Origin of the sequence: Ornithinimicrobium sp. (assembly GCF_051004135.1) — a bacterium.
Taxonomy (GTDB): domain Bacteria; phylum Actinomycetota; class Actinomycetes; order Actinomycetales; family Dermatophilaceae; genus Ornithinicoccus.
In genome coordinates, this window is record NZ_JBPCKQ010000192.1 from 1 (window position 1) to 40,780 (window position 40,780).

Annotated in this window: 43 protein-coding genes; 12 read left to right on the plus strand and 31 right to left on the minus strand. The window is 71.6% G+C overall.

The genetic code is table 11. The annotated features are described in order from the left end of the window. Positions 1-1,063, minus strand: a 1,063-nt coding sequence (locus ACR2FV_RS13485) for a Na+/H+ antiporter NhaC family protein (protein WP_434016213.1), incomplete at its 3' end; no start/stop codon positions are given. Positions 1,064-1,092: 29 nt separating this feature from the next. Continuing rightward, on the minus strand, positions 1,093-2,145 hold the full coding sequence (locus ACR2FV_RS13490; protein WP_434016214.1) for a quinone-dependent dihydroorotate dehydrogenase: 1,053 nt from the start codon (positions 2,143-2,145) through the stop codon (positions 1,093-1,095). Positions 2,146-2,189: 44 nt separating this feature from the next. Here ACR2FV_RS13490 and ACR2FV_RS13495 point away from each other — a divergent pair, with 44 nt between their 5' ends. Next, positions 2,190-3,341 carry a mannose-1-phosphate guanylyltransferase gene (locus tag ACR2FV_RS13495; protein WP_434016215.1) on the plus strand — a complete coding sequence of 384 codons (1,152 nt, stop codon included), beginning with the start codon at positions 2,190-2,192 and terminating at the stop codon, positions 3,339-3,341. A gap of 155 nt (positions 3,342-3,496) precedes the next feature. Beyond that, positions 3,497-4,654, plus strand: a complete 1,158-nt coding sequence (locus tag ACR2FV_RS13500; protein ID WP_434016216.1) for a glycosyltransferase family 4 protein — start codon at positions 3,497-3,499, stop codon at positions 4,652-4,654. A gap of 7 nt (positions 4,655-4,661) precedes the next feature. Here ACR2FV_RS13500 and ACR2FV_RS13505 read toward each other — a convergent pair whose 3' ends face one another. Next, positions 4,662-5,207, minus strand: a complete 546-nt coding sequence (locus tag ACR2FV_RS13505; protein ID WP_434016217.1) for a 2'-5' RNA ligase family protein — start codon at positions 5,205-5,207, stop codon at positions 4,662-4,664. A gap of 44 nt (positions 5,208-5,251) precedes the next feature. Here ACR2FV_RS13505 and ACR2FV_RS13510 point away from each other — a divergent pair, with 44 nt between their 5' ends. Then, on the plus strand, positions 5,252-6,772 hold the full coding sequence (locus tag ACR2FV_RS13510) for a S10 family peptidase (protein ID WP_434016218.1): 1,521 nt from the start codon (positions 5,252-5,254) through the stop codon (positions 6,770-6,772). A 6-nt stretch (positions 6,773-6,778) separates the two neighbouring features. Here ACR2FV_RS13510 and ACR2FV_RS13515 read toward each other — a convergent pair whose 3' ends face one another. Continuing rightward, positions 6,779-9,004, minus strand: a complete 2,226-nt coding sequence (locus ACR2FV_RS13515) for an NADP-dependent isocitrate dehydrogenase (RefSeq protein WP_434016219.1) — start codon at positions 9,002-9,004, stop codon at positions 6,779-6,781. Between the two features lie 128 nt (positions 9,005-9,132). Between ACR2FV_RS13515 and ACR2FV_RS13520 the strand changes: the two genes are divergently transcribed. Then, on the plus strand, positions 9,133-10,131 hold the full coding sequence (locus ACR2FV_RS13520) for a malate dehydrogenase (RefSeq protein ID WP_434016220.1): 999 nt from the start codon (positions 9,133-9,135) through the stop codon (positions 10,129-10,131). 13 nt (positions 10,132-10,144) lie between these two features. On the opposite strand, the gene ACR2FV_RS13525 is transcribed toward ACR2FV_RS13520, so the two are convergent. From ACR2FV_RS13525 to ACR2FV_RS13580, 12 genes are all read right to left on the minus strand, one after another. After that, positions 10,145-10,555 carry an alpha/beta hydrolase family protein gene (locus ACR2FV_RS13525; RefSeq protein ID WP_434016221.1) on the minus strand — a complete coding sequence of 137 codons (411 nt, stop codon included), beginning with the start codon at positions 10,553-10,555 and terminating at the stop codon, positions 10,145-10,147. 131 nt (positions 10,556-10,686) lie between these two features. Then, a complete protein-coding gene (locus ACR2FV_RS13530; RefSeq protein WP_434016222.1) occupies positions 10,687-10,968 on the minus strand; it encodes a DUF3017 domain-containing protein in 282 nt (93 codons plus the stop codon). Next, positions 10,965-11,813 carry a bifunctional methylenetetrahydrofolate dehydrogenase/methenyltetrahydrofolate cyclohydrolase gene (locus ACR2FV_RS13535; protein WP_434016223.1) on the minus strand — a complete coding sequence of 283 codons (849 nt, stop codon included), beginning with the start codon at positions 11,811-11,813 and terminating at the stop codon, positions 10,965-10,967. The genes ACR2FV_RS13530 and ACR2FV_RS13535 overlap by 4 nt, the downstream gene beginning before the upstream one ends. Positions 11,814-11,823: 10 nt before the next feature. Then, positions 11,824-12,813 (minus strand): DMT family transporter, encoded by a 990-nt coding sequence (locus tag ACR2FV_RS13540; protein WP_434016224.1) that lies wholly within the window; start codon positions 12,811-12,813, stop codon positions 11,824-11,826. Next, positions 12,803-14,386, minus strand: a complete 1,584-nt coding sequence (purH, locus tag ACR2FV_RS13545; RefSeq protein WP_434016225.1) for a bifunctional phosphoribosylaminoimidazolecarboxamide formyltransferase/IMP cyclohydrolase — start codon at positions 14,384-14,386, stop codon at positions 12,803-12,805. Before purH ends, ACR2FV_RS13540 begins: the two co-directional genes overlap by 11 nt. Next, positions 14,383-15,003 carry a phosphoribosylglycinamide formyltransferase gene (gene purN, locus ACR2FV_RS13550; RefSeq protein WP_434016226.1) on the minus strand — a complete coding sequence of 207 codons (621 nt, stop codon included), beginning with the start codon at positions 15,001-15,003 and terminating at the stop codon, positions 14,383-14,385. Before purN ends, purH begins: the two co-directional genes overlap by 4 nt. Before the next feature lie 37 nt (positions 15,004-15,040). Beyond that, a complete protein-coding gene (locus tag ACR2FV_RS13555) occupies positions 15,041-16,315 on the minus strand; it encodes a cell division protein PerM (RefSeq protein ID WP_434016227.1) in 1,275 nt (424 codons plus the stop codon). A gap of 80 nt (positions 16,316-16,395) precedes the next feature. Continuing rightward, a complete protein-coding gene (sucD, locus tag ACR2FV_RS13560) occupies positions 16,396-17,289 on the minus strand; it encodes a succinate--CoA ligase subunit alpha (RefSeq protein ID WP_434016228.1) in 894 nt (297 codons plus the stop codon). A gap of 23 nt (positions 17,290-17,312) precedes the next feature. Next, positions 17,313-18,509 (minus strand): ADP-forming succinate--CoA ligase subunit beta, encoded by a 1,197-nt coding sequence (sucC, locus tag ACR2FV_RS13565; protein ID WP_434016229.1) that lies wholly within the window; start codon positions 18,507-18,509, stop codon positions 17,313-17,315. Positions 18,510-18,601: 92 nt separating this feature from the next. Then, on the minus strand, positions 18,602-19,003 hold the full coding sequence (locus ACR2FV_RS13570; protein ID WP_434016230.1) for a cobalamin B12-binding domain-containing protein: 402 nt from the start codon (positions 19,001-19,003) through the stop codon (positions 18,602-18,604). A gap of 59 nt (positions 19,004-19,062) precedes the next feature. Further along, the gene (locus ACR2FV_RS13575) at positions 19,063-19,437 is read right to left on the minus strand and encodes an HAD family hydrolase (protein ID WP_434016255.1); all 375 of its coding nucleotides are present in this window, start codon (positions 19,435-19,437) and stop codon (positions 19,063-19,065) included. A 37-nt stretch (positions 19,438-19,474) separates the two neighbouring features. Further along, on the minus strand, positions 19,475-19,651 hold the full coding sequence (locus tag ACR2FV_RS13580) for a hypothetical protein (protein ID WP_434016231.1): 177 nt from the start codon (positions 19,649-19,651) through the stop codon (positions 19,475-19,477). Between the two features lie 97 nt (positions 19,652-19,748). Here ACR2FV_RS13580 and ACR2FV_RS13585 point away from each other — a divergent pair, with 97 nt between their 5' ends. Continuing rightward, positions 19,749-20,567: a class I SAM-dependent methyltransferase gene (locus ACR2FV_RS13585; RefSeq protein ID WP_434016232.1), complete on the plus strand. Its 819-nt coding sequence runs from the start codon at positions 19,749-19,751 to the stop codon at positions 20,565-20,567. A gap of 38 nt (positions 20,568-20,605) precedes the next feature. On the opposite strand, the gene ACR2FV_RS13590 is transcribed toward ACR2FV_RS13585, so the two are convergent. The 3 genes from ACR2FV_RS13590 to ACR2FV_RS13600 form a co-directional block, all read right to left on the minus strand. After that, positions 20,606-21,121, minus strand: coding sequence for a hypothetical protein (locus ACR2FV_RS13590; RefSeq protein WP_434016233.1), 516 nt, complete (start codon positions 21,119-21,121; stop codon positions 20,606-20,608). Between the two features lie 78 nt (positions 21,122-21,199). Continuing rightward, a complete protein-coding gene (locus ACR2FV_RS13595; RefSeq protein ID WP_434016234.1) occupies positions 21,200-21,640 on the minus strand; it encodes a hypothetical protein in 441 nt (146 codons plus the stop codon). Further along, on the minus strand, positions 21,637-22,596 hold the full coding sequence (locus ACR2FV_RS13600; protein ID WP_434016235.1) for a DUF222 domain-containing protein: 960 nt from the start codon (positions 22,594-22,596) through the stop codon (positions 21,637-21,639). The genes ACR2FV_RS13595 and ACR2FV_RS13600 overlap by 4 nt, the downstream gene beginning before the upstream one ends. 263 nt (positions 22,597-22,859) lie before the next feature. On the opposite strand from ACR2FV_RS13600, the gene ACR2FV_RS13605 reads away from it, so the two are divergent. Beyond that, positions 22,860-23,501 carry a pentapeptide repeat-containing protein gene (locus ACR2FV_RS13605; RefSeq protein WP_434016236.1) on the plus strand — a complete coding sequence of 214 codons (642 nt, stop codon included), beginning with the start codon at positions 22,860-22,862 and terminating at the stop codon, positions 23,499-23,501. 24 nt (positions 23,502-23,525) lie between these two features. Here the strand turns inward: ACR2FV_RS13605 and pcrA are convergent, their stop codons facing one another. Further along, on the minus strand, positions 23,526-25,967 hold the full coding sequence (gene pcrA, locus ACR2FV_RS13610; RefSeq protein ID WP_434016237.1) for a DNA helicase PcrA: 2,442 nt from the start codon (positions 25,965-25,967) through the stop codon (positions 23,526-23,528). Between the two features lie 63 nt (positions 25,968-26,030). On the opposite strand from pcrA, the gene ACR2FV_RS13615 reads away from it, so the two are divergent. From ACR2FV_RS13615 to ACR2FV_RS13625, 3 genes are read left to right on the plus strand one after another with little or no spacing between them, the layout of a single operon-like run. Further along, positions 26,031-26,510, plus strand: coding sequence for an N-acetyltransferase family protein (locus ACR2FV_RS13615; protein ID WP_434016238.1), 480 nt, complete (start codon positions 26,031-26,033; stop codon positions 26,508-26,510). Next, on the plus strand, positions 26,507-26,896 hold the full coding sequence (locus tag ACR2FV_RS13620; RefSeq protein WP_434016239.1) for a hypothetical protein: 390 nt from the start codon (positions 26,507-26,509) through the stop codon (positions 26,894-26,896). Before ACR2FV_RS13615 ends, ACR2FV_RS13620 begins: the two co-directional genes overlap by 4 nt. Further along, entirely contained in the window at positions 26,893-27,306 is a 414-nt protein-coding gene (locus ACR2FV_RS13625; protein WP_434016240.1) for a hypothetical protein, read from the plus strand. The genes ACR2FV_RS13620 and ACR2FV_RS13625 overlap by 4 nt, the downstream gene beginning before the upstream one ends. Here the strand turns inward: ACR2FV_RS13625 and ACR2FV_RS13630 are convergent. From ACR2FV_RS13630 to ACR2FV_RS13640, 3 genes are read right to left on the minus strand one after another with little or no spacing between them, the layout of a single operon-like run. Then, a complete protein-coding gene (locus tag ACR2FV_RS13630; protein ID WP_434016241.1) occupies positions 27,275-27,652 on the minus strand; it encodes a hypothetical protein in 378 nt (125 codons plus the stop codon). The genes ACR2FV_RS13625 and ACR2FV_RS13630 overlap by 32 nt on opposite strands. Positions 27,653-27,668: 16 nt before the next feature. Continuing rightward, complete coding sequence (locus tag ACR2FV_RS13635; protein WP_434016242.1) at positions 27,669-28,307, minus strand: NUDIX hydrolase; 639 nt, start codon at positions 28,305-28,307, stop codon at positions 27,669-27,671. Beyond that, complete coding sequence (locus ACR2FV_RS13640; RefSeq protein ID WP_434016243.1) at positions 28,304-29,437, minus strand: glycosyltransferase family 4 protein; 1,134 nt, start codon at positions 29,435-29,437, stop codon at positions 28,304-28,306. The genes ACR2FV_RS13635 and ACR2FV_RS13640 overlap by 4 nt, the downstream gene beginning before the upstream one ends. Before the next feature lie 35 nt (positions 29,438-29,472). On the opposite strand from ACR2FV_RS13640, the gene ACR2FV_RS13645 reads away from it, so the two are divergent. Next, positions 29,473-30,306 (plus strand): PIG-L deacetylase family protein, encoded by an 834-nt coding sequence (locus ACR2FV_RS13645; protein WP_434016244.1) that lies wholly within the window; start codon positions 29,473-29,475, stop codon positions 30,304-30,306. Next, a complete protein-coding gene (locus ACR2FV_RS13650; protein ID WP_434016245.1) occupies positions 30,306-31,394 on the plus strand; it encodes a lysylphosphatidylglycerol synthase transmembrane domain-containing protein in 1,089 nt (362 codons plus the stop codon). The genes ACR2FV_RS13645 and ACR2FV_RS13650 overlap by 1 nt, the downstream gene beginning before the upstream one ends. Here the strand turns inward: ACR2FV_RS13650 and ACR2FV_RS13655 are convergent. The 8 genes from ACR2FV_RS13655 to guaB are packed head-to-tail and all read right to left on the minus strand — an operon-like array spanning position 31,360 to position 40,320. Further along, positions 31,360-32,148, minus strand: coding sequence for a type 1 glutamine amidotransferase (locus tag ACR2FV_RS13655; protein WP_434016246.1), 789 nt, complete (start codon positions 32,146-32,148; stop codon positions 31,360-31,362). The two genes, ACR2FV_RS13650 and ACR2FV_RS13655, sit on opposite strands and share 35 nt — an antisense overlap. Then, positions 32,145-33,467 carry a MurT ligase domain-containing protein gene (locus ACR2FV_RS13660; RefSeq protein ID WP_434016247.1) on the minus strand — a complete coding sequence of 441 codons (1,323 nt, stop codon included), beginning with the start codon at positions 33,465-33,467 and terminating at the stop codon, positions 32,145-32,147. The genes ACR2FV_RS13655 and ACR2FV_RS13660 overlap by 4 nt, the downstream gene beginning before the upstream one ends. Before the next feature lie 22 nt (positions 33,468-33,489). Beyond that, positions 33,490-35,079: a glutamine-hydrolyzing GMP synthase gene (gene guaA, locus ACR2FV_RS13665; protein ID WP_434016248.1), complete on the minus strand. Its 1,590-nt coding sequence runs from the start codon at positions 35,077-35,079 to the stop codon at positions 33,490-33,492. Continuing rightward, positions 35,076-35,417, minus strand: a complete 342-nt coding sequence (locus ACR2FV_RS13670) for a DUF3817 domain-containing protein (RefSeq protein WP_434016249.1) — start codon at positions 35,415-35,417, stop codon at positions 35,076-35,078. The genes guaA and ACR2FV_RS13670 overlap by 4 nt, the downstream gene beginning before the upstream one ends. Then, positions 35,414-36,178: an SURF1 family protein gene (locus ACR2FV_RS13675; RefSeq protein ID WP_434016250.1), complete on the minus strand. Its 765-nt coding sequence runs from the start codon at positions 36,176-36,178 to the stop codon at positions 35,414-35,416. The genes ACR2FV_RS13670 and ACR2FV_RS13675 overlap by 4 nt, the downstream gene beginning before the upstream one ends. 58 nt (positions 36,179-36,236) lie before the next feature. Further along, positions 36,237-37,589 carry a YncE family protein gene (locus ACR2FV_RS13680; RefSeq protein WP_434016251.1) on the minus strand — a complete coding sequence of 451 codons (1,353 nt, stop codon included), beginning with the start codon at positions 37,587-37,589 and terminating at the stop codon, positions 36,237-36,239. A gap of 52 nt (positions 37,590-37,641) precedes the next feature. Further along, positions 37,642-38,754 carry a GuaB3 family IMP dehydrogenase-related protein gene (locus ACR2FV_RS13685; protein ID WP_434016252.1) on the minus strand — a complete coding sequence of 371 codons (1,113 nt, stop codon included), beginning with the start codon at positions 38,752-38,754 and terminating at the stop codon, positions 37,642-37,644. 36 nt (positions 38,755-38,790) lie between these two features. Next, positions 38,791-40,320, minus strand: coding sequence for an IMP dehydrogenase (gene guaB / locus ACR2FV_RS13690; protein ID WP_434016253.1), 1,530 nt, complete (start codon positions 40,318-40,320; stop codon positions 38,791-38,793). 144 nt (positions 40,321-40,464) lie between these two features. On the opposite strand from guaB, the gene ACR2FV_RS13695 reads away from it, so the two are divergent. Next, on the plus strand, positions 40,465-40,728 hold the full coding sequence (locus ACR2FV_RS13695; RefSeq protein WP_434016254.1) for a WhiB family transcriptional regulator: 264 nt from the start codon (positions 40,465-40,467) through the stop codon (positions 40,726-40,728). Positions 40,729-40,780: the final 52 nt, after the last annotated feature.

Below are 40,780 nucleotides of genomic sequence, written 5' to 3' on the forward strand. Positions count from 1 at the left end.
GCAGGATGTAGACCGCCGGCAGCATCGACTTGATGCCCTCGACGAGGCCGCGGCCCAGCGTGCTGGTGCCGAACTTCGGGTTGTCGGTGGTGTAGCGGAAGTAGTAGTAGAGCGCAGTGCCGAAGCCCAGGACAGCGCCGAAGATCAGCGCCAGGGTCACGTCGGTGTTGGCCATCAGGTCCAGTGGCGCCCAGCTCGGCTCGTCGGCGCCGGTGTAGCCCGTGTAGACGATGCCCCCGAGCACCCCGACCACCAGGGCGACGAAGGGGACGATCAGCGCCCGCATGGCGCCCGGCTCGTGCACCGGCAGGTCCTCGGCGAGCTCGCCGGGGATCGCCAGCGACGAGTCGAAGGTGTGCCCCTCGTGGACGGCTCGGCGCTCCTCGGCGCGCATCGGCCCGAAGTCGATCTGGAAGCCCACAACCAGGAACACCGTCAAGATGGCGGCGATCGCGTAGTAGTTCATGCTCGCAGCCGTGACGAAGGCCTGGACCTCGCTGACGGTGAGTGCCGACGCCGCGACGAGCGGGGCCATGATGCCGATGATGCTGGCTCCCCAGGACGAGAACGGTGCCAGCACCGCCACGGGGGCAGAGGTGGAGTCGATCAGGTAGGCCAGCTTGGCGCGGGCGACCTTGTGCCGGTCGGTCACGGGGCGGGCGACCTGACCGACGGCCAGGGCGTTGAAGTAGTCGTCGATGAAGATGACCACACCGAGCACCGCGCCCAACAGCTGCGCCCCACGCCGAGTCTTGATCCGCTCGATCGCCCAGTCGGAGAACGCCTGGCTGCCGCCGGCCATCAGGATCAGCGCGGTGATCATGCCCAGCGTCAGCGTGAAGATCAGGATGTAGACGTAGGTCGTGTTGAGCGCACCCTCGGACCAGAAGATCTGCGCGAACGCCGACCAGGTCAGCCGCAGCGTCTCCAGCGGGTTGTACTCGGCCACGATGAAGGCGGCGCTGAGCACGCCTGCCCCGAGGCTGAGCAGGACCTTCTTGGTGCTGATCACCAGGATGATGGCCAGGACCGGCGGGACGATGCTGAGCCAGGATGCTTCCATGACGCACTCCTTCGAAGGTGCCTGACAGACTAGAGCGCCGCAACCTGCCTCACAAGAGCGGGACCGGCGTAGACCAGCCCGGTGTAGACCTGCACCAGGGCAGCCCCGGCGTCGAGCATTCGTGCGGCGTCGTCCGAGGTCATGATCCCGCCGACGCCGATGACCGGGAGCCCGGCGCCGTCCGCGACGCGGCGGACCACCTCGAGGCTGCGCGGCGCCAGGGGTGCGCCGCTGAGTCCGCCCGACTGCTCGGCGGTATGCCGTTCGGTCGGGTGCACGCCTGCCCGGGACACCGTGGTGTTGGTCGCGATGACCCCGCGGACTCCGGTGTCGAGCGCCACGCCGAGCGCCTCGTCCACCGCAGGGTCGCCCAGGTCGGGAGCCAGCTTCAGCAGCACCGGCGTGCGGTCGGCCTCGGCGACCACGGCGCTCAGCAGCTCACGCAACGGCCCGGCGTCCTGCAGCGAGCGCAGCCCGGGGGTGTTGGGGCTGGAGACGTTGACCGCCAGGTAGTCGGCCACGTCCCCGACCGCACGCACCGAGGTGACGTAGTCCTCGACGGCGCGCTGCACCGGCGTGGCCTTGCTCTTGCCGATGGACACGCCGACCGGGATGTCGACCAGCCCACGGGCCCGGGCGGCTCGCAACCGGCCGGCCAGGGCGTGCACCCCCTCGTTGTTGAAGCCCATCCGGTTGATCAGCGCACCACTGCGGGGCAGCCGCACCATCCGGGGTCGCGGGTTGCCCGGCTGCGGCAGCGCCGTGACGGTGCCGAGCTCGACGTGCCCGAAGCCCAGCGGCCCCCAGGCAGCGAGCGCCGTGCCGTCCTTGTCCATGCCCGCGGCCAGCCCCAGCCGGTGCCGGAAACCCATCCCGAGCACCTCGACCTCACTCGAGCCGTCCGCTGGTGCGCCCGGACCCAGCAACCGGGCGGTCCCCGCGCGGGTCAGCGCAGTGGACCCGAGCAGCCGGACCGCCCGGATCGTGCCGTGGTGCGCGACCTCCGGATCAAGGCGGTAGAGCACCGGGCGAGCCAGCCTCGCGTAGCCCGCACCGAGCACGCGGGTCCGCAGGGTCGACACGCTCAGCAGCCTACCGAGGCGCCGCCGCGACCTAGACTGCGCGGGTGAGCACAGGGCACCCCGGGCGCGCCCCGGCCCAGGACGGCGCCACCGAGCTGCCCGGCTTCCACGCGGTGATCCCCGCCGGCGGCTCCGGCACCCGGCTGTGGCCGCTGTCCCGGCGCAGCTCCCCCAAGTTCCTGCACGACCTCACCGGCAGCGGCCGCAGCCTGCTGCAGGACACCGTGCACCGGCTGACCCCGCTGTGCGCCGACCGGCTGACGGTGGTGACCGGCGCGCTGCACGAGGCCGCAGTCCGGGACAGCCTCGCCGACCTCGACGGCACCGACGGTCTGCGTGCCGAGGTCCTGGTCGAGCCGTCGCCGCTGGACTCGATGCCGGCCATCGGCCTGGCCGCGGCCACCCTGGAGCGACACGATCCGGACGTCGTCATCGGCTCCTTCGCCGCCGACCACGTCGTCCGCGACACCGAGCACTTCCACGCGTGCGTCCGCGAGGCGGTGGCCGTCGCCCAGGACGGGGCGTTGGTCACGCTGGGGATCACCCCGACCTACCCGGCGACGGGCTACGGCTACATCCGGCTCGGAGCACCCTGGCCGAGCACGGCGGCCACCCGCGCCCGGCGGGCCGAGATGTTCGTGGAGAAGCCCGACCTGGCGGCAGCGCAGCACTATCTGGCCCAGGGCGACCACCTGTGGAACGCCGGGATGTTCGTGGTCCGGGCGAGCGTGCTGCTGGACCTGCTGGCCGACCTCGGCAACCCCGAGCTGGCTGCGGGGCTGCGGGAGATCGCTGCCGACCCCGGGCAGCTGGAGCGGATCTGGCCGACGCTGCCCCGGCTGGCCATCGACCACGCCGTCGCCGAGCCCGCCGCCGCCCAGGGCCGGGTCGCCGTGGTGCCGGCCGACTTCGGCTGGGACGACGTCGGTGACTTCGCGTCGCTTGCTGCCGTGCTGCAGGAGTCGGCCGACCACCCCGGGATGCGCATCCTCGGGGCGAACGACCTGGTGCTGAGCAAGGACAGCACCGGTGTCGTGGCTGCCGGTGGCGGACGCACCGTGGTGACCCTCGGCATACCCGACGTGGTGGTGATCGACACCCCCGACGCGATCCTGGTGACGACCCGGGAGCGGGTGCAGGATGTCAAGAGCGTCGTGGAGTCACTGCGCCGAGGCGGCAGAGAGGACCTGACCTGAGCCCGAGTCAGCATCCTGCACGTCAGGTGCCCGCGGCGTCGCGCCGGCGTCGCCGGCACCGCGACGCACTCGGCCACCCACTGGTGACCCGACGCTCATCCGACACACCGCCGCGCGTCGCCGACCGGGCACCTGGAGCACCGAACCTGGATCATGTGCGCGTCGCCATCGTGACCGAGTCCTTCCTGCCCGCTCTCAACGGTGTCACCACCAGCGTCTGCAAGGTCCTGGAGTGCCTGCGGGCCGATGGGCACGACGCCCTCGTGATCGCCCCCGGCACCAGCCCGTGGAGCACCCAGTCCACCCCCGAGCGCTACGCCGGCTTCCCGGTGCACACCGTGACCAGCGTGCCGGTGCGACAGTTCCGGGTGGGGCTGCCGTCCTACGAGATCGAGACGGTGCTGCACCGCTTCGCCCCCGACGTCGTGCACGCCTCGTCGCCGTTCGTGCTCGGGGTGCGCGGGCTGACCGCTGCCCGGGCGCTGGGCCTGCCCAGCGTGGCGATCTATCAGACCGACATGCCCAGCTACATCCGGCAGCACTCCGGGCCGGCCGGTGACCTGACGGCCCGCGCCGCGTGGGGGTGGATCCGCCGCATCCACGCCCAGGCCGACCTGACCCTGGCCCCCTCGACGGCGGCACTGGAGGACCTGCAGGTGCACGACATACCCCGCACGTCGCTGTGGGGACGGGGGGTCGACGCGGACCTGTTCCACCCCGAGCGACGGCAGGACCCCGAGACCGCAGCCCTGCGCCACTCGCTGGCCCCGGACGGCGAGCTGCTGGTGGGGTATGTCGGCCGGCTGGCGCCGGAGAAGGAGCTGCACCGGCTGAGCGAGATCGCCCGGCGTCCCGGCACCCGGCTGGTCCTGGTCGGCGAAGGGCCCAGCCGCGCGGACCTGGCCGAGCTGCTGCCCGGTGCCGTGCTCGCGGGCCGTCGCGAGGGCCTCGACCTGGCCCGGCACTACGCCGCGTTCGACGCGTTCGTGCACACCGGCACCCGGGAGACCTTCGGGCAGACCTTGCAGGAGGCGGCGGCCGCGGGGCTGCCGGTCATCGCGCCGGCCCGGGGAGGTCCGATCGACCTCGTCGACCACGGCCGCACCGGCCTGCTCTACGACCCGGACCGGCCCGGGTCGCTGGCGCAGGCCGTGGCCTCGCTGCTGGCCGGGCCGCACGCCGCGGCCCGCCGCGAGCAGATGGGCGCGCAAGGCCGCGCGCGGGTCGTCGACCGCTCCTGGCCGGCGCTGACCGAGCAGCTCGTGCAGCACTATGCCCGTGTGATGGGCGGGGCCCGCCGCTTCGTCGCCTGAGCCGGTCTCAGGACGCCGCGGAATCGGCCAGTGCGAAGTCAGCGTCGCGACGCCACTGCTGATCGCCGGTGTGGGTGTACAACCGCACCACGTCGGCCTCGAACGCACAGCTGAAGTCGGCCAGCTCGGTGAAGGCCCGGTCCAGCGCCGCCCGCCCGATGTCTTGCGCCACCGTCACGTGCGGGTGGTAGGGGAACACCGACTCGGTGGCGACCCGTCCGGAGCGCACCCGGCGCTCCAGGATCTCGCACTCCGCGATCCCCTGCGCGACCTGGACGAACACCACGTCGGAGACGGGCCGGAAGGTGCCGGTGCCGCGCAGGACGACGGGGAACGCCGGTTGGTGGCCTGCGACCTCCCGCAGGTGCGCGCGCAGCTCCGGAAGCGCCTCGAAGGGCATGGCCGTGGGGGGCAGCAGCGTGATGTGCGTCGGGATGCGGGCGGCCCGGTGATCGCCGAAACCGGTCCGGGCCTGCTGCAGCTGGCATCCCCACGGGTCGGGTATCGGCACCGCGACCCCTGCGGTGATCGTGTGAGGCTCCGGTTGATCCACGCCCACCGACGATACCGTCCGTCGGTTCGGCATACAGTCGGGCCATGGCGAACGACGACTTGGCCGCACCGGATGAGGGCGCAGCCGCGGACCCCAAGCCCGGCACCCCGGCAGCGGACCGCGACACCACCCCCACCGACGACCTGGTCACCACCGCGCACACCCTGGAGGTGTCCGGCGAGCAGCTGTCCTACACCGCGACGGCGGGCCGGATCGTGCTGCGGGAGGAGGTCTACGACGACGGCGTCTTCACCGGGGTCAAGCCGAAGGCGGAGGTGTTCCTGACCTCCTACGTCGTGGACGATGGGGACCGCTCGCGACCAGTGACCTTCGCCTTCAACGGCGGCCCGGGATCCTCCTCGGTCTGGCTGCACCTGGGCGTGCTGGGACCGCGCCGGGTGGTGATGGGCGACGTCGGGGAGCTGCTCGGGCCGCCCTACGACCTGGTCGACAACGCCGAGTCGCTGCTTGCGGTCTCGGACCTGGTCTTCATCGACCCGGTCTCCACCGGGTACTCGCGCGCCGTCGAGGGTGGCAAGCCGAAGGGCTACCACGGGTTGAGCGGTGACATCGAGTCGATCGGTGAGGTCATCCGGCTGTGGACGACCCGCAACCAGCGGTGGATGTCGCCGAAGTTCCTGGCCGGGGAGTCCTACGGCACCCTGCGGGCGGCCGCCCTGGCCGATCACCTGCAGACCCGCTACAGCCTGTTCGTCAACGGGCTGATGCTGATCTCCTCGGTGCTCGACCTGGGCTCCATCGGCCTCGTGGAGCCGGACACCGACCGGGCCTTCGTCAGCTTCCTGCCCACGTATGCCGCGGTGGCCCACTTCCACGGGCTGCACGGAGACCGGCCGCTGACGGACGTGGTGCAGGAGGCCCGCGACTACTGCGAGCGCGACTACCCCTGGGCGCTGTCGCGAGGGCACCGCCTGGTGGGGGCGCAGCGCGAGCAGCACGTCGCGACGATCGCCGGGCTGACCGGGCTGTCGCCGGCGTGGGTGGACCGGGCCGACCTGCGGATCGAGCACATCCGCTTCTTCACCGAGCTGCTGCGCGACCGCGGCCTGGCGCTCGGGCGGCTGGACTCCCGCTTCACCGGGCCGGTCAAGGCCGTCAACGCCGAGACGTTCGACGCCGACCCCTCGCACGACGCGATCGCCGGACCCTACGGCGCCGCCTTCAACCACCTGGTGCGCGCCGAGCTCGGCTATGAGTCCGACCTGCACTACGAGCAGATCTCCTCCCGGGTGCATCCGTGGTCGTACGCCGACTTCGAGGGCCGCCCGGTCGACGTCACCCCCCGCTTGGCCCGGGCCATGCGGGCCAACCCGCACCTGCGGGTGCACGTGGCCTACGGCTGGTATGACGGCGCGACCCCGTTCCACGCCGCGGAGGAGGTGCTGCACGGCCTCGACATACCGGCGCAGGACGCGGCCGAGCGGATCGAGCACCACTACTACCCGGCCGGGCACATGATGTATGTCCACCAGCCCTCGCGGGTGCAGCAGGCGGGCGACCTGGCCGACTTCGTGCGGCGCAGCTCCGGCGCTAGCCCACGCTAACCGGCGCTAGCCGGCGCTGAGGTCGGCGAGGATGCGGTTGAGGGTGGACGAGGGCCGCATCACCGAGGCGACCTTCTCCGGGTCGGGACGGTAGTAGCCACCGAGCTCGACCGCCTCGCCCTGCACCTGCGCCAGCTCGCCGACGATCTGCTCCTCGTGCCCGGCCAGCTCCTCGGCGACCTGGGTGAAGGCCTGCGCGAGATCGGGGTCGTCGGCCTGCGCGGCCAGCTCCTGTGACCAGTAGAGCGCCAGGTAGAAGTGGCTGCCCCGGTTGTCGATCTCGCCGACCTTGCGGCTGGGCGAGCGACCCTCCTCCAGCAGGGTGCCGGTGGCCCGGTCCAGGGTGTCGGCCAGCACCTGGGCACGCGGGTTGTCGGTGACCTGCGCCAGGTGCTCGAAGCTCACGGCCAGGGCCAGGAACTCCCCGAGGCTGTCCCAGCGCAGGTGGTTCTCGGAGACGAGCTGGTGCACGTGCTTGGGCGCCGAGCCCCCGGCGCCGGTCTCGAACAGGCCGCCGCCGCTGATCAGCGGCACGACCGAGAGCATCTTGGCGCTGGTGCCCAGCTCCAGGATGGGGAACAGGTCGGTCAGGTAGTCGCGCAGCACGTTGCCGGTGACCGAGATGGTGTCCTCGCCCTGGCGCAAGCGCTCCAGCGTGTATGCCGTGGCCTCGACAGGGGCCATGGTCTGCAGGTCGAGGCCGTCGGTGTCCTCGTCTGCGAGGTACTCCTCGACCTTGGCGATCAGGTGAGCATCATGGGGACGCTGCCGGTCCAGCCAGAACACCGCGGGGGTCTGCGAGGCCCGGGCCCGGGTGAGCGCCAGGGACACCCACTCCCGGATGGCGACGTCCTTGGTCTGGCAGGCCCGCCAGATGTCCCCCGGGGCGACCTCGTGCTCGATCAGCACGGACCCGCTACTGTCCACGACCTGCACGGTGCCTGCCGCCTCGATCTCGAAGGTCTTGTCGTGGCTGCCGTACTCCTCGGCGGCCTTGGCCATCAGGCCGACGTTGGGCACCGAGCCCATCGTGGTCGGGTCGAAGGCGCCGTGTTCACGGCAGTCGTCGAGCACCGCCTGGTAGACGCCGGCGTAGCTGCTGTCCGGGATCACCGCGAGGGTGTCGGCCGGCTCACCGTCGGGGGCCCACATCTGACCGGACGTGCGGATCATGGCCGGCATGGAGGCGTCGACGATCACGTCGCTGGGCACGTGCAGGTTGGTGATGCCCTTGTCGGAGTCGACCATCGCCATCTCGGGGCCGGCCGCCAGGCCGCTCTCGATGGCGGACCGCACCTCGTCCCGGACGTCTGCGGGCAGCTCATCGAGGCCGGCGAGGATGCCGCCGAGGCCGTTGTTGGGGCTCAGACCCGCCTGCGCCAGCGCCTTGCCGTAGGTGGCGAAGACCTCGGGCAGGAAGGCCTTGACCGCGTGCCCGAAGATGATCGGGTCGGAAACCTTCATCATGGTGGCCTTCAGGTGCAGCGAGAAGAGCACTCCGTCGTCCTTGGCCCGGGCGATCTGGTCGCTCAGGAACTCCTCCAGCTCGGCCGCACGCAGCACCGTGCCGTCGACGACCTCGCCTGCCGTGACGGGCACCGACTCCTTGAGCACCGTCCTGCTGCCTTCACCGTCCTCCAGGACGATCTGGAGTGTGTCGTCGTGCTCCAGCACCACGGACTGCTCGTTGGAGCGGAAGTCACCGGCGCCCATCGTGGCGACCCGGGTCCGGGAGTCGGCCGACCAGTCCCCCATCGAGTGCGGGTGCGCCCGGGCGAAGCTCTTCACCGAGGCCGGGGCGCGCCGGTCGGAGTTGCCCTGCCGCAGCACCGGGTTGACGGCGCTGCCCTTGACCGAGTCGTAGCGGGCCCGCGTGTCGCGCTCCTGCTCGGTCTGCGGGGACTCCGGGTAGTCGGGCAGCTGCACCCCCTGGTCCTGCAGCTCGGTGATCGCCGCCTTGAGCTGGGGCAGTGAAGCGCTGATGTTGGGCAGCTTGACGATGTTGGCCTCGGGCGACCCGGTCAGCTCACCCAGCTCGGCCAGCGCGTCAGGCACCTGCTGGTCGTGTGGAAGCCGGTCGCCGAAGGCCGCCAGGATCCGCCCCGCCAGGGAGATGTCGCGCGTCTGCACCTCCACGCCGGCGGTGGAGGCGAACGCCTCGACGACGGGCTTGAGCGAGTGCGTGGCCAGCATCGGGGCCTCGTCGGTCAGGGTGTAGATGATCGTCGACATGCGGCTCAGGCTACCGCGCACGCAGCCTGCTCACGTGCCGGCGGACTGCCGGCGGACTGCCGGCGCGGGCGCTGCGCTGCTACCGTCGTAGATGTTCGCACTCCCCCGATCGGAAGGGTCAACATACCGTGGACCGCACGCCCGTCAAGGTCGCCGTCACCGGCGCCGCAGGTCAGATCTGCTACAACCTGCTGTTCCGCATCGCCGCCGGGGAGCTGCTCGGCAAGGACACCCCGGTGCAGCTGCGGCTGCTGGAGATCACGCCGGCGCTGGGTGCGCTCGAGGGTGTCGTGATGGAGCTCGACGACTGCGCGTTCCCCCTGCTGTCCGGGGTGGAGATCGGGGACGACCCGAACGTCGTGTTCGACGGGGCCAACGTCGCGTTGCTGGTGGGAGCGCGGCCGCGCAGCAAGGGTATGGAGCGCGCCGACCTGCTCGAGGCCAACGGGGGAATCTTCACCGGCCAGGGCAAGGCGCTGAACGACCACGCCGCCGACGACGTGCGGATCACGGTCACCGGCAACCCGGCCAACACCAATGCGCTGATCGCCATACACAGCGCTCCCGACATCCCGACCGAGCGGTTCTCCGCGCTCACCCGGTTGGACCACAACCGTGCCCTGGCCCAGCTGGCCCACCGCACCGGCAGCCCGGTCACCGACATCCGCACCATGACCATCTGGGGCAACCACTCGGCCACGCAGTACCCCGACCTGTTCCACTGCGAGGTGGGAGGGCGCGCGGCGGTGGAGGTCGTCGACGACCAGTCCTGGATCGAGGACACCTTCATCCCGACCGTAGGCAAGCGTGGTGCCGCCGTCATCGAGGCGAGAGGCTCCTCCTCCGCCGCCTCCGCGGCCTCCGCGACCATCGACCACACCCGCGACTGGCTGGCCGGCACGCCCGAGGGTGACTGGGTCTCGATGGCCGTGCTCTCCGATGGCTCCTACGAGGTGCCCGAGGGGCTGATCTCCTCCTTCCCGGTCACCACGTCCGGCGGTGACTGGTCGATCGTCCAGGGGCTGGAGATCGACGACTTCTCCCGGGCCAAGATCGACGCCTCGGTCGCCGAGCTGGAGCAGGAGCGCGACGCGGTGACGGAGCTGGGGTTGCTCTCGCAGAGCTGACGCGCCGGCCAGGTCAGCCGCGCAGCGCTGTGGCCACCAGGCGCACCGCCCGATGCACGGCCTCGATCGGCCGGAAGCCGGCGGGCAGCTCTCGGCCGGGGCGAGCATCCAGCACCGGGTAGCTGGCTGCGAGGCAGCGTAGCCACGGCGTTCGAGCACGCAGGAGCGGGGTCAGGAGCGGTCCACCGCCGGAGAACACCCACACCGCTACCCGCTGAGCGTCCACCCGGGCGTCGCCGCGCACCTGCTCGACCGCTCGCAGCACGACGTCGTATGCCGAGGCGTAGTCGCCCGGACCGTGCAGCGGGTGATCCACGGTGACGCCCACGAGCCCGGCTGCCACGGCCAGCGCGCCGTACCCGGTGAAGACCGGCCAGTTGCGGGGCGAGACCGGCACGTCCGGCGCCAGTGGTCCGCCGTGCACGAAGACCACCGCGGGCCTGACCTCGCCTGCCTGCGGATCGTACAGATCCCAGACGCCGTGGCGTTCACCGTCGACCTCCGACGTGGGGCGATGAACGGGGCTTCCCACGGAGGTTGGTGGTCCATAGCAAATCAGCGGATGACCAGGCTGGCGGTGAGCACGGCGGCGGCCACGCTCAGCACCAGCAGCGAGACGACGTCCCAGGCCCGGGAGCGGACGACCAGCCCTCCGCTGTGCTCCTTGGGCAGCAGCAGCCGGACCAGGGCCGCGACGGCGAGCGTGACCGCGAGGGTGTAGCCGTAGGTGCGCAGCCCACCGGTCAGCAGCACGGCCAGCGCGGCGGCCAGCCCGAGTGGCAGCAGCCACCAGGCGCCGAGGGGCTGCCCGGTGCGCCAGCCGCCGGGTCCGGTCACGAGTCGGCGGCGCGCTCGGCTGCGGCGACGACGTTGCTCAACAGCATGGCGCGCGTCATCGGTCCGACGCCACCAGGGTTGGGCGAGACCCACCCGGCGACCTCGGCCACCTCGGCGTGCACGTCGCCGGCGATCTTGCCGTCGCGGCGGGCGACGCCCACGTCGAGCACCGCGGCGCCCGGCTTGACCATGTCGGCAGACACCAGATCGGGCACTCCCGCGGCCGACACCACGACGTCGGCCCGGCGGGTGTGCGCCGCGAGGTCGCGGGTGCCGGTGTGGCACAACGTCACCGTCGCGTTCTCCGAGCGGCGGGTGAGGATGAGCCCGAGCGGACGACCGACGGTGAGACCACGGCCCACGACGACCACGTCGGCACCGGCCAGCGGCACGTCATACCGGCGCAGCAGCTCGACGACCCCGATCGGGGTGCACGGCAGCGGTGCCGGCTCGCCCAGCACGAGCGAGCCGAGGTTGTGCGGGTGCAGACCGTCGACGTCCTTGTCCGGGTCGACGCGGGACAGGATGGCGAACTCGTCGAGTCCGGTCGGCTGTTGCACCAGGAATGCCGTGCATGTGGGGTCGGCGTTGAGCTCGTCGACCACGTGCTCGGCCTCGGCCTGGCCGGTCCCGGCGGGCAGGTCGCGGCGCAGCGAGGCGATGCCGATCTCGGCGCAGTCGCGGTGCTTGGCGTTGACGTACCACGCGCTGCCGGGGTCGTCGCCGACCAGCACGGTGCCCAGGCCGGGCACCACGCCGCGCTGCGCCAGGACGGCGACCCGCTCGGTCAGCTCGAGCTTGATGGTCGCCAACACGGCCTTGCCGTCCAGGATGCGTGCGGTCATGGCCGCAACTCTAGGCCGGGCTCGCCGGGACAGCGCTGCGCCGGGCCGAGCGCCGGTCGGACTGGGCCGCCGCGGCCGCGGCGCCGGCGGCCAGGACGGTGATCGCCACCCCGGTGAGCATCTGTGCCCCGACCTGGTCGCGGGTGGCCGGGTTGCCCAGATCCAGCACCAGAGCGGTGGCCATCTGGCTGGTGATGGTCACCAGGCCGAAGAGCAGCACCCCGAGGTGCTGCACCGCCCACGCCGTGAGAGCGATGAAGACCACTCCGCACAGACCGCCCCACCACGCCCAGGCCGGCGCGTCCCAGCGCTCCGGGCCTCCGGACAACGCGACGGGCACGGTGCCGACCAGCACCAGGGTCGCGCTGCCGGTCGCGAAGTTGAGCCAGGCGGTGGCCGTCGGTGCGCCGGTCACGGTGTTGACCCGGCCGTTGAACGCCTGCTGCACCGCCAGCAGCATCCCCACCCCGAAGGCCAGCAGCACCGGGACCAGGCCGAGGGTCGCCCGGCCCCCGGATCCCCCGCCCGCCGTGGCGGCGATCGCCACCCCGGCCACCGCGGTGATCGCCGCCGCGATGCGGACACCGGACAACGGCACCGCCGGCGCCGGGCCCAGACCCTGCCGGTCGACGAGCAGGGCGCTGAGCGCCTGCCCGCCGATGGTGGCGATCAGGAAGGCCGCCACGCCGACCAACGGCACGGCATACGTCTGGGTGCCGACCAGCAGCCCCCCGCTGACCCCGCCGAGGACCTGCCACCAGCGCAGCCGGCCGGAGCGGACCGCCACCCAGACCCTGCCCAGCCGGGACCGGTGCTCGGCCCGCACCAGCAGCACGCTGAGGATCAGCAGACCCGAGCCGAAGCTGACCCAGGCCGCCGGGAACCCTCCCACGGTCTCCGCGAGCCGGCCGTTGAGCCTTGACTGCAGGGCCAGCAGGGCACCGGTGGCGAACGCGGCCGCGAGCGCCAGGACCTGGGTCCGCGCGGACTCAGTGTGCAAAGTGGCGGGTGCCGGTGAAGTACATCGTCACACCCGCATCCTGCGCGGCCGCGGTGACCTCGGCGTCCCGGATCGAGCCTCCGGGCGCGACCACGGCGCGCACCCCGGCCCCCAGCAGCACCTGCAGCCCGTCGGCGAAGGGGAAGAAGGCATCGGAGGCCGCCACCGATCCGCGCGCGCGGTCGCCTGCGCGGCGCACCGCGAGGTGGCAGCTGTCGACCCGGTTGACCTGACCCATGCCGATGCCCACGCTGGCCCCCCCGTCGGCCAGCAGGACGGCGTTGGACTTCACCGCCCGCACTGCCCGCCAGGCGAAGGCCAGGTCGGCCAGTGCCCCGTCGTCCGCGGCCTGGCCGGCGACCAGCCGCCAGCGGCTGGGGTCATCACCCCCGTCGTCCACCTCGGCGTCGACCAGATCCCGCTGTTGCATCAGCAGACCGCCGGAGATCGGCCGGATCTCCGCACCCCCGCGGGCGAGAGCCTCGGCCTTGATCAGCCGCAGGTTCTTCTTCGACCGCAGCACGGCCAGGGCCTTCTCCTCGAAGTCCGGGGCGATGACCACCTCGGTGAAGATGTCCACCACGGTGCGGGCCAGCTCGGCGGTCACCGGCCGGTTGGCGGCGATGACCCCGCCGTAGGCGGACACCGCGTCACAGGCGTGGGCCCGGGCATGGGCCTGCGCGATGTCCGGGCCGACGGCGATGCCACACGGGTTGGCGTGCTTGATGATCGCCACAGTCGGCTGGTCGCCGTGGTCGTGCGCCGCGCGCCAGGCAGCATCGGTGTCGACCCAGTTGTTGTAGGACATCGCCTTGCCGTGCAGCTGCTCGGCCTGCGCGAGACCCGGCGCGTCTGCCCCCTGGGTGTAGAGGGCGGCGCGCTGATGCGGGTTCTCCCCGTAGCGCAGCACGTCGGCGCGCGCCCAGGTGGCCCCGACCCACGCGGGGAAGCCGGTGCCGTCGCTGGTGTCGGTGAGCACGTTGCCCATCCAGGAGGCGACGTGCACGTCATACGTCGCGGTGTGCACGAAGGCCTGCGCGGCCAGCTGCTGCCGCTGCGCGAGGGTGAAGCCGCCGGTCTGCGCGGCCAGGACGACGCCGGGGTATGCCGAGGACTGGGTGACCACCGCGAGGCTGGCGTGGTTCTTGGCCGCCGCCCGGACCATGGTGGGCCCGCCGATGTCGATCTGCTCGACGCACGCCTGCGGGCTCGCGCCGGAGGCGACGGTGTCGGCGAACGGGTAGAGGTTGGCGACCACCAGGTCGAACCCCTCGATGTCGAGGTCGGCCAGCTGCTGCACGTGGTAGGGGTTGGTGGTGTCGGCCAGCAGGCCCGCGTGCACCCGGGGGTGCAGCGTCTTGACCCGGCCGTCCAGGCACTCGGGGAAGCCGGTGAGCTCCTCCACGGTGGTCACCGGCACTCCGGCAGCCTGGATGCGGGCGGCGGTGGAGCCGGTGGACACCACGGCGACTCCGGCCTCGTGCAGTCCTGTCGCCAGCTCCTCAAGGCCGGTCTTGTCGTAGACCGAGATCAGGGCGCGACGCAGGGGGCGCGCCTCGTCAGTGGTGCTCACGGGATGGTGACCTTCCTGTCGGTGATGGTGTGGCCGCGGGTGGCCAGCCGGTGCACGGTGCGCACGAGCAGGTCGCGCTCGACGGCCTTGATCCGCTCGTGCAGGGTGGCCTCGGAGTCGCCGGTGCGCACCGGCACGGCCCACTGGGCCAGGATCGGCCCGGTGTCGACCCCTGCGTCGACCAGGTGCACCGTGCAGCCGGTGACCCGGACGCCGTGGGCCAGGGCGTCCCGCACGGCGTGGGCGCCGGGGAAGGCTGGCAGCAGGGCCGGGTGGGTGTTGAGCACGGTGGCGCACCGCAAGGCGGTGGGGCCGAGGATCTTCATGAAGCCGGCGCTGACGACGAGGCCACCGCGAGGACACTCCGGCAGGTATGCGGCGAGGTGCCGGGCGAGGGCATCGTCCCAGGCGGACCGGTCCGGGTGGTCGGGCACGGCACAGACGAAGCCGGGTATGCCGGCGGCCTCGGCTCTGGCGAGCGCCCCAGTGCCCGGCCGGTCCGCGCCGACCGCGACGATGCGGGCGCCGTAGCCGGGGGTGGTCTGCGCGTCGATGAGCGCCTGCAGGTTGCTCCCGGCACCGGAGACGAGCACGACGACGGGCAGGGCAGCGCTCACGTGCAGGGAGCCTAACGGAGTCGGGCGCCCGGCCCGTTCAGAGTCGGCGACGGGCCAGGTGCAGCACGGTCACCATCACCGTCGCGCCGAGCAGCAGCTCACCCAGCAGGGCGCCCGCGACTCGTAGCGGCTGGACGCCCACCGTGCCCAGCAACCCCGGGGTCAGACCGCCGCTGGCCAGCCAGGACAGCACCAGCACCACGGCGGTGATCATCAGGGCCGCAGCCAGGGCCACCTGGGCCTTGCTCCACCAGGACGCCAGCCGCGCGGCCGACCCCGCGCCGCGCCAGCCCAGCCAGGCCCCGGCGAGCACCGGCACCGCACTGACCAGCCACACCAGCTCGGGCAGCGCCCCGGGCTCGGGCAGCGCGGCGAGCACCGGGACCAGCGGCAGGTCACCACCCGTGGCCTGCTGCCAGCCGATGTGCACGCTGCCCACGCTGACCCCGGGGCCGGTCAGCCAGCCCAGCGCCCAGATCAGCATGTTGGGCAGGAGCAGGAGCTGGCCGAGGCTCAGCACGACGATGCCGGTCCAACCCGCGTCGAGAGCCTGGGTGAGCGTCCCGATCCGGCCGATGCGCACGACCACGAGGGCCACGACGACGAGCAGGGCCGCCACCATCAGACCGGCCAAGGCCTCGCCGGCCGGCGCGAGGCCGCGGCGGATGAGCATGGGGGTGCGCAGCGCGAGCCAGCGCAGGGCAGCGTCGATCGTGGGGTGCTCCTGGACCCGGCGCTCGCGCACCAGGGCCAGCACGATGCCCAGCAGCGGCACCCAGACCAGGCCGGGAAGCAACGGTGCCACCGGTACTCCGGCCTGGCCCAGCCCCGCCAGCCCCGCCACGAGGAGCCCGATGCCGGCATACCCCGCGACGAAGACGACCAGCTCGGTGGCCCGCAGCGCGGTCCAGGCTCCCGCGAAGCCGCCGATGTGGGTCGATGCCGCTTGGGAGGGCGGCTCGGCGAGCACCTGGCCCACGGCATACCGGGTCAGCAGGATCGGCACCACCGTGAGCAACAAGGGGGACAGCCGCACCGAGACGTCCGGTGTGCTGACCAACCCGCCATGCGCCAGGGCCCACAGGTTGCCGGCGATGCCGAGGGACTGCCACACGCTGACCGAGCTGAACGGGTCGCCGACCCAGGCCAGAAGCACCGGCACGGCGACGATGAGCCATCCCACGAGCCCGGCCAGCACTCCGGCCGCCACGGCCATGGTGAGCGCGCGGACTCGGCGGGCGACCGCCACGACGAATGTCGGCGGGACGGGGGTCTGCTCACGCAGTGCGGCGAGACGCTCCTGGACAGTCATGACCCGAGCATCGTCACCGCCCCAGCCGCCTGGGCGGCGGAGGCGCACCGAGCGATGTGCAGATTGTGCGATCTGCGGGGTCAGCCGGCCAGGTCCTTGATGATCTCGCGCATCAGCTCCGCAGCCTGTGAGGGTGTCTTGCCCACCCGCACCCCGGCCGCCTCCAAAGCCTCCTTCTTGGCCTCGGCGGTGCCGGAGGAGCCGGACACAATTGCCCCGGCGTGGCCCATCGTCTTGCCCTCGGGCGCGGTGAACCCGGCGACGTAGCCCACGACCGGCTTGGTGACGTGCTCCTTGATGTAGTCCGCGGCCCGCTCCTCGGCGTCACCGCCGATCTCGCCGATCAGCACGATGGCGTCGGTCTCGGGGTCCTCCTCGAAGGCCTTCAGACAGTCGATGTGGGTGGTGCCGATGACCGGGTCGCCGCCGATGCCGACGCAGCTGGTGAAGCCGATGTCGCGCAGCTCATACATCATCTGGTAGGTCAGCGTGCCTGACTTGGACACCAGGCCGATCCGCCCTGCGGTGGTGATGTCGGAGGGGATGATGCCGGCGTTGGACTGTCCGGGGCTGATCAGGCCGGGGCAGTTGGGGCCGATGATGCGCGTGGTGCCGGCCTGCTGGGCGTAGGTGTAGAACTCGGCCGTGTCCTTGGCCGGCACCCCCTCGGTGATCACCACCGCCAGCGGCATGCCGGCGTCGACGGCTTCGACGACCGCGGCCTTGGTGAACTTGGCGGGGACGAAGATGACGGTGACGTTGGCGCCGGTCGCCTCCATCGCCTCGGCCACCGAGGCGAAGACCGGCACCTGCACGCCGTCCTCGAAGTCGACGCTCTGCCCGCCCTTGGAGGGATTCACCCCGCCGACGACCTTGCTGCCGGAGTGCAGCATCCGCTGGGTGTGCTTGCGGCCCTCGGAGCCGGTCATCCCCTGGACGATGATGGTGGAGTCGTGGTCGAGAAAGATTGCCATGTCGTGTCGTTCCTTCGTCGTCGTCAGGAGGTCGGGTCGAGGGCCAGCTCGGCGGCCTTGCGGGCGCCGCCGTCCATGGTGTCGGCCAAGGTGACCATTGGGTGCGCGGCGTCCGCAAGGATGCGCCGGCCTTCGTCCACGTTGTTGCCGTCGAGACGCACCACCAGGGGCTTGTTCTCCTTGTCACCGAGCAGCTCCAGAGCCTGCACGATGCCGGTGGCCACGGCGTCGCAGGCGGTGATGCCGCCGAAGACGTTGACGAAGACGGAGCGCACCTGCTCGTCGCCGAGGATGACCTCGAGACCGTCGGCCATCACCTGGGCCGAGGCGCCGCCGCCGATGTCCAGGAAGTTGGCGGGGGTGGCGAGCACGCCGTCCTGCTCCCCCAGTTCCTGGCCTGAGTAGGCCACGACGTCGAGGGTGGACATGACCAGGCCTGCGCCGTTGCCGATGATGCCGACGTTGCCGTCGAGCTTGACGTAGTTGAGGCCCTTCTCCTTGGCCTTGGCCTCCAGCGGGTCGGCCGCGCCGCTGTCGACCAGACCGGCGCGGTCGTCGTGCCGGAAGTCGGCGTTCTCGTCGAGGGTGACCTTGCCGTCCAACGCGATGATCCGCCCGTCCTGGGTCTTGACCAGGGGGTTGACCTCGACCAGCGTGGCGTCCTCCTCGTGGTAGACGGTCCACAGCGTCTGCAGGGTCTCGGCGATGGCCTGCTGGTCGCTGGTGAAGCCGGCCTGCTCGACGATCTCGGCAGCCTTGGCCTCATCGATCCCGACCAGCGGGTCGACCGCGACCTTGGCCAAGGCCTCGGGTCGCTCGACGGCGAGGGTCTCGATCTCGACCCCGCCCTCCTTGCTGCACATGGCCAGCAGGGCACGGTTGGTGCGGTCCAGCAGCAGCGAGAAGTAGTACTCCTCCTCGATCTGGGCCCCCTGGGCGATCATCACCGTCCCCACGGTGTGGCCCTTGATGTCCATGCCGAGGATGTCGTCAGCATGCTGCTGGGCCTCCTGCGCAGACTTCGCCAGCTTGACCCCGCCGGCCTTGCCCCGGCCCCCGGTCTTGACCTGGGCCTTGACGACGACCACGCCGCCGCTGTCCGCGCCGACCCGCTCGGCGACCTCCGCAGCGTCCGCCGGATCGGTGATGACCTCGCCGGCGAGCACGGGGACACCGTGCTTCTCGAACATGTCCCTGGCTTGGTACTCGAAAAGATCCATGTCTCAACATCCCATCGGGTCGGTGGTGGGCTGGCTCTCGGTCGGCGGGTGGTCCGTCATGGGGGCTCTGGTGTCCAAGTCGGCGTATGCGGTCAGTCGCGGGCCAGGTTGTCCCGGACCCACTGGGTGATCTCCACGGTCGTCGCGCCGGGGGTGAAGATGCGGGCGACGCCCATCTCCTTGAGCTCGGGCATGTCGGCCTCTGGGATGATCCCACCCCCGAAGACCACGATGTCGGAGGCGTCGCGCTGCTCCAGCAGGTCGATCACCTTGCGGAAGAGGGTCATGTGCGCTCCGGACAGCACCGAGAGCCCCACCGCGTCGGCATCCTCCTGGATCGCAGCCTCCACGATCTGCTCCGGGGTCTGGTGCAACCCGGTGTAGATGACCTCGACGCCGGCGTCGCGCAGGGCGCGCGCCACGACTTTGGCGCCCCGATCGTGCCCGTCCAGGCCGGGCTTGGCGACGACCACGCGCAACGGTGAGTTGGTCATGCTGGGCAGGCTAGCGCACTCCCGGCGGGTGGCATGGGCCGATCAGCCGCTGGCAGACCTCATCCCGATCGCCGGTGTCCGTCCGGAGCCGGACCGTCTGCGCTCCGGAGCCAACCGTCCACCTCCTCCAGGGTGCGGATGCGTGGCACCGTCGCGTCGGCATACCGATCGCCGCGGTCCAGCAACAGGGCCTGGAGGCCGCAGCCGAACGCTGCGAGCACCTCGTCACGCAGGCCCACGAGGTCGAGCTTCAGCTCCTGGTGGGCCTGCTCGCCGTTGGTGAAGATGCCGACAGTCAAGCCATGCGCTCGCAGACGACGCAGTGCGGGGATCGCGTCGTCGAAGCACACCCACGCGGCTTCGTATCGGGCGAGGTATGCGGCGAATGCTGTGTCGGCGGCCTCGTCGTTGGTCAGGTCCAGGTGCGGAGCCAGCTCCCGGACCCGGGCTCGGCGCTGCTGCGAACGTCACCTAGCGGCGCTGGTAGCGGCGGTAGTGCGGCTCCGAGATCGCTGCCCACCGACGCGCGATCTCCTCCGGTTGCCCGCTCACCCCGATTTCTGCCGCCCACGGGAGCACCGCGACGCGAGCAGCGCCGGCGACGTCGACCAACGTGTCGTCGAGGTCGAACAGCACCGTGGAGATCACCCGGGGATCGTAAACTCACCGATCCGGGTTGTGCCGTTGGTCGCGATCACCCCGATACTGAGTCGATTCAGCTCAGGATCGCTGCAAGACTCCGACCATGGAGGCGAGGAACCTCGAGCAGCTGACCCGGGTATACAGCCCCGCTATGTGGACCATCTATGCAGACCTCAACCGGAGCTTGGACCCGCTTGGTCCGCAGTCGCTGCTCGAGTTGGCGATCAGAATCATCCGCTCCGGTGAATTCATCCTCGACGCTGGCTGCCGCGACGCCACGCACCTCGTGGAGCTCCTGCAGGCGACGACGGGGACCACTGGCGTGGGCGTCGAGCCCGTCCCCGGTCACGTCGAGGAGGCGCGTCGCGTCGTCGCCGAGGCAGGACTCAGTGACCGCGCTGTGGTGGTGCAAGCCTCCCTGCATCAGCTACCCATGCCTGACAGGCAGGTGGACTTCGTCTGGTGCCAGGACGTGCTCGAGCAGGTCGACCCGCTGGAGCCGGCCCTGGCAGAGGTGGCGCGCGTTCTCAGACCGGGTGGATGCGCGGTGGTCTTCACGACTGTAGCGACCGAGCTTGTCAGTGAGCAGGACGAGGCGCTGCTTCGGAGTCACATGGGCAACGTCTACGGCAACCTCGACAGGTCCCGTCTCGAGACGGCGTTCACCGAGGCCGGGCTCCTGATCGAGCAGGTCGACGAGATCGGTACGCAGTGGCGCGAGTACGCCGAGGAGCGCACTGGACCGGTGTCGAGGAAGCTCCTGCAACTGGCTCGACTGCGGCGCCGCTGGGATGAGCTGGTCTCCGTGCACGGGCGCTCAGCGGTGAAGCACGTCGAGGCCAATCTGCACTGGGAGGTATTCCAGTTCCTGGGCAAGTTGCTCCCTATCGTCTACACCCTCGGTAAGCCCACAACCCCCTGACCGGGATGCTTCCCAGGACGATGGCGGATGAGGCGCCCCTACGTTGCCTTCACAGCTGAAACGGAGTGTCCTGACTGCGCCTGCGGCTCCTGCCGGGCGACGTAGAGGAGGCGCAGAAGGGCCAGGCTCACGAGGATGTAGGCCAGGCCGACGAGAACCATCACCACTCCCCATGCGCCACTGCCGGTGAGCTCGCCATGGGTCGGCCACCACGACAGGACCGTCAATGCCGAAGCCACGGGGAGGACCAGACGCAACCGGCGAGCCGCTGCGGCATAGTCGGTGCTGGGTGCGAACAGCTGCAGGATGCCCGTGCAGACCGCGATGTCCGCGACCACGAACACGCTGTGAACGGCAACGACATCCCAGAGGCTGATCGGGTCGGCGCCCCCCGACATCGAGACGAGCCCGACGCATGCGGCCACGATGGCCCAGTCGAACGCCGGTGCGCGGCCGCGCAGCTGCCAGGCTCCCCAGATCACCAGCAGCCAACCCAGCGGCAGGTGCAGCCAGGCCATCAGCAGCCCTGCTCCGAGCACGGTCAACGGCCTCATCGATCCACAGTAGCGGCGGTCCCAGCCGGTGCGCCACGGTGCGGGGGGAAGCCTCCACGCCACTGCGCCCTTGCGCGGTCAGCCGGTGTCGGTCCAGTCGGTGCCGGCCGGGGGAGAGTTTGCCGGTGAGTCTCGGCCTGGTGGTGCGGGGCCGGTGAGGGTCTCCACTGCCGGTGGGGGTCGTGAGGTGTAGATGTGGCCGGTGGGGGTGCTGGTGTGGATAGTTTGCACCCCGTCGTCGCTGATCTCGGCGCGAGCGGCCCAGCCGGGGGCTTCCTTGGTGTAGTTGCACGCCTCGCACAGCCCGGCCCCGTTGCTCACCGTCGTCGGACCCGAACCCGGGTCGCCGGTGCGCTCCTGGTCGGTGTGCCGGATGACGTGGTCGGTGTGCCGGGTGACGTGGTCGACGTGCCGGATCGGCGCGTCGCACCACGGGGTGCGACAAACCTGGTCGCGGGCGATGATCAGGCCGCGCAGGGACCCGGTGAAGAACCGGCGGCGCGCATCGCGCCCGGTCACCGACCCGTCGCCAGGATTCCTGAACAGGCGCCGGACCCACGCCTTCTCCCCGGGGAGAACCCGGAAGTTTCTGCGGCGGGGCGGGTGGAGCCGGTGCGGGCCAGCAACCTCGCCAGGGTGGCCGGGATGGGCCCGGCGTGCGGGACCCGCCCTGAGGCGGGGCCGCCGTGGAACAGGGTGTCCTCGTCCATCACGACGTGCACCTCCACCGGGAACCCTTCGGTGGCCGGGTTGACCCCGGTGATCCTTGTGACCAGCTCATCGGCCATCACCTGGTCCCGGGTCCGGGTACCTTCCCCGGGCACCACGGTCCCCGCAGCCAGGGCCGCGTCAGCGGCCTGCTTCAACGCGGCGAAGCACCCCACCGCCTCACCCATCGGCAACAACGCGGACAAGTAGGCCATCGCGTCCGGCGCCGGACGGACACTGACCCGCCGTTCGGACACGGCCCGCCGGGCACGGTCCACGAACCCGGCCGGGTCCAGCTCGTAAGCCAACGACCGGGCCAAGGCCTCCAGATGCTTCTCTGACAGCTCCCCCAACCTCGGCCCGATCCGGGCGTCCACCAGACCCCGGTGCTGCGCGGACAGGCACGCCGTGGCCCGCACCACCAACGTCGCGGCCCACGCGCTGATCTGCCCGGTCTGCAACGCGGCCAGGGTGGCCGGCATCTCCCCCACCAGGGCCTTGGCCATCCCCAGGTGCCGCGACCCGCGCCACGGCGACTCCCGGCGAGCCAGCGCGACCTGCGCGCCGACGCCCACCGACCGCTTGCCAGCCGCCACCCCCGCCGCAGCCCGGCCCGTCTCGATCGACTCGGCCAGGGCACAGCTGACCCGCGCCTGCGTGGCCTCCGCAGCGCCCTTCACCGCCTCGAGGCGCCCGATCAGGTCCACCCGCCCCGCATCGTCCACCCCCTCGACCGCACGACCCAACCAGTCAACGACCTCTTGCACACCCTCCGCGTCCGCACACGGCGCCAGGACAGGACCAGCCGGCGTCGCAGCCGAGAAAGGCAACGCGCAGCTCCGCGATGACCTCATCCCGGCTCCGGGCGTCCCGCCTGATCAACTCCATACCCACACGCTAGGCGCGACCACCGACATACCCGCTGACCAGCGAAAACGTCGTGAGGCGCCAGCCGGGCCACGGTCCGGCCCAGCGGGCGTGTCACTGGGCTCTGCCACGATGACGGGATGAAGCAGAGCAGGGTGGAACGATGAACGACGGACTCGAGACCGCCGTGGGCGATGCCGAGCCGCTGACCGCTTTACTGCAGGAGAAGGGTGCCCTCGTCGTCGACCGTGTCTTCACCGGCCAGCTGCCGGTGGACACGTCGCTGGGCGACGTCGAGCTGGAGGCCTGCACCCTGCGCGCCTGCCGCTGGACCGAGCATCAGCTGCAGGGTGCGACGTTCGCGGAGTGCGACTTCACCGGGTGCAACATCTCCGGGGTCTCGGTGCGCGGCGTGAGCTTCCGCGAGTGCACACTCACCGGCACCAAGGCACTCGGCGTGGACTGGACCGCCGCCGCGGTCTCCGGCCTCGCGCCGGTGCCGATGCGCTGGCGCGACTGCGTGCTCGACTACAGCACGCTGTCCATGCTGGACCTGGCCGGGTGGAGCTTCACCTGCCGCTCGCTGCGCGAGGTCCATCTGGCGGGTGCCGGTCTGCGGCGCGTCGAGCTGGTCGGCTGCGACCTGTCGGGCGCGACATTCGGCGAGTGCGACCTGCGCGGCGCCCGGATGATCGACTGCGTCGGGGTCGAGCTCGACGTGCGGGACAACCGGGTCAGCGGGTTAGAAGTGTCCGCCGGCACCGCCGGGGACCTGCTGGCACCACTCGGGGTGGTGGTGTGCTGAGAATGACACCCGCACTGCGTCCGGTTACAGCTTCTCCAGGGGGGCGAACTTCAGCAGCAACCGCTTGACCCCGGTCTCGCCGAAGTCCACGTGTGCCATCGTGTTGTCTCCGGTCCCCTCGACCCGCGCGACGGTGCCCAGCCCGAAGCTGTCGTGGGTGACCCGGTCGCCCGCAGCCACCGAGATCGCCGGCTGGGCCCGTGGACCCCTGGCTGCCCCGGACCCGCGCGGGTCGAGCCGCACCACACTCGACTGCCGGCTGGAGGCGCTGGGCCGGCCTCGCCAGCCGGCCCGGTCAGCGTCGGAGCGCTCCCAGGTCAGCACGTCCTCGGGGATCTCGTCCAGGAACCGCGACGGGGGGTTCCACTGCGGCGAGCCGAACGCCGCCCGGCTCCCCGCCCGGGACAGGAAGAGCCGCTGCCGGGCCCGGGTGATGCCGACGTAGGCCAGCCGCCGCTCCTCCTCCAGCTCGGTCGGATCGTTGAGCGAGCGCATGTGCGGGAAGGTGCCGTCCTCCATACCGGTCAGGAACACCACGGGGAACTCCAGCCCCTTGGCCGTATGCAGCGTCATCAGTGTCACCACACCCGCGTCGGCGCCCGGCCCGCCATCCGGGATCTCGTCGGCATCGGCGACCAGGGACACCTGCTCGAGAAAGTCGACAAGACTCCCCTCGGGGTAGTTGTCGTCGAACTCGCGGGCCACCGCCACCAGCTCGGCGAGGTTCTCCACCCGGGTCTCGTCCTGCGGGTCCGAGCTGGCCCGCAGCTCGGACAGGTAGCCGGACCGGTCCAGGATCGCCTCAGCCAGATCGCCGATCCCGGTCTGCGGGTCCTGCGCCACCTCCTGCAGCCCTTCGAGCAGCGCGGTGAACCCCCGGATCGCCGTCACCGACCGGGACACGATCGCCGGCGCGTCCCCGGGCCGCCCGAGAGCGGCGACGAAGGGGATGCGCTCGCGCTCGGCCAGCGCCGCGATCGCCCCCTCGGCCCGGTCGCCGATCCCGCGCTTGGGCACGTTGAGGATGCGGCGCAGGTTGACGTCGTCAGCGGGGTTGCCCAGCACCCGCAGGTAGGCCAGGGCGTCCTTGATCTCGCGCCGCTCGTAGAAGCGCGTGCCGCCGACCACCTTGTAGGGCAGGCCGGTGCGCACCAGCACCTCCTCCAGGGCCCGGGACTGCGCGTTGGTGCGGTAGAACACCGCGACGTCGCCGGGGCGTACGCCGTGCTCGTCACCCAGGGTGTCGATCCGCTGCGCGACGAAGGAGGCCTCGTCACGCTCGTCGTCGGCGACGTAGCCGACAATCCCCGCACCGCCACCGGCGTCGGTCCACAACCGCTTGTCGCGGCGGGCGCTGTTGCGCTCGATGACCGCGTTGGCCGCTCGCAGGATGGTCTGCGTGGACCGGTAGTTCTGTTCCAGCAGGATGGTCTTGGCCTGCGGGTAGTCCTGCTCGAACTCCACGATGTTGCGGATCGTGGCACCGCGGAAGGCGTAGATGGACTGGTCGGCGTCACCGACCACCGCGAGCGCGGCGGGCGGCACCCCCGTGTCATCGCCCTCGTGCCCGACCAGCTCCTTGATCAGGACGTACTGCGCGTGGTTGGTGTCCTGGTACTCATCCACCAGCACGTACCGGAACCGCCGCCGGTAGTGCTCGCGCACCCCGGGGAAGGCCTGCAGCACCCCGACGGTGAGCGAGATGATGTCGTCGAAGTCCAGCGCGTTGGCCTGCCGCAGCCGCTGCTGGTAGAGCCGGTAGGCCTCGGCCACCATCCGCTCGTAGTGGTTGTTGCCGACCTGCGCGGCGAAGGCGTCCTCGTCGAGCAGCTCGTTCTTCGCCGAGGACACCTTGGACAGGAACGCTCGCGCCGGGTAGCGCTTGGGGTCCAGGTCCAGGTCGCGGATGACCATGCCCATCAGCCGCTGGCTGTCCGCCGCGTCGTAGATCGAGAACGACGACTTCAACCCCACCGTCTTGGCCTCGCGGCGCAGGATCCGCACACACGCGGAGTGGAAGGTGGAGACCCAGATCACGCGCGCCCGGGGGCCGACGAGAGCCTCCACCCGCTCGCGCATCTCGGCCGCGGCCTTGTTGGTGAAGGTGATCGCCAGGATCTGGCCGGGCTGCGCACCACGCTCCCCCAGCAGGTGCGCGATCCGGTGGGTCAGCACCCGCGTCTTGCCCGACCCGGCACCGGCCACGATCAGCAACGGCCCGCCGGCGTGCACCACGGCTTCGCGCTGCGGCGGGTTGAGCCCGGCCAGCAGCTCCTCGACGTTGCTGCCCCCAGAGACCCCGGCATCGGCGCCGAACGTCCCACGCGCGGCGCCTCCCGCCGGACCCGCGAAGTCCGGCGCCGGACCTGCGCCGGTGCGCGCCCAGACCGGCACCCCGGCCTCGTCCACCTCGGTCGAGGGCACCGGCACCCCGGGCAGGGGGACGTCGTCGAAGAGGCTGCTCATGTCTGGACCAGTCTAGAGCGGGAGGGTGACCGCCCGCCGGAGCTGCGACATACCCTGGGGATCGTGATCCGCCCCGCCACCCCCACCGACCTGCCCCGCATCCTGGACCTGGTGCACGAGCTCGCCGCATACGAGCGGGAGCCGGACGCCGTGACCGGCACCGTCGACAGCTACGAGCAGGCGCTCTTCCCCGACAACGGCAACCCGGTGGCCTGGGCGCATGTCGCCGAGCAGCACGGTGACCTGGTCGGGATCGCCGTCTGGTTTCGCACCTTCTCGACCTGGACCGGCCGGCCGGGACTGTGGCTGGAGGACCTCTACGTGCGTCCTGAGCACCGTGGGTCCGGCATCGGCACGGCGCTGATGGCCACCCTCGCCCAGGTGTGCCGGGAGCACGGCTACCCCCGGATGGAGTGGACCGTGCTGGACTGGAACACGCCCGCCCAGGACGTCTACCGGCATCTGGGCGCCCAGCCGATGCAGGACTGGACCACCCAGCGGCTGAGCGGTGCGGCGCTGCATGCGCTGGCGGAGCGCGGATGAGCGGGACCACGACCGGCTACCTCGATCCCTGGACCACGGTCTCGCTCACCACCGGCCTGCTCGTGGCCGCCCTGTGCGCGATTGCCGGACTGCGGGGCCACGCCCCCGGCCGGGTCACCATGGGCGCCACCGTGCTGCTGCAGGTGGTGCTGATCGGCTTCGTGCTGCGCTACCTGGTCGTCTCGCTGGGTGGACAGTCACCGGTCGGACCGGTCTGGGAGCTGTGGGCCTACCTGGTGACCATCGTCATGCTGCCCGCCCTCGGCCTGCTGTGGGCGCGGGACGAGCAGACCCGATGGGGCGTCCTCGTGCTCGCCGTCGCCGCCTTCGTCGCCGCCGTCATGTGTGCCCGCGCCGCCCAGATCTGGGCCGGGGTGGGGATGTGAGCAACCCGCGCAACCCACGCACCAGTGGGCCCGGTCGGGTGATCCTTGCGCTCTACGTGATCTTCGTCATCGGCTCGCTGTCCCGCGCGACCTTCCAGATCCTCACCGAGTGGGAGCGCGCCCCGCTGGCCTACGGGCTGTCCGCGTTCGCCGCGCTGGTGTATGTCGTGGCCACCGTCTCCCTCGCCCTGCCCGGGCAGCGGGCCTGGCAGGTGAGTGTGGTCGCGATCGGCATCGAGCTGCTCGGCGTGCTGGTCGTGGGCACCTGGAGTGTGCTGGACCCGGCCGCCTTCCCCGACCAGACCGTGTGGTCGGTCTACGGGCAGGGCTACCTGTTCGTCCCGCTGGTGCTGCCGGTGCTGGGGCTGTGGTGGCTGTTCAGCCCCAGAGCACGGCCACCAGCACGTTGAGGACCCCCAAGGCCCCGGCCACGTGCACGGTCACCGGAGCGACCGGTCGTCCCCGCCGCGACCGCCCCGAGGCGATCTCCACCAGCGCCACCACGGCCAGCGCGACGACCAGCTTGACCGCGATCTTGACCGAGTCGTAGTCCTTGTCGAGGGTCGCCTCGCCCAGCCCGACCAGGGCGAGCCCGGTGAGCAGCTGCAGCCGAGCACCCCACAGCATTACCGGCCCCGGGGCGAGAGCGCTGCCGCTGCCCGACCGGACCCCCACCTCGACGGCGAGCCAGCCGCCGACCAGTGCGGCCATCCCGAGCAGGTGCAGCCCGACCAGGGCGGAGTAGACGGCATCCATGGGGACCCAGGTTAGGTCAGAGCCCGGCCTGCTCCAGGACCGGCCGGGTCCAGGCCACCAATGTCCGACCTCCCAGGAGGTCCAGTGGCACCCACTCCGCCTCCTCGGTGGAGCCGCCGACGTCGTGCACGACCGTGGGCGCCGGGTGCGGGCAGGTGGCGCGGTAGACCAGCCGGACGGCGTGGAAGTCCTCCAGCCGACCGGCTCGGGAGCGACCGGTCCAGTGCCCACTGGAGACCAGGAGCGGATCGTCGATGTGCACCCGCTGCCCCGTCTCCTCCCACACCTCCCGCACCACGGCCACCGCCGGGTCCTCCCCCGGGTCGATCCCCCCACCGGGCAGCCCCCAGCGACCCGCCGGGTCGTCGGTGAACGAGGTGAGCAGGAGGCAGCGCAGCCCCTGCACAGGTTCGGCCACGACCACGGCATACGCCGCCGGCCGCTGGTAAGGCAGCGCCACCTCACCGGGCAGGACGGTCTCCGGCACGGCAAAGTCCAGCACCAGGTCCCCGTCGTCCCCGCGGTGCGCACCGCTCCACCGCGGGGTCAGCCCGGCCTCGCCCAGCAACCGGGCCGGGTCCACCCCGTGGCCCAACGGCTGCTCGTGCACCACCTCACCGGTTGGCCCGAGGGCCCGCACGCGCACCCCGCTCACGTCGCCGCCCCGGCTCGGGCGTAGGCGGACTCGGTGGCTCGCCCGACCTGGTCCCAGTCCGAGGCCCACCCCTGCGGTGACCGTGCCCGATCGTGGGCGACCGTGCGCACCCGCTCCAGCTCGGCAGGATGGGCGAGCAGGTCCTGGAGCAGGGCGACCAAATGGGCGTCGTCGCCGACCAGCGACCCCGTGCCCTGTCGCACCACGTCGGCCACCCCGGTGCCGGCATACCCCACGACCGGCAGACCGCTGGCCGCCGCCTCCAGCGCGGCCAGGCCGAACGCCTCCTTGCGGCCCGGGGAGACGTAGAGGTCCGCGCTCCGGTAGTGCTCGCGCAGCTGCGGCCTGCTGACTCGCCCGGGTAGGTCCACCCACGACGAGCAGCCGGTATGCCGCACCAGCTTGGCCACCGCAGGCCACCAGGGGCCATCTCCCACGATCTGCAGCCGGGGTCGGCGATGCTGCGGCAGCCCGCCGCGGACCCGGTGCACCAGGCCCAGCAGCTGCCCGGGCCGCTTGCGGGCCGCGAACCGCATCGCGGTGACCAACCGGGGCGGCCCCGCGCCGCCGGCTCGGGCACGCACTGCCGCCGGGCTGTCGGGGCGCCAGGAGCTGCGGTCCAGGCCGTCGGGCAGCACCTGCACCGACGGCATACCCAGGACATCAGCCAGCTCGGCGGCCGCCGCCACGGACACCGCGGTGGGGACCGCCCCTGCGGCAACCCAGCGGCGCCACGGCGCGGCGACCGACCGGGTGATCGGCCCCGCGCCGACCATGCTGTGCCAGGTCAGCACCAGGGGCCGACCCAGGCGCACCGCCTGCCGGGCGGCCAGCGCGGCGAACGGCGCCAGCACCCCGAGATGGATGTGCACCACGTCGGCGCCGGCGAGCACCCGGTGCAGGGCCGGCCCGGCCCACGGGTTGACCGGCACCCCGAGCGGCACGGGGGGTGGCATCCGCAGCACGTGTGCCGGCGCCGGCGATGCGGGCTCGTCGACCGGGTCGGCCGTGGCGGTGACCACGCGCACCGTGTGCCCGCGGCGGCGCAGCTGCTCGGCGAGCTCGGCCACCTGCACCTCGATCCCACCCAGCCGGGGCAGGTAGCAGTCGGACACCAGGGCAACCCGCACCCGGCCCAGCCTGCCACGGCGGATAGTCTCGGCCCGTGCCCCGTGTCGTCGTCGCGTTCAACGCGCACCCCGACGACGAGGCGCTGCTGACCGGAGGCACCCTCGCACGGTTGGCCTCGCAGGGACACCGGGTCGTGCTGGTCACCGCCACCGACGGGGGCGCCGGCCCCGCGGCCGCCGAGCACCGGCAGGGCGGGCTTGGCGCGGTCCGGCTGCGCGAGCTCCAGGCGAGCGCGCGGGTGCTGGGCGCGGCACGGGTGGTCTCGTTGGGGTATGCCGACAGCGGCCTCGACCTGCCCTCAGGCCTGGGAGAGTCGGGTGCCGCGCCGACCCTGACCCGTGCCGACCCTGCCGAGGTGACCGAGCGACTCGTGCGGCTCCTGCGGGAGGAGCGCGCCGACCTCCTGCTCAGCTGTGACGCGGCGGGAGGCTACGGCCACCCCGACCACGTGGTGGTGCACCGGGTCGCTCGAGCGGCGGCGGCCGAGGCCGGCACGGCCCGACTGCTGGAGGCCACTGCCCCGCGAGAGCCACTGCTGCGCGCGTTGCGGGTCCTCGGGCTGGTGCACCGGTTCACCGGTGGCTTCCGGCCGCAGGACTGGGAGCAGGCCTTCACGCCGGTCGAGCAGATCACCCACCGGGTCGACGTCCGGCCGTGGATCCGGCACAAGCGGGCCGCGCTGCGCGCCCACCTGTCGCAGACGACGTCCGAGGTCGAGGGCGACACCCGCAACCTGGCCACGGTGCTGCGGTTGCCGGTGCCGGTGCTCCGGGCTGTGCTGGGCAGGGAGTACTTCCACGACCCCGCGGCTCGTGGGGTGTCCGGCGCCCGGCCCGCCGTCTCCGACGACGTCCTCGCCGGGCTGTGATGGCCACCCGGTCGCCCGGTTCCGCCCACATCGGGGGCAAGGAGGTCCTGCAGTCCCTGGTCGGCCTCGGCATCGCGATCAGCCTGCTGGTCTTCGCGCTGCCCCGGGTCACCGGGACCACCTGGCCCGAGATCGGCGACCAGCTCGCCCTCGTCGGCCCGGTCCCGTCGGTGATCATGCTGGCGCTGCTGCTCAGCGGGCTCTACTCCTATACCTTCACCCTCATCGCCTCGCTGCCCGGGCTGACCCACCTGCGGGCGCTGATGGTCAACGCGGCCGGGTCCATGGTCAGCAACCTGCTGCCCGGTGGCGGCGCGGTGGGAGTGGCGTTGACCTGGATGATGTTCCGCTCCTGGGGCTTCACCCGCCGCAACATCTCCACCGCGCTCGTGGTGACCAGCATCTGGAACATCCTGGCCCGGTTGGTGCTGCCCGTCCTGGGGGCGCTGGCGATCGTGGTCGGCCCGGTGGACGCGCCGCGCCCGGTGGTCATCGCGGCCGTCGTCGCGACGGTCATCGGGGTGGTCGTGATCGGCTTCTTCCTCGCGGTGCTGCTCTCCGACGGGTTCGCGCGGGAGGCCGGCGCGGTCGTGACCGGCCTCACCGCCCCGTTGGCCCGCAGGTTCCCCCGGCTGGGCGGGATCGAGCGCTTCCTGGCCGACCAACGGGTGCGCACGGACCTGGTGGTGCGCGAGGGCTGGTTGCGGATGAGCCTGGGGCTGGTCGGGATGTTCGGCTTCTTCTTCATCCTGTATGTCGTGTCCTCGCGCACCGTGGGCCTGGACCTCGCCCTGGTCGAGCTGTTCGCCGCCTACACCTTCCGGCAGTTCCTCACGGTGGTGGCGATCACCCCGGGCGGGCTCGGGGTGACGGAGGTGGGGACGGCCGGGATCCTGGTCGCCTTCGGTGGCGACCCGAGCGCCGCGTCGGCGGCGGCCCTGCTGTATGCCGTGTTCACCCACCTGCTCGAGGTGCCGCTGGGGCTGGCGGCCTGGCTGGGGTGGTGGTTCGGCCCCCGGCACCGGGAGGCTCGCGGCCAGGTGGGCAACGACCTCAGCGGCGACCCGACCGGGGACTCAGCCGAGTGACCTGCGCCTGGTGCGCCTGCACGGCGAAGGTGTCGTCGACCTCGCCGGGCACGAAGTCACCGGTGGCCCGCTTGGCCGCGGTGGCGATCAGCGCGTCGGCGAGCGCCGGGTTGGCCGGCAGGATCGGTCCGTGCAGGTAGCTGCCGAACACCTCGTGGCTGCGTGCCCCCTCGGTGCCGTCGGCGGCGTTGTTGCCCGAGCCGTAGCGCACCCGCCCGAACGGCGCCTGGTCCTCGCCCAGCACCGTCGAGCCGGAGTGGTTCTCATAGCCCACGACCGTGCCCACCTCGGTCTCCAGCAGCACCGGGCCGATCATCCGCTTGGCGTTGCCGCGGGTCGTGACGTCCAGGATCCCCAGGCCCGGCAGCCGAAGCCCCTCGACGGTGATGAAGGCCTTGCCGAAGAGCTGGTACATCCCGCAGATCATCAGCATCGGCATGCCGTCACGAGCCAGCTCGCGCAGCCGGTCGGCGTGCACGTCGAGGTCGTCCTGCACCCGCACCTGACCGGAGTCCTGGCCCCCGCCGCCGAGCACCAGGTGCACCCGGTCGGGCCACGGGGCGCCGGGGTGGTGGTCGTGCACCACGGCGGTGTAGCCGTGCCAGCGCAGGCGGGCGGCCAGGCACCGGGTGTTGCCCAGGTCGCCGTAGATGCTCATCTCCTTGGGGTAGAGATGCACCAGGTGCACCTCACCTTTGGACGGCGCCGGGGACGGGACGTCCTCGGCGTCGACGGCGCGCTCCTGCCCACTCATGCGGCCGAGTCCTCACCGAAGCGCGCCAGGTCGAACCGGCCGGCCAGCCGTCGGCGCAGCGCCATCATCGCGGTGTAGGTGCAGAACAACCGGGTCGGCTGCCCGGCATGGGAGGCCAGGAAGGTGTCCAGGGCCACATCGAGGTCGGGCTCGACCGCATCGACGGCCACCCCGTCGTAGTGCAGCCGCAGCGCCATGTCGAAGCCGCGGACCCCGCTGGTCAGCGCCACCCCCCGCTCCCGCAGGCTCTCGAAGGAGACGTCGTAGAGCCAGGAGACGTCGCGGCCGTCGGCGTAGTTGTCGTTGATGGCGATCATGGTGGCGACCGGCTCGCTGCCGTAGGTGCCCAGGGCGACGGTGAACCCCGCCGGGTTCTTGACCAGCACCAGCTCCAGCGGTGCCCCGTCCACGTCGATGATCTCGCCGCGGCCGAAGGGCGGGGTGACCGCCTCCAGCGCGGCCTGGGCTCGACCTGCGTCCCAGTCGCCGGTCTCCTCCAGCAGCACCCGGGCCATGGTGGTGGCCGCCGTGGCGTTGATCATCGCGGCCAGGCCACGCTGGCGCAGTCGCAGGGGTCCGACGTCGGTGCCGCCGGGATAGCGGACGGTGAACGACCGCTCGTCGTGCGGCAGCAGGCGCCCGTCCTGCGGACCCAGGTCCGGTGCGTCGGCCGGGTCCTCGAAGCGCACGTCGGCCTCCTGGATCTCCGGCAGCCGGTCGGCGATCGAGGGGTCCACCGCGAACCACTGACAGCGCACGTCCGGCACGAGGGTCGAGGCGATCCGGGAGACGTAGGCGTCGTCGGCGTTGAGCACGACCGCATCGCTCGTCGCGGCGGCCAGGGTGCTGAGCAGACCTGCGGTGTGGTCGATCTCGGCAAACCGGTCCAGCTGGTCGCGGGCGACGTTGAGCAGCAGCGCGTGGGTTGGTCGGACCACGTCGGCGAAGCGCAGCGCGTGGGCCTCGTCGAGCTCGAGCACGGCCACGTCGGCCTGCACCCGACCGTCCAGGCCGACCTCGCCCAGCAGTGCGGAGATCACCCCGCGGGTGAAGTTGCTGCCCGTGGGGTTGGTGAACACCGCCAGCCCGTGCGCACGCAGCAGCGCCACCAGCATCTTGGTGGTGGTGGTCTTGCCGTTGGTGCCGGTGACCACGACGATGCCGCGGGGCAGCTCCCCGAGGGTATGCCGCAGCACGGCCGGGTCGATCCGCTCAGCCACGAGACCGGGCAGGGCGGAGCCGCCGCCGCGCAGCCGGGAGGCCACCCGCGCGGCCTTGCCGGCCAGGATCGCCCCGCGGGTGCGCAGACGCGCGGTCATCCTGGGCTCGATCCCACGCGGCTCACTCCCACTCGATCGTGCCGGGCGGCTTGCTGGTCACGTCGAGGGTGACCCGGTTGACGGTCTCGACCTCGTTGGTGATCCGCGAGGAGATCCGCGCCAGCACGTCATACGGCAACCGGGTCCAGTCGGCGGTCATCGCGTCCTCGCTGGAGACGGGGCGCAGCACGACCGGGTGACCGTAGGTGCGGCCGTCGCCCTGCACCCCGACGGAGCGCACGTCGGCCAGCAACACCACCGGGCACTGCCAGATGTCGCGGTCCAGTCCGGCGGCGCTGAGCTCGGCCCGGGCGATGGCATCGGCGCGACGCAGGATCGCCAGTCGGTCGGCGTCCACGGCCCCGACGATGCGGATGGCCAGACCGGGGCCGGGGAAGGGCTGGCGCCAGACGATCTGCTCCGGCACGCCGAGCTCCAGACCGACCTGGCGCACCTCGTCCTTGAACAGGGTGCGCAGCGGCTCGATGAGGCTGAACTGCAGGTCATCGGGCAGACCGCCGACATTGTGATGGCTCTTGATGGTCGAGGCCCCGGTGCCGCCACCGGACTCCACCACGTCGGGGTAGAGCGTGCCCTGGACCAGGAACTGCACGGGGTGCCCGTCGGCGTCCGCGCTGCCGGCGATGTCACGGGCCGCCTGCTCGAAGGTGCGGATGAACTCCCGGCCGATGATCTTGCGCTTGGTCTCCGGGTCGCTGACCCCCGCGAGGGCATCGAGGAAGCGCTGCTGCGCGTCGACGACGACCAGGTCGACTCCGGTGGCTGCGACGAAGTCCTTACGCACCTGCTGCGCCTCCCCCTCGCGCAGCAGGCCGTGGTCGACGAAGACACAGGTCAGCTGGGCACCGACGGCCTCGTTGACCAGGGCGGCGGCGACCGAGGAGTCCACTCCCCCGGACAGTCCGCAGATCACCTGGGCGTCCCCGACCTGCTCGCGCACCTGCGTCACCAGCTCCTGGGTGACGTGGGCGCTGGTCCAGGTCGGCTCGAGGCCGGCCCCGCGGCGCAGGAAGCCCTCCAGCACCTGTTGGCCGTGCGTGGTGTGCATGACCTCCGGATGCCACTGCACGCCGTAGAGCCGACGCTCGTCGTCCTCGAACGCCGCGACGGACGTGCCGGGCGTCGTGGCCGTGACGGTCGTGCCCTGCGGCGCGGTGCCGACGGCGTCACCGTGCGACATCCACACCGACTGCACCTGCGGCTGGTCCCCGAACAGGGTGCTGTCGGGGTCGGTGATCGTCGCCGGGGTGTGGCCGTACTCGCGCTGCCCGGTCCGCTCGACCTGACCGCCCAGGGCGGTGGCCATGGCCTGGAACCCGTAGCAGATGCCCAGCACCGGCACCCCGGCCTGGAGCAGCCCGACATCCAGCGCAGGGGCGCCCTCGGCATACACCGAGGAGGGACCTCCGGACAGGATGATCGCCCCGGGCTCCTTGGCCAGCATGTCGGCGGCGCTCATGGTGTGCGGCACGATCTCGCTGTAGCGGTCGGCCTCGCGCACTCGGCGGGCGATCAGCTGGGCGTACTGCGCGCCGAAGTCGACGACGAGCACGGGCTGCTCGCGCAGGGTCTCGCTGGTCGGCTGGGTCACGCCGACAGGGTATCCGCGCCGGAGCGCCGCTGCCGAGCGCTCAGCTGGGCCTTCGCGCCCGCGCTGACCCGGTGCTCGACCCAGAAGGACAGGAACGGCACCACCCCGGCCAGCATCACCCCCACCATCTTGAGCAGACTCCAGCGCAGCTCCAAGCCCAGCACGGCCACGGCCCCGAGGTAGACCATGTAGAGGAAGCCGTGCGGCTGGGACCACCAGTCCAGGGCCTCGTTGGAGAAGCCGTACTTGAGCACGATCTCCAGCACCAGCAACAGCAGCCCGACGCCGACGGCGAAGGCCATCACGCGGAAGAAGGTCAGCTTGCCCTGATCGCTCACGGCGCCACTGTATGCGGTGCTGCCGCGTCGTCGTCCGTGCGGGCGGATGCCGCGGCGTCACTCAGGAACCGCAGATACATGAAGACCGCGAAGCCGGCGAAGACCCACCACTGCAGGGCGTAGCCGAGGTTGCGCCAGTCCACGCCCTCGCGGGTGAGCGAGGGCGGGGGCACCTTCGTCACAGCGTTCCCGGTCACGGACGGCTGCTCGTCGGTGGCGAAGACGAAGGCGTTGTAGAGCTCGCCGCTCCAGGTGTTGGCCAGCGCGGCCAGGTCGACCGAGCCCAGCTGGCCGGGCGGCAGCTCGGGCCCTTGCACCGGGGACTCCGCGGGAGCCAGGGTGCCGGTCACGGTGACCGGTCCCGGGTCGGGGGTGTCGGCCTGGCCGGGCTCGGCGACCCAGCCGCGCAGCACCGGCAGCAGCGCGTCCGCGGAGGTCTGCAGGGGGGTCACCACCCAGTAGCCCTCCTCGCCCTCAAGGTAGCGTTGCGGCACCAGAAACTGGTCGGCGACGACATACACCCCCTGGGCACGCACCGGGCGCCCGGAGCCGTCCGCCGGGAAGGCGCTGTGCGGGCTCAGGTAGTCCTCCAGGGGGACGGCGGGCTCGGCCGCCTGAGCCTGCAGCGCCACCACGTCCTCCCCCTCCTCCTGCTGAGCCAGGCTCAGCTGCCACAGGCCGAGCCGGACGAAGGCGTAGAGCAGCACCAGCAGCAGGGCCAGCAGTGCCAACCAGCGCGGCTGCAGGGCGGTGCGGATCACCCCACCAGGGTACGTCCGCCCGGGCTCGGGCCACCGGTGCGCCGGCCGGCCCCCGGAGTCACTGCGCCTGGTCGTCGAAGACGTAGAGCGAGCCGCCGTAGCAGGCCACCCAGACCTCATGGGTGACCGGGTCGTAGGTGACCCCGATCGGGTTGGCGTCGGTCGGCTCCTTCTGCAGTACCTCCATGTCCTGCGTCGAGATCTTGGCCACCGAGGGCTCGTAGTAGTTGACGACGTAGAGCGCGGTGCCGTCCGAGGACATCGCCATGCTGCGTGGCTCGCGCCCGGAGACGACCTCGTCGACGATCTCGTCTGTCCGCGTGTCGATCTTGTAGATGGTGTCGGCGCCGCTGACGGCCATGAACAGGTAGCGCCCGTCCTCGGAGAGGATGAGGTGGCGAGGCTTGCGGGCGGTCTCCATGGCGACCTCGCTGGTCCCCTCCTGCAGGTCGACCTTGAACAGCTTGTCGGCATACATGGCCGCGACGTAGGCGGTCCGGTTGTCCGGCAGCACCTCGATCCCGCGCGGCGCCGCGTCGACCGGGATCACCGCGACCTCGGTGGCGCTCTCCCGGTCGACCACGGAGATCGTCGAGTCGCACCAGTTGCTGACCAGGACCCGGGTCTGGTCGGGGGTGATGTCGACGTACTTCGGCACCGCCCCCACCTCGATGACCTGGTCCCAGGCCACGTCCTGCGCGTCGAACCGGTAGAGCAGCGAGGCACCCACGCCGCTGGCCGGGCTGCAGTCGTCGAAGCCAGTCCGCCCGAAGCCCTCACCGTACATCGTGTACTGCGACACGTAGGCATAGCGGCCGTCGGCGGTCCAGGCCGCCTCCACCGGCGCGCCCTGTGAGGTGCCGGGGTGGCCGTCCAGACCGAACTCGGTGAGGTCGAGCCCGTCGTCGAGGGTCTCGACCAGCTCGTGGGTGCGGCTGTCGTAGACGGTCGAGGTGTGGCTGTACATCATGTTGTTGGCGATCACCAGGCCGGCGCCGGAGGCGACCACGGACTTGGGGGTGATGTCCCCGGTGAGGTAGTCGACCCGCTCCATCTGCGACTGGTCCGACGGGGCCGGCGGCGGCTCGGGGGGCGCATCCGTCCCGCTGTCGTCGGTCTCGGCACCGGAGGCATCGTCCTCGCCGGACGCGCCCGCGCCCTCGGTCGCACCGTCACCCGCGCCCTCGGTCGCACCCCCGCCCTCGGTCGCACCCCCGCCCTCGGTCACACCGCCGCCCTGGCCGTTGTCGTCAGCCGTTGGCCCTGCCTCCGCAGCGGACCTCCCCTGCGTGGCCCCCTGCTGCATCACGAAGATCGCGATCCAGGCCGCCAGCACGACCGTGAGCAGCAGGGCGAGTCCGGCGAAGACCGCCCTGCGGCGGCGGTAGACCGCCTCCTGCCGCATCTGCATCTGCATCTCGTCCCTTCGCCCGGTGGGTCCCTGCCAGCCTAGGGGAGGCGGCTCAGTAGGGGGAGACCACGACCTCGACGCGCTGGAACTCCTTGACGTCGGTGTATCCGGTGGTGGCCATCGCCCGCCGCAGGGCGCCCATCAGGTTGGTGGTGCCGTCTGCGTCCCGACCCGGGCCCAGCAGGATCTCCTCCAGGGACCCGCTCGTGCCGACGCGCACCCGCCCCCCGCGGGGCATGAGCGGGTGGTGAGCCTCGGAGCCCCAGTGGTATCCACGGCCCGGCGCCTCCTGCGCCCGGGCGAGGGCGGCGCCGATCATCACCGCATCCGCGCCGCAGGCAACGGCCTTGACGATGTCACCGGACTGGCCCATCCCGCCGTCCGCGATGACATGCACGTAGCGCCCGCCCGACTCATCCAGGTAGTCGCGCCGAGCGGCAGCGATGTCGGCGATGGCGGTGGCCATCGGGGCGTGGATGCCCAGTGTGGTGCGCGTGCGGTGCGCCGAACCCCCGCCGAAGCCGACCAGGACACCCGCTGCGCCGGTCCGCATCAGGTGTAGGGCCGCGGTGTAGGTCCCCGCGCCGCCGACGATGACCGGCACGTCCAGCTCGTAGATGAACCGCTTGAGGTTGAGCGGCTCCGCGTGGCTCGAGACGTGCTCCGCGGAGACGGTGGTGCCGCGGATCAGGAACAGGTCGACCCCGGCGTCGACCACGGCCTTCCAGTGCTGCTGTGTGCGCTGTGGAGACAGCGCACCTGCCACGGTCACCCCGGCCTCACGCACCTGCCGCAGGCGCTCGCCGATGAGCTCGGGCCGGATCGGCGCGGCATACAGCTCGCGCATCCGCTGGGTGCTCCGCGCCGGCTCCAGGTCGGCGATCTCGGCCAGGTGTGCCTGGGGATCGTCGTAGCGCGTCCACAGGCCCTCCAGGTCCAGCACACCCAAGCCGCCCAGCCGACCCACCGCGATCGCGGTCTCCGGGGAGACGACCGAGTCCATGGGTGCCGCGATGATCGGGAGCTCGAAGTGGTAGGCGTCGATCTGCCAGGACAGGGAGACGTCCTCGGGGTCCCGGGTCCGCCGGGAGGGGACGACAGCGATGTCGTCGAAGGAGTAGGCCCGGCGGCCGCGCTTGCCCTTGCCGATGTCGATCTCAGTCACCGGCCAAGACTACAAGCGGACCTGGGGACCCCGGTCTCAGCGCGCCGAGTAGTTGGGTGCCTCCACCGTCATCTGGATGTCGTGCGGATGCGACTCCTTGAGACCCGCCGCGGTGATCTGGACGAACCGGCCGCGCTGCGCCAGCTCGGGCAGGGTGCGCGCCCCGACGTAGAACATCGACTGGCGCAGTCCGCCGATCAGCTGGTAGGCCACCGCGCCGAGCGGCCCGCGGAAGGCGACCTGTCCCTCGATCCCCTCGGGCACGACCTTGTCGTCATCGACGACGTCGGCCTGGAAGTACCGGTCCCGGGAGTAGGAACGGCCCTTGCCACGCGACTGCATAGCAGCCAGGCTGCCCATCCCCCGGTAGGACTTGTACTGCTTGCCGTTGATGAAGACCAGCTCCCCCGGCGACTCTTCGCACCCGGCGAGCAGCGATCCGAGCATCACGCTGTCGGCCCCGGCGACCAGCGCCTTGGCGATGTCGCCGGAGTACTGCAGGCCGCCGTCCCCGATCACCGGCACCCCCGCCGGCCGAGCGGCCCGGGCCGCCTCGTGGATGGCGGTGACCTGCGGCACCCCGACCCCGGCCACGACGCGCGTGGTACAGATGGAGCCGGGGCCGACCCCCACCTTGACGGCGTCGGCGCCGGCGTCGACCAGCGCCTGCGCGCCGGCCCGGGTGGCGACGTTGCCGCCGATGACGTCGACGTCACTGGCCATCGCCTCGGTCTTGAGCTTGCCGATCATGTCGGTGACCCCGCGAGCGTGACCGTTGGCCGTGTCGACGACCAGGACGTCGACCCCGGCCTCGACCAGGGCCATCGCCCGCTCCCAGGAGTCGCCGAAGAAGCCGATTGCAGCGCCGACACGCAGCCTTCCGGAGGCATCCTTGGTGGCGAGCGGGTACTGCTCGGTCTTGGTGAAGTCCTTGACCGTGAACAGTCCCCGCAGAATGCCCCGCTGATCGACGATCGGCAGCTTCTCGATCTTGTGGCGGGCCAGCAGCGCCAAGGCGTGGTCCTTGTCGACCCCCACCGGCGCGGTCACCAGATGATGGGCGGTCATCACCTCGCGCACCGGGCGGCGGTGATCGCTCTCGAAGCGGATGTCCCGGTTCGTCACGATGCCGATCAGGGTCCCCGCGTCGTCGACGACGGGGAGCCCGGAGATGCGGAACCGCCCGCACAGCTCGTCCATCTGCGCCACGGTGGCATCCGGGCCGATGGTGACAGGGTCGGTGACCATGCCGTTCTCGGAGCGCTTCACGCGGTCCACCTGGGCAGCCTGCTCTGCGATCGGGCTGTTGCGGTGCAGGATGCCCAGCCCTCCCTCGCGGGCCATCGCGATCGCCATCCGCGACTCGGTGACCGTGTCCATCGCCGCCGACACCAGGGGCAGGCGCAACCGGATCCGCCGAGTCAGCCAGGTGCTGGTGTCGGCCTCACTGGGCACCACGTCGGTCTCCCCCGGGAGCAACAGCACGTCGTCATAGGTGAGCCCCCGGGCCACGAATTCGGACGGTGCGTCGAGGGGGGCCGCGGGCGGGAGCTCGCCGGAGGTCATACGGCCGAGTGTAGGCGGGGCCGGGGCAACGCGCGCAAGCCACCCTTGGGGGTGGGTTTATCGAGCACGCCCATAGGGTATTTACGATGTAAGGCGATTGGCCCAGTCAGGGCCGGTCGAAGCTGATCCGTAGGAGGGATCTTCATGGTTGAAACCGCACGGCAGCCAGGACCCGTCGCCGAGCTGTGGGAGTGGCAGTACCGGGGGCTGTGCCGGACGGTGAGCCCCGAGGTGTTCTTCCACCCCGAAGGAGAGCGCGGACCCGCCCGGCGACGCCGCGACGAACGCGCCAAGCAGGTATGCCGGGAGTGCCCGGTGCTCGAGCAGTGCCGCGAGCACGCGTTGCGGGTGCGCGAGCCCTACGGGGTGTGGGGGGCGATGACCGAGAGCGAGTGCGAGGCGCTGTAGGACGACTCCCGCCGCTGATTCGACGCCAAGGGCCCGGGGGGGGGCTGTGCTC

What these genes read in the sequence shown, in the direction of transcription:
- ACR2FV_RS13510 (WP_434016218.1), top strand. Translation starts at nt 5,252, where the DNA reads ATGGCGAACGACGACTTGGCCGCACCGGATGAGGGCGCAGCCGCGGAC.
- ACR2FV_RS13515 (WP_434016219.1), bottom strand. Translation starts at nt 9,004, where the DNA reads ATGTCGACGATCATCTACACCCTGACCGACGAGGCCCCGATGCTGGCC.
- ACR2FV_RS13535 (WP_434016223.1), bottom strand. Translation starts at nt 11,813, where the DNA reads ATGACCGCACGCATCCTGGACGGCAAGGCCGTGTTGGCGACCATCAAG.
- ACR2FV_RS13555 (WP_434016227.1), bottom strand. Translation starts at nt 16,315, where the DNA reads ATGACTGTCCAGGAGCGTCTCGCCGCACTGCGTGAGCAGACCCCCGTC.
- sucD (WP_434016228.1), bottom strand. Translation starts at nt 17,289, where the DNA reads ATGGCAATCTTTCTCGACCACGACTCCACCATCATCGTCCAGGGGATG.
- sucC (WP_434016229.1), bottom strand. Translation starts at nt 18,509, where the DNA reads ATGGATCTTTTCGAGTACCAAGCCAGGGACATGTTCGAGAAGCACGGT.
- ACR2FV_RS13570 (WP_434016230.1), bottom strand. Translation starts at nt 19,003, where the DNA reads ATGACCAACTCACCGTTGCGCGTGGTCGTCGCCAAGCCCGGCCTGGAC.
- ACR2FV_RS13585 (WP_434016232.1), top strand. Translation starts at nt 19,749, where the DNA reads ATGGAGGCGAGGAACCTCGAGCAGCTGACCCGGGTATACAGCCCCGCT.
- ACR2FV_RS13590 (WP_434016233.1), bottom strand. Translation starts at nt 21,121, where the DNA reads ATGAGGCCGTTGACCGTGCTCGGAGCAGGGCTGCTGATGGCCTGGCTG.
- ACR2FV_RS13605 (WP_434016236.1), top strand. Translation starts at nt 22,860, where the DNA reads ATGAACGACGGACTCGAGACCGCCGTGGGCGATGCCGAGCCGCTGACC.
- pcrA (WP_434016237.1), bottom strand. Translation starts at nt 25,967, where the DNA reads ATGAGCAGCCTCTTCGACGACGTCCCCCTGCCCGGGGTGCCGGTGCCC.
- ACR2FV_RS13620 (WP_434016239.1), top strand. Translation starts at nt 26,507, where the DNA reads ATGAGCGGGACCACGACCGGCTACCTCGATCCCTGGACCACGGTCTCG.
- ACR2FV_RS13630 (WP_434016241.1), bottom strand. Translation starts at nt 27,652, where the DNA reads ATGGATGCCGTCTACTCCGCCCTGGTCGGGCTGCACCTGCTCGGGATG.
- ACR2FV_RS13650 (WP_434016245.1), top strand. Translation starts at nt 30,306, where the DNA reads ATGGCCACCCGGTCGCCCGGTTCCGCCCACATCGGGGGCAAGGAGGTC.
- ACR2FV_RS13655 (WP_434016246.1), bottom strand. Translation starts at nt 32,148, where the DNA reads ATGAGTGGGCAGGAGCGCGCCGTCGACGCCGAGGACGTCCCGTCCCCG.
- ACR2FV_RS13660 (WP_434016247.1), bottom strand. Translation starts at nt 33,467, where the DNA reads ATGACCGCGCGTCTGCGCACCCGCGGGGCGATCCTGGCCGGCAAGGCC.
- ACR2FV_RS13680 (WP_434016251.1), bottom strand. Translation starts at nt 37,589, where the DNA reads ATGCAGATGCGGCAGGAGGCGGTCTACCGCCGCCGCAGGGCGGTCTTC.
- guaB (WP_434016253.1), bottom strand. Translation starts at nt 40,320, where the DNA reads ATGACCTCCGGCGAGCTCCCGCCCGCGGCCCCCCTCGACGCACCGTCC.
- ACR2FV_RS13695 (WP_434016254.1), top strand. Translation starts at nt 40,465, where the DNA reads ATGGTTGAAACCGCACGGCAGCCAGGACCCGTCGCCGAGCTGTGGGAG.